Annotated in this window: 41 protein-coding genes; 31 read left to right on the forward strand and 10 right to left on the reverse strand. The window is 60.1% G+C overall.

Annotation, left to right across the window (positions count from 1 at the left end; genetic code table 11):
* The first annotated feature begins 113 nt into the window (after positions 1-113).
* The 13 genes from RUH75_RS11245 to RUH75_RS11305 all read left to right on the forward strand — a co-directional run bounded on the left by RUH75_RS11245 (position 114) and on the right by RUH75_RS11305 (position 18433).
* Complete coding sequence (locus RUH75_RS11245) at positions 114-1082, forward strand: NmrA family NAD(P)-binding protein (protein ID WP_313805848.1); 969 nt, start codon at positions 114-116, stop codon at positions 1080-1082.
* A gap of 28 nt (positions 1083-1110) precedes the next feature.
* Positions 1111-2097, forward strand: a complete 987-nt coding sequence (locus tag RUH75_RS11250) for an NmrA family NAD(P)-binding protein (protein ID WP_313805850.1) — start codon at positions 1111-1113, stop codon at positions 2095-2097.
* A gap of 280 nt (positions 2098-2377) precedes the next feature.
* A complete protein-coding gene (locus tag RUH75_RS11255) occupies positions 2378-4696 on the forward strand; it encodes a TonB-dependent receptor (RefSeq protein ID WP_313805852.1) in 2319 nt (772 codons plus the stop codon).
* A 48-nt stretch (positions 4697-4744) separates the two neighbouring features.
* Positions 4745-5947 carry a CaiB/BaiF CoA-transferase family protein gene (locus tag RUH75_RS11260; RefSeq protein ID WP_313805854.1) on the forward strand — a complete coding sequence of 401 codons (1203 nt, stop codon included), beginning with the start codon at positions 4745-4747 and terminating at the stop codon, positions 5945-5947.
* A 2-nt stretch (positions 5948-5949) separates the two neighbouring features.
* Positions 5950-7509 carry an AMP-binding protein gene (locus RUH75_RS11265; protein WP_313805856.1) on the forward strand — a complete coding sequence of 520 codons (1560 nt, stop codon included), beginning with the start codon at positions 5950-5952 and terminating at the stop codon, positions 7507-7509.
* A 52-nt stretch (positions 7510-7561) separates the two neighbouring features.
* Positions 7562-8572: an NADPH:quinone oxidoreductase family protein gene (locus RUH75_RS11270; protein ID WP_313805858.1), complete on the forward strand. Its 1011-nt coding sequence runs from the start codon at positions 7562-7564 to the stop codon at positions 8570-8572.
* Between the two features lie 95 nt (positions 8573-8667).
* The gene (locus RUH75_RS11275) at positions 8668-9843 is read left to right on the forward strand and encodes an acyl-CoA dehydrogenase family protein (RefSeq protein WP_313805860.1); all 1176 of its coding nucleotides are present in this window, start codon (positions 8668-8670) and stop codon (positions 9841-9843) included.
* 321 nt (positions 9844-10164) lie between these two features.
* On the forward strand, positions 10165-11079 hold the full coding sequence (locus RUH75_RS11280; protein ID WP_313805926.1) for an AraC family transcriptional regulator: 915 nt from the start codon (positions 10165-10167) through the stop codon (positions 11077-11079).
* A gap of 342 nt (positions 11080-11421) precedes the next feature.
* Positions 11422-13866, forward strand: a complete 2445-nt coding sequence (locus RUH75_RS11285) for a TonB-dependent receptor (RefSeq protein WP_313805862.1) — start codon at positions 11422-11424, stop codon at positions 13864-13866.
* Between the two features lie 252 nt (positions 13867-14118).
* Entirely contained in the window at positions 14119-15282 is a 1164-nt protein-coding gene (locus RUH75_RS11290) for an alcohol dehydrogenase catalytic domain-containing protein (RefSeq protein ID WP_313805864.1), read from the forward strand.
* A 41-nt stretch (positions 15283-15323) separates the two neighbouring features.
* The gene (locus RUH75_RS11295) at positions 15324-16046 is read left to right on the forward strand and encodes a dienelactone hydrolase family protein (protein ID WP_313805866.1); all 723 of its coding nucleotides are present in this window, start codon (positions 15324-15326) and stop codon (positions 16044-16046) included.
* Positions 16039-17619: a bifunctional 3-(3-hydroxy-phenyl)propionate/3-hydroxycinnamic acid hydroxylase gene (locus tag RUH75_RS11300; protein ID WP_313805868.1), complete on the forward strand. Its 1581-nt coding sequence runs from the start codon at positions 16039-16041 to the stop codon at positions 17617-17619. The genes RUH75_RS11295 and RUH75_RS11300 overlap by 8 nt, the downstream gene beginning before the upstream one ends.
* A gap of 91 nt (positions 17620-17710) precedes the next feature.
* Positions 17711-18433 carry an FCD domain-containing protein gene (locus tag RUH75_RS11305; protein WP_313805870.1) on the forward strand — a complete coding sequence of 241 codons (723 nt, stop codon included), beginning with the start codon at positions 17711-17713 and terminating at the stop codon, positions 18431-18433.
* A gap of 225 nt (positions 18434-18658) precedes the next feature.
* Here RUH75_RS11305 and RUH75_RS11310 read toward each other — a convergent pair whose 3' ends face one another.
* A complete protein-coding gene (locus RUH75_RS11310; protein ID WP_313805872.1) occupies positions 18659-19879 on the reverse strand; it encodes an acyl-CoA dehydrogenase family protein in 1221 nt (406 codons plus the stop codon).
* A gap of 347 nt (positions 19880-20226) precedes the next feature.
* On the reverse strand, positions 20227-21693 hold the full coding sequence (locus RUH75_RS11315; RefSeq protein ID WP_313805874.1) for an aldehyde dehydrogenase family protein: 1467 nt from the start codon (positions 21691-21693) through the stop codon (positions 20227-20229).
* A 739-nt stretch (positions 21694-22432) separates the two neighbouring features.
* Between RUH75_RS11315 and RUH75_RS11320 the strand changes: the two genes are divergently transcribed.
* Positions 22433-24571 carry a TonB-dependent receptor domain-containing protein gene (locus tag RUH75_RS11320; RefSeq protein WP_313805876.1) on the forward strand — a complete coding sequence of 713 codons (2139 nt, stop codon included), beginning with the start codon at positions 22433-22435 and terminating at the stop codon, positions 24569-24571.
* 176 nt (positions 24572-24747) lie between these two features.
* Here RUH75_RS11320 and RUH75_RS11325 read toward each other — a convergent pair whose 3' ends face one another.
* Positions 24748-25824, reverse strand: coding sequence for an SMP-30/gluconolactonase/LRE family protein (locus RUH75_RS11325; RefSeq protein WP_313805878.1), 1077 nt, complete (start codon positions 25822-25824; stop codon positions 24748-24750).
* An 85-nt stretch (positions 25825-25909) separates the two neighbouring features.
* A complete protein-coding gene (locus RUH75_RS11330; RefSeq protein WP_313805880.1) occupies positions 25910-26707 on the reverse strand; it encodes an SDR family NAD(P)-dependent oxidoreductase in 798 nt (265 codons plus the stop codon).
* Positions 26708-26984: 277 nt separating this feature from the next.
* Between RUH75_RS11330 and RUH75_RS11335 the strand changes: the two genes are divergently transcribed.
* Together RUH75_RS11335 and RUH75_RS11340 are read left to right on the forward strand one after the other, a co-directional pair.
* The gene (locus RUH75_RS11335) at positions 26985-27797 is read left to right on the forward strand and encodes a CmcJ/NvfI family oxidoreductase (RefSeq protein ID WP_313805882.1); all 813 of its coding nucleotides are present in this window, start codon (positions 26985-26987) and stop codon (positions 27795-27797) included.
* A gap of 168 nt (positions 27798-27965) precedes the next feature.
* Positions 27966-28937, forward strand: coding sequence for an alpha/beta hydrolase (locus RUH75_RS11340; protein WP_313805884.1), 972 nt, complete (start codon positions 27966-27968; stop codon positions 28935-28937).
* Between the two features lie 17 nt (positions 28938-28954).
* On the opposite strand, the gene RUH75_RS11345 is transcribed toward RUH75_RS11340, so the two are convergent.
* Positions 28955-30145 (reverse strand): MFS transporter, encoded by a 1191-nt coding sequence (locus tag RUH75_RS11345; RefSeq protein ID WP_409592348.1) that lies wholly within the window; start codon positions 30143-30145, stop codon positions 28955-28957.
* 528 nt (positions 30146-30673) lie between these two features.
* Between RUH75_RS11345 and RUH75_RS11350 the strand changes: the two genes are divergently transcribed.
* The 11 genes from RUH75_RS11350 to RUH75_RS11400 all read left to right on the forward strand — a co-directional run bounded on the left by RUH75_RS11350 (position 30674) and on the right by RUH75_RS11400 (position 42399).
* Positions 30674-32758 (forward strand): PQQ-dependent dehydrogenase, methanol/ethanol family, encoded by a 2085-nt coding sequence (locus RUH75_RS11350; protein ID WP_313805928.1) that lies wholly within the window; start codon positions 30674-30676, stop codon positions 32756-32758.
* 17 nt (positions 32759-32775) lie between these two features.
* The gene (locus RUH75_RS11355; RefSeq protein ID WP_313805888.1) at positions 32776-33660 is read left to right on the forward strand and encodes a carotenoid biosynthesis protein; all 885 of its coding nucleotides are present in this window, start codon (positions 32776-32778) and stop codon (positions 33658-33660) included.
* A gap of 14 nt (positions 33661-33674) precedes the next feature.
* The gene (gene fahA, locus RUH75_RS11360; protein ID WP_313805890.1) at positions 33675-34970 is read left to right on the forward strand and encodes a fumarylacetoacetase; all 1296 of its coding nucleotides are present in this window, start codon (positions 33675-33677) and stop codon (positions 34968-34970) included.
* A 66-nt stretch (positions 34971-35036) separates the two neighbouring features.
* The gene (locus RUH75_RS11365; RefSeq protein WP_313805892.1) at positions 35037-35756 is read left to right on the forward strand and encodes a dienelactone hydrolase family protein; all 720 of its coding nucleotides are present in this window, start codon (positions 35037-35039) and stop codon (positions 35754-35756) included.
* 194 nt (positions 35757-35950) lie between these two features.
* Entirely contained in the window at positions 35951-36781 is an 831-nt protein-coding gene (locus tag RUH75_RS11370; RefSeq protein WP_313805894.1) for a cyclase family protein, read from the forward strand.
* 4 nt (positions 36782-36785) lie between these two features.
* Positions 36786-37589, forward strand: coding sequence for a cyclase family protein (locus RUH75_RS11375; RefSeq protein ID WP_313805896.1), 804 nt, complete (start codon positions 36786-36788; stop codon positions 37587-37589).
* 10 nt (positions 37590-37599) lie between these two features.
* On the forward strand, positions 37600-37938 hold the full coding sequence (locus tag RUH75_RS11380) for a cupin domain-containing protein (protein ID WP_313805898.1): 339 nt from the start codon (positions 37600-37602) through the stop codon (positions 37936-37938).
* On the forward strand, positions 37935-38738 hold the full coding sequence (locus tag RUH75_RS11385) for an SDR family NAD(P)-dependent oxidoreductase (protein ID WP_313805900.1): 804 nt from the start codon (positions 37935-37937) through the stop codon (positions 38736-38738). Before RUH75_RS11380 ends, RUH75_RS11385 begins: the two co-directional genes overlap by 4 nt.
* Positions 38710-39627 carry a 3-hydroxyacyl-CoA dehydrogenase NAD-binding domain-containing protein gene (locus RUH75_RS11390; protein ID WP_313805902.1) on the forward strand — a complete coding sequence of 306 codons (918 nt, stop codon included), beginning with the start codon at positions 38710-38712 and terminating at the stop codon, positions 39625-39627. Before RUH75_RS11385 ends, RUH75_RS11390 begins: the two co-directional genes overlap by 29 nt.
* A 189-nt stretch (positions 39628-39816) precedes the next feature.
* The gene (locus tag RUH75_RS11395) at positions 39817-41316 is read left to right on the forward strand and encodes a CoA-acylating methylmalonate-semialdehyde dehydrogenase (RefSeq protein WP_313805904.1); all 1500 of its coding nucleotides are present in this window, start codon (positions 39817-39819) and stop codon (positions 41314-41316) included.
* Between the two features lie 381 nt (positions 41317-41697).
* Positions 41698-42399 carry a helix-turn-helix domain-containing protein gene (locus RUH75_RS11400; protein ID WP_313805906.1) on the forward strand — a complete coding sequence of 234 codons (702 nt, stop codon included), beginning with the start codon at positions 41698-41700 and terminating at the stop codon, positions 42397-42399.
* 129 nt (positions 42400-42528) lie between these two features.
* Here the strand turns inward: RUH75_RS11400 and RUH75_RS11405 are convergent, their stop codons facing one another.
* A complete protein-coding gene (locus RUH75_RS11405; protein WP_313805908.1) occupies positions 42529-42975 on the reverse strand; it encodes a MarR family winged helix-turn-helix transcriptional regulator in 447 nt (148 codons plus the stop codon).
* Positions 42976-43030: 55 nt separating this feature from the next.
* Positions 43031-43810, reverse strand: a complete 780-nt coding sequence (locus RUH75_RS11410; protein WP_313805910.1) for a crotonase/enoyl-CoA hydratase family protein — start codon at positions 43808-43810, stop codon at positions 43031-43033.
* 600 nt (positions 43811-44410) lie between these two features.
* On the opposite strand from RUH75_RS11410, the gene RUH75_RS11415 reads away from it, so the two are divergent.
* The 4 genes from RUH75_RS11415 (at position 44411) to RUH75_RS11430 (ending at position 49563) form a co-directional block, all read left to right on the forward strand.
* Positions 44411-46612: a TonB-dependent receptor gene (locus RUH75_RS11415; RefSeq protein WP_313805912.1), complete on the forward strand. Its 2202-nt coding sequence runs from the start codon at positions 44411-44413 to the stop codon at positions 46610-46612.
* Positions 46613-46710: 98 nt separating this feature from the next.
* Complete coding sequence (locus RUH75_RS11420) at positions 46711-47544, forward strand: phytanoyl-CoA dioxygenase family protein (protein ID WP_313805914.1); 834 nt, start codon at positions 46711-46713, stop codon at positions 47542-47544.
* 54 nt (positions 47545-47598) lie between these two features.
* Positions 47599-48813 (forward strand): acyl-CoA dehydrogenase family protein, encoded by a 1215-nt coding sequence (locus tag RUH75_RS11425; protein WP_313805916.1) that lies wholly within the window; start codon positions 47599-47601, stop codon positions 48811-48813.
* A gap of 75 nt (positions 48814-48888) precedes the next feature.
* Positions 48889-49563: a TetR/AcrR family transcriptional regulator gene (locus tag RUH75_RS11430; RefSeq protein WP_313805918.1), complete on the forward strand. Its 675-nt coding sequence runs from the start codon at positions 48889-48891 to the stop codon at positions 49561-49563.
* A 7-nt stretch (positions 49564-49570) separates the two neighbouring features.
* On the opposite strand, the gene RUH75_RS11435 is transcribed toward RUH75_RS11430, so the two are convergent.
* The 3 genes from RUH75_RS11435 to RUH75_RS11445 form a co-directional block, all read right to left on the reverse strand.
* On the reverse strand, positions 49571-50338 hold the full coding sequence (locus RUH75_RS11435; protein ID WP_313805920.1) for an SDR family NAD(P)-dependent oxidoreductase: 768 nt from the start codon (positions 50336-50338) through the stop codon (positions 49571-49573).
* A 64-nt stretch (positions 50339-50402) separates the two neighbouring features.
* Complete coding sequence (locus RUH75_RS11440) at positions 50403-52511, reverse strand: TonB-dependent receptor domain-containing protein (RefSeq protein WP_313805922.1); 2109 nt, start codon at positions 52509-52511, stop codon at positions 50403-50405.
* Positions 52512-52617: 106 nt separating this feature from the next.
* On the reverse strand, positions 52618-53190 hold the full coding sequence (locus tag RUH75_RS11445) for a TetR/AcrR family transcriptional regulator (RefSeq protein WP_313805924.1): 573 nt from the start codon (positions 53188-53190) through the stop codon (positions 52618-52620).
* Between the last annotated feature and the right edge of the window lie 217 nt (positions 53191-53407).

Genomic DNA, 53407 nt, shown 5'->3' on the forward strand with positions numbered 1-53407 from the left:
CGGCATCGAAAATGCCCTCGATGGCCTCGCTGAATATACCAACGCTCAAACCATCTGCACAAACCTCAACCCTTGAGGCGTCTCCAGCATCGCAAGTTTCCCGGAAAGCGAATATGAGCAGAAATCATAAGAAAGTACCGGCCAGCATCGGCATATTCGGCGCTACCGGCCATATCGGTGGACCCATGGCCCATTGGCTGCGTTATCATGCGCCTGATGTGAGGGTGCGGTTGATCACCAGCCGTCAGGGGAGCGTCGCCGGACTGGAAGCGGCCTTTCCCGGTTGTGAGGTTGTGGTTGGCGACTATTACGACCTGCCCTCGCTCACGGAGGCGGTGGCGGGTCTGGAAGGGCTGTTCGTGGTTACGACCACGGGAACCCGCGAGGAACCGGCGATGACCAATCTGATCTCGGCGGTCAACGCGTCCAACAGCCTGATCCACATGATCCGCCTGGTCGGCGTCTTCCCTTCGATCCATCCCCAGCGCATTCCCAAGGCGCTTTCCCGATTCGGGTTCGGGCTGGAGACGCAGCATCCGATCGCGCGCCGCCTGCTAGATGATTCCGGTCTGCCAGTGACCTATTTCAACATTGGCGCGAGCTTCATGGACAATTTGCTGAACCCGAGGATCTACTCGCTCGGTCCTGGGACGCTTGCCTGGCCGGATCGGTGCGTGCCCTATATCGATCCGCGCGAGATTGGCGAGGCTGCCGCGCGGATATTGCTGAGCGACGATCATCGGCATCTCCACCAGTTCCATACGCTCAACAACGGGCAGGACAATCTCCACGAACATGAAGTGGTGGAGATGATGCGTGATGTGCTGCGGATAGACATCAGCTATGATCCGAGCAGGGAAGCCTTGTTCGCGATCATGCAGCCTGCCGTGGATCTGGGCTTCATACCCCCCGAGCTTCCCGAATATCTGTGGGAGTTCTTTCGGTACGAGGATGACAACGACGTCGCCTGGGTCCTCAACACTTTCCTCGAACGCACGCTGGGCCGCAAGCCGACGACGATGCGCTCATGGATACAGGAACATGCCGGGCAGTTGCGCCGGAACCTGACGGAAGCGCGCTGACATCCGAATGCTTCTTCCCCGATAGAAAATGGAACTGCTATATATGTTGCCCAACCGCAAGAAAGTCCCCGCCAGCATTGGAATTTTCGGGGCCACCGGCCATATTGGCGGGCCGATGGCCGCGTGGCTGCGCCGTCATGCGCCCGATGTCCGGGTGCGCCTCATCACCAGCAACCCGGCCAGCGTGGACGCGCTGCGCAATCGGCATCCCGGTTGCGAGGTCGTGGTTGGCGATTATTATGATCGCAGCTCGCTCACGAAGGCGGTGGCTGACATGGAGGGGCTGTTCGTCATCGCGACGACCTGGACGCGCGAGGAGGAGGCGATGACAAATCTCGTCGCGGCGATCCGGGAAGCGGATTGCCTGACCCATATGATCCGGGTGGTCGGCGAGCTTCCCAATGCCAATCTGCGCCGCGTACCGCCGGAACTCCATGAATTTGGCCTGGGCATCGAATTGCAGCATCCGATCGCGCGTCGGATCATCGATGATTCCGATCTGCCGAACACCTATTTCAACATCGGCGCGTCGTTCATGGATAATCTGCTGCGGCCGGGCATGTTCGTTCCGGAAAAGCGCAAGCTGCAATGGATGGAACATCGCGTGCCCTATATCGACCCGCGTGAAATAGGAGAGGCGGCGGCTCGCGTCCTGCTGGATGACGACCACCGGCATCTCTACCAGTTCCATACGCTCAACAATGGCCAGGACTATCTATTCTTCCGGGATGTCGCCGCGATCATGAGCGATGTCCTCCAGACCCATATTGCTTTCGATGCGGATGAGGAAAATTTCCTGGCCGTGCTGCGCCGGGGTGTCGAGGCGGGCACCATGCCTGCCATGCTGCCCGATTATCTGCTGCACTATCATGGCTATGAGGAGGAAAATCAGGTTGGCTGGGCGCTCAACGATTTCCTCGAACGGACATTGGGCCGCAAGCCGACCACGATGCGCGCCTGGCTCATGGAATATAAGCCGTTCTTCCTGAAGCAGCTGAATGCCGCCGTCTCCTGAAGGACTGCCATCCGATTGTAAACAACATCCGAAAGACATCCCATAAATCGAATATCATTCCGTTTTTCCCGGTAGCTTGATGACATTCCCGTTCTCCGGAGGCCGGGTGGCGCTCCGGCGCGGCTGATCGATAAGTCCACTCAGATTGGTAGCTTCGGTCATCGTGCGATCCTGACTTTCGACCTATCCCGACCCGACACGAAAAAACAGCAGAGCAGTCGTGGCTGTCATGTCGGAGGGGTTGATGATCGGAAGGAAGTTTCTTTGCTCTTGTCTTGCGGTGACGAGCCTGGCCGCTCTTGGCGGCACGGCCATGGCGCAGGCCAGCGACGCCGCTCAGCCGGAGCCTGAAGGCGACATCGTCGTCACCGCGCAGAAGCGGGCAGAGAATGTCCAGGAAGTGCCCATTTCGATCGCTGCCTTCTCGGCAGAAGGCCTGCAGAAATCCAATGTGGCGGGCGTGCAGGATCTGGGCAGGGTCGCAACCAATTTCTATGCGTTCAAGGGGCTTCAGGCGGCAAGCATCCGGCTCAATATTCGCGGCATTGGCGCGGTTGGCGCAGCCGCTATCGAACCAAGCGTCGCCGTGTTCATGGACGATATCTATCTTCCCCGTGCCGGCGCCATCGTGGGTTCGATGCTGGACATGGAAAGCGTGGAGGTTCTGCGCGGCCCGCAAGGGACGTTGTTCGGCCGTAACGCCAGCGTGGGCGCCCTGTCGCTGCATTCAGCGACGCCGAAGCCCGATTTCTCTGCTCGCGTGACCGGTGAGATCGGCAATGGCGACCGCTATAAGCTCGACGGCTACATCAATGTGCCGGTCACGGACACTGTCGCGGTCCGCCTTGCCGGGATGCGGCAATGGTTCGGCGGATATTGGCATAATGCGCTCGATGGCCGTCAATATGGCGGGACCGACGATACAGTCCTGCGCGGGTCGGTTCGGGCGGATTTCGGAAATGTCGTCTGGACGGTTCGTGCCGATTACGCGAAATCGACGGGCGACGGCGTGTCCAATGTCGATTTCGATCGAACGTCGGTTTCACCCGCGCAACTGGACGCTTTTCGTTCGCGCCTTGGGGGGCTTTTGCCCGATACCAACCTCGATGATCGGATTTTCAACAGCTACATCACCGCGAAGCTGAATGACCGCCAGTGGGGCGTGTCGAGCCATCTGGACTGGGACGTGGCCAATGCGACGGTGCGCCTGATCAATTCCTATCGGAAGTGGCGTAACGACCAGCTCGACGGGGACGGCCTTTTCACGCCCGCGCCCATCACTTCGCGCCGCTCCAACTTCCGCTCTGGCAGCCAAAGTCATGAGTTGCAGTTCATTTCGCCACAAGGACAGTGGTTGGGAGGGGCGCTGGATGCCGTTGCCGGTCTGTATTATTTCAAGGAAGAATATGACATCAGCGAGAAGCTCCAGCTGAACTCGCAATTCTGCAACATCCTGGTGCCGCTGGTCGTTCGGCCGGCCTGCAACGCGACGCTTGCCGCAGGCCGCGGGGTCGATGCGACGGACCAGCAGGTGCATCAGCGCGCCCGGAGCTTCGCGGCCTATGGACAGGCGACCTTTCATCTGACACCGACGCTTTCGCTGGCGCTCGGAGCCCGGTGGACGCAGGACAAGAAGAGCGGGGATTATGCGCAGCGCGTCAACAACCCCTTCGCCGCCGTGCAGCGCGCCGTGGAGATACTCACCTTCCCAGACCTCTCGGATAATCGGCTGACCTATCGCGCCAGCCTCAACTACAAGCCCAATGACGATCTCCTGTTTTTCGTCAATCATTCGACCGGCTACAAATCGGGAGGCTATAATTCGGGGGCGGGCAATGTTGCGCTCTCAACCTTCGATGCGAACGGGAACCTGATTTCGACGCAGCGTGTGTTCGATCGTGAAACCGTCAAAAATTACGAAGTCGGCGCAAAAACGAGCTGGCTCGACGACAGCCTGACGGCGAATGTGACGTTTTTCCGGATGGATATTTCCGGTTTTCAGGATCGGGCCTTCAACGGCACCAGCTTTACCGTCCTGAATGCCGGCAATTTGCGCCAGCAGGGGTTCGAGCTTGACCTCGTGGCCCGGCCGACGCGGCGGTTTCGCGTTTCGGCATCCCTGGCGTATCTCGACTCCGGCTTCACGGACTATCCCAATGCAGCCGGATTGCCCGGCCTGGGCGGGACACAGGATCTCAAGGGCGCTCCTGTCACCTATTCGCCGGAATTCAGCGGCCGTTTCGGCTTCGACTGGTCCGGCGACGTCGGCGGCAGCGGCATGAGCTGGAATGTCGCGTCCGACCTGTCCTTCGTGTCCGATCAATATCAGGGACAGGTGAACGACGGCAATCCGCAGACGATCGAGGATGGATATGCCCTGCTGGGTGCGCGCCTGACCCTCAACGGTCCAGATGACCGCTGGTCGCTCGCCGTGTTCGGAAGCAATCTGACAAACACCCAATATTCCAACAGCAATTTCTATCAGGTTCTGGACGGTGTCTTTGGCCTGCGGAACGGTGTTTTCCCCGGGAGTACCGCCGTGCGGCGAATCCATGGGGACCCCCGGACCTATGGCGCTTCGCTGACCGTGCGGTTTTGAAACGAGTTGGGGGATGGACATGGCCTCCCCTCAAAGAAGGGAAGAATGATGGCTGGCCCGCTGACCGGGGTGAAGATTGTCGAGTTTGCCGGGCAGGGGGCGGCGCCCTTCGCCGCGATGATGCTTGCCGATCATGGCGCGGATGTCACTCGCATCTGCCGCATGGGGGCTGGCGCAGTCGATCCGTCGTCCGGCATGCGGGCGGAACATGATGTCCTGCTCCGGTCGCGCAGGACGCTGGAAATAGACCTCTCGACCGAAGAGGGACAATCGGTCGCGCGGGATATTGTCGCGGCGAGCGATGGCCTGATCGAAGGCTTCAGACCGGGCGTGATGGAGCGGCTTGGCCTGGGGCCGGATCAGCTGCTCAAGCGCAATCCGCGTCTGGTGTACGGGCGCATGACCGGTTGGGGCCAGACCGGCATCAACAGTGGACAGGGTGGTCACGATATCAATTACATTGCTGCCACCGGCGCGCTTCATGCCTGTGGGCGTGCCGGAGCGCCGCCGGTGCCGCCGCTCAACCTCGTCGGGGATTTTGGCGGTGGCGGGATGCTGCTCGCCTTCGCCATGGTGAGCGCCATCCTGTCGGCGCGGGGGAGCGGGGAGGGGCAGGTCATCGACTGCGCGATGACGGACGGCAGCGCCCTTCTGATGAGCATGATCTGGTCGCTGCACGCCGAAAGGCGGTGGCAGGACGAGCGCGGCGCCAATATGCTGGACGGTGGAGCCCCATTCTATCGGACCTATGAGACGGCGGACGGAAAATATCTGGCGGTCGGTGCCATTGAAGAGAAGTTCCACGCCGCGTTGATCGAGGCGCTGGGCCTGCCGGCCGATCCCGACGGCCGCGCGCACTGGAATCCTTCGCGGTGGCCAGAGCAGCATGCCATGCTGGAGGCGCATTTCCGTACCCGGACCAGGGACCAATGGTGCGCTGCGCTGGCCGAGGTCGATTGTTGCGTAACGCCGGTCCTGTCGCTGGCCGAGGTCGCTTCTCATCCTGTCAATATGGGCAGGGAAGCCTATCTCACGATCGATGACGTCGTGCAGCCGGCTCCCGCACCGCGTTATTCCCGATCGACCCTGGATCGCCCGCGCATGAGCGGGGCAGGTGAAGATCCCCAAGTCGTGCTGAAGGGTTTGGGCTATAGCGAGGATGAAATCGAACGGCTCGTCAAGGCTGGCGTGCTGGGGGGCGGGGGCCGGCAGGGCCGGGAATTGCCAAAGGCGTCGGAGAGGACCAATTGACCGTGACGAGCGGATTGCACCAACAGGCCACATTCAGCGCACAGCATTTGCGGGCTTTTGCCCGTTATCCCGACCGTATCGCCTTTTCATGGGACGGCGGCGCGCTGTCCTATCGTGGCGCCCTTGACCTGATTGGGCGCTTTCAGGCGATCTTTCAGGCATCGGGCCTTCCTGCCGGGAGTTGCGTGGGGGTTCTCAGCGGTAACCGGGCGGAGGCCTGGTGCGCATCGATCGCGGCCCTTGCATCGCGCTACATGACCACCTGGCTGCATCCGCTCGGTTCGCTGGCCGATCAGCTCTATCAACTGGAGGACTCAGGCGCGCGTCTGCTGATTGTCGATGTGGATCGCTTTGCCGATCGCGGTGAACAGCTTTCGGTCGGCGCTTCGGGAGTGGCGACGACCTACACGCTGGGTTCCGCCTCGTTCGGTGTCGATATGCTGGCTGCGGCGCGGGATGTGGGGACCCAGACGGCGCGCTGTTTCGCCTTGCCACGGGATAAGGCCACGATTTTCTACACGGGCGGGACGACGGGCCGGCCAAAGGGGGTGCTGCGGCTGCACAGGCAGCAAAGTCATTTCGCTGCCGCCAATCTGGTGAATTTTGAGTTTCCCGAAGTCCCGGTCTATCTCGCCGTCGCGCCGATCAGTCACGTCAGCGCGGGCATGTTGCTGCCGACATGGATACGTGGCGGGCGCGTGCATCTCCACAATGGATTCAATCCGGGCCGAATGATCGCGGCAATCGGCAAGGAACGGATCAACTTCTCCCTCCTCGTTCCCACCATGATTTACGCGCTGCTTGACGATCCGAGCCTGTCCTCGACCGATCTGTCCTCACTCGAGCTGCTGCTGTACGGCGCTGCGCCGATGTCGGCCAGCCGGCTCGAAGAAGGCCTGGACCGCATCGGGTCCGTTTTCTCCCAAATCTATGGTCAGTCGGAATGCATCATCATTTCCACATTGCGCCGGGCGGATCATGACCTCGCCAGGCCGGACCTGCTCCTGTCCTGCGGCATTCCGGCAGTCGGCTGCGACGTGCGGCTCATCGGCGATGACGGCCAGTCAGTGGCGGCGGGCATGGCGGGCGAGATATGTGCCCGCGCTCCCTGGGCCTTGGAGCGATATTGGAACCAGCCGGAGCAGACCTCTCAGGCAGTGGTCGACGGGTGGCTGCGCACCGGCGACATCGCGCGCTGCGATGAGCAGGGCTATCTCTACATCGTTGATCGCAAGAAGGACATGATCGTCACCGGGGGCTTCAATGTGTTCCCAAAGGAGGTCGAGGATGTCCTCAGTCGGCATCCGAAGGTCGGGTCGGTTGCCGTCGTGGGCGGCCCGGACCCGAAATGGGGCGAAGCCGTCATCGCCATGATCGTGCCGCGCGAGGGGCATGTGCCTGATCCAGCGGAACTGATCGAGATGGTCAAGGCGCAGAAAGGTGCCGTCTCCGCGCCAAAGGAGGTGCGGATTGTCGATCGGCTTCCACTCACCGCACTTGGGAAGATCGACAAGCAGGCGATCAAGGCGGCGCTCTGGAAAGGGCAGGAACGCCTTGTCTGACGACAGCGCAGCCCATCGTTGGGCCATGTGAAGATGTTCTGGAGATTTGTCGATGAAGGCATGGATTAGCACCGCCGCGGGAGGCCCGGAGACTCTGACATTTGGGGATTTGCCCGACCGGATTCCTCAGCGGGGCGAGGTTCTGGTGTCGGTCAAGGCCTGTGGCCTGAACTATCCCGATCTGTTGATGATGCGGGACGGCTATCAGTTCCGGATGCCCCGGCCCTTTGCGCCGGGGTCGGAGGTTTCCGGCGTGGTGGCCGCCATTGGCGAGGGCGTCGCGGATTTCGCGGTCGGCGACCGCGTGTTCGGCCTTTGCACCACGGGCGGTCTTGCCGAACAGGCGATACTCAGGGCACGGGATGCCTTTCACTTGCCCGCACGGATTTCGTTCGAGGATGGCGCGGGCTTTCTCTTCACCTATGGCACCAGCCATTATGCGCTGACGCGCCGGGGCAATCTTGCCAGGGGCGAGAAGGTTCTGGTGCTGGGGGCGGGCGGCGGCATCGGCCTGTCGGCAGTGGAGATTGCGTCGGCGCTGGGAGCGGTCGTGACGGCGGCGGCATCTGACGAGACGAAGCTCGATCTCGCGCGATCCCGTGGCGCCGCATCGGCGATGGCCTATCCGCGCGAACTGGAGCCTGACGCTGCAAAGGGCCTTGGGCAGGCGTTCAGGCAGGCGGCGGGTGATGGCGGGTTCGACGTGGTTGTCGATCCGGTCGGGGGCGCCTATTGCGAACCGGCGCTCCGCGCGACCGGATGGCACGGGCGTTATCTTGTCATCGGCTTTGCGGCAGGCATTCCAAAAGTGCCGTTGAACCTCCCGCTGCTTAAAGGCAGCAGCATAGTCGGTGTCGACTGGTATAATTTCGGGATGCGTGATCCTGCCGCACGGGCGCGGGATGTCGAGGCACTGGTCGCGATGATCGTGGATGGCCGGATCAAGCCATCCCCTTCCACCGTCGTGGGCTTTGCCGAAGCCCTGGACGCCCTTGTCATGCTGGACGCCAGGGCGATCGCGGGGAAAGTGGTCGTCACCCTGGAGCATTTTCCACCCGGCTGAAATGACCCTCAACCTGCCGGAAGCGGGTCGAGCGCCATATGACCAACAAAGCCACATCAGATCCCAATCGGATCGTAGAACTTCAAGGATGCGTGATGTATTTCGATCTTTCGGACGAAGAAAAGGAAATCAAGGCAAGGGCAGCCGCCTTCGTTGACGAGGTGTGCAAGCCTCTGGAAGATCGCTGGGCCTTTGATGATTATGACATGCCGGCGGAAGATCTGTTCCATGTCGCCCGCAAGTTCAAGGAATATGGCCTGCGCGGACTCTCTGTCCCCAAGGAGGTCGGTGGCCTGGGGCTTGGCACCGTCGCCAAATGTCTGGTCTATGAGGAGATTATGCGTTCGCATGTCGTCCACGGCAATCTGACGACCTATTCGGGCTTCCTTGAACCCAGCCCCGCTTTGCATCAGGCGCCCGAATGGCAGAAGGAGAAATATCTCTACCCGATCCTTCAGGACGAGAAATTCTTCCACATTCACATCTCCGAGCCGGGGGCCGGATCGGATGCGGCGAACATCCGGACCACCGCGATCCGCGATGGCGGCCATTTCATCATCAACGGCACGAAGCGCTGGGCGCCGCCCCCGGTCCACCCGATCGTCGTGCCCAGCTATCTGCTCTGCTATGCCGTGACCTCTCCCGAAAAGGGGCATAGGGGCATCAGCACCATCCTGGTCGACTATCCCACGCCGGGCCTCACCATTGGCGAGGAATATAGGACCCATGCGACCGGCAGCCTCGGCCGGGCATGCGATTATCATTACAAGGATGTAGCCGTGCCGGTCGAGAACATGCTTGGCGAGGAAGGCAGCGGCTTCCACTATCTCATGGACCAGCTCAACCGGAACCGGGTCGCGATCGGCGCCGGATATATCGGCAAGATGCGCTGGGCACAGCGGCGCGCGATCGCCCGCGCGAAGGAACGCGAGACTTTCGGCAAGCCACTGGCGGACCGGCAGGCGATCCAGTGGATGATCGCTGAAAATGAGATTGAGATCGAGCAGCTGAGCAACATGGTCTACAAGGCAGCCTGGCTGCTCGACCAGGGGCGCGATCCACGCAGCGAGGTCGCGATGGTGAAGGCGGTGGCCGCCGTCTATGGCGGCAATGTCGTCGATCGCGCCATCCAGATTCATGGCGGTTTGGGCGTCATAGAGCAGACTCGCCTGATCCAGCTTGCCGGTGAAGCGCGCGTCGGCCGCATTGCGGAGGGGAGCACGGAGGCGATGAAGATGATCATTGCCAAGGAAGCGCTGCGACGCGGCTGACGCTGGTTGCTGCCGGGAACAGGGCGGGCCCATCCCGGCGGTGGCGCCCCGGCCGTTCCCATCCGCCGGACCTTGACTTGAGCCGGGTTTGTGACAAGTTGCCACCGCCGGATCGGGGCAGGAGCCGAGCGCGGGACGATCGGTTGCGATATGGGAAATCACTTGGCTTCGTCGCCGAACCAGTGCCGGGATTTTGTGCGGTCGACGGCGGACCGCCGTCACCTGACGATCGATGCCCGCTTCGCCATGGAAATCATGGCCGGACCGAAGCGGGCTGGTCACGACATCGACAAAATCCTGATGCGGGCCGGGATCGATCCGATGATCGCATCGCTTCCAGGCGCCCGGATCACGCTACGCAGCCTGGAACTTCTGATCGTCGGATTGATCAGGGCGACCGGGGACGAGTTGTGGCTCATCTGCAGCAGGCCGGTGAAGCCGGGCTCGTTCCGGTTCCTGTGCAATGCGCTGGTCCATTGCGATAGCTTGCGGGATGCGATCCGCGAAGCGGGGCGGTTCCTTTCGCTCGTCATGGACGATCTGCGTTTGTCCTTGCATGTGGAGGGGGACGCCGCCTGTTTGGCGCTGAACGACCTTTCAGGACCATCGTCGCAGAAGCCGCAGTTGCACGGGACGATCCTCCTTTTCGCATACGGAATCCTTTGCTGGTTGAGCCAGAAATCGATACCGTTGAAAGGTCTTCATTATTCCTTCGAGCAGAATTTCTTCAGTGGTGAACTGGCCAAGGTCTATCGCTCTCCCATAAAATATAATGAAGCGCGCAGCGAACTGGTCTTTCCGCGAGACATTCTGCAGTGGTCCGTCGTGCCCGACGTTGCCGACGCGCGCAAATTCCTGTCGGCCGTTCCCGGAATCCTCCTCATACGCTATCTGGACGAGATCACCATTTCTGATCGCGTGCGCAACATCCTGAAACGGAACGTCAAATATCATCTCTCTCTCGAGACGGTGGCTGCAATGCTTGCGACGTCCCCGCAGACATTGCGGCGCAGGTTAAAGGACGACGGCGTCTCGGGCTTCCAGCAGCTCAAAGATGATGTGCGACGCGATTTCGCTTTCGAGGCGCTGGCAAAGTCCAACCTGTCTCTCGAAGAGATAGCCGCCTCTTTGGGATTTGCCGAGGCAAGCGCCTTCCATCGCGCCTTCAGACGATGGTCGGACCTGACGCCGGGCCACTATCGGTTCGAACATGGAGCTACAGGCGTCCATCATTGAGACGCGATGTGAAGGGTGCGGCCGTGCGAACGATCAACATCCAGGCGTGATAAAAGAATCTGCCCCCCTGGGCCTGCCCTGACTTTCGAAATTACCAAAATTTCTGATCTGCATCGGATCGGATCGGTCCGTTCGAATCGTTCTTGGCGATCGTTATTAGCTTAGAAGGAGGTAATCCAATCATGATATCAACATCAAGCATATGATAAATAAGGACCATTCTCATTTCATACGACCCCATCCGTTGCTCTCGCCAATAATTTCGAAATTATTATTGCGGAGATTGCGGGTCTGTGCGAAGCAGGGTGACACAAAATGACAATAAGGTTCGGGAGAGGTTCCATGAAAACGCATGGTGTCAGTTGGATAGCGCTTGCCTCCAGTGCGGCGGCATTGGCTGTATCGGGATGTTGGGCGACTGCCCTGGCGCAGACGTCGCCTCCGCAAGGGGCAGCGGATGTTGGCGCGGCGGATATAGTCGTGACCGCGAACCGGCGCGAGCAGAGTCTTCAGGATGTCGGCATCGCGGTTGTCGCGCTGTCAGGGGAGGCGCTGAAGTCCAAGGGACTGTCCAGCAGTACCGATATCGCCCAGATCACGCCCGGCGTTTATGCATCGGGCAGTCTGGGAGGGCAAAGCCAGCAGTTCACGATCCGCGGCGTGACCCAGTCCGACTTCAATGATGCGATAGAGGCGCCGGTGGCGGCCTATGTCGATGACATATATATCCCCACGCAGCAGGGCCAGACGCTGGCCCTCTTCGATGTGCAGCGCGTCGAGGTGTTGAAGGGACCGCAAGGGACGCTCTTTGGACGCAATGCGACGGGCGGCCTGGTGAACACCGTCATCGTGCAGCCCGACAGCAGCAGGCTGAGCGGGTTTGGCGACATATCCTATGGCCGCTTCAATGAAGCCAAGGCCGAAGCCGCCTTGAACGTTCCGCTGGGAGAGTGGGCGGCGATCCGGGCATCGGGCTATTATTCCCGGATCTCGAATTTCTGGCACAATGTCTATCCCGAGGGTCTGGCCGCCGGCGCGCCCGCCGATTTCGGATCGCCCGGCAGTCATCCGTCCCCCTGCTGCCAGGATGAGGGCGGGAACGAAACCTATGCGGGACGCCTGCAACTCAAGCTCACGCCGACCGATGCCCTTACCATCCGCCTGATGGGGCAGGGCGCCAGGCAGGATTTGTCGACTGCGCCCTATACGGCGGTTGCCGCCATCGGCACCTATGATGATCAGGGGCGGCTCATCCAGTCGGACCGTGCGTCACCAACCGAAACGCGGCTCGCCATTGGGTCCGATGGCGGAAATTACACGAATTTCGCGGCAATTCCGCTGGCCGCTTTCGCCTTCCCCGGGGATGGAACCAGGGCGCCCGGCGCGACATGGTTCGGCTATGATCCGGTAAGCGCGGATGATTTGAAGCTGTCTTCGGACTTTGCCCGCAACCGCCTGAACAGGGCTAGCGGCTATCAACTCTCTTCTCATGTCGATTATGATTTTGGCGGCGTCACCCTCACATCCATTACGGCCTATCAGCACTATAAGAAGCAGTTCCTGATGGATGGAGACGGTACGCCGAACAATCTCTTCCTCTTCGGGACGAAGGCGAATACGGATGCCTGGTCGGAGGAACTGCGGCTGAGTGGTCGATCGACCGGCCTCAACTGGACGACGGGCCTCTATTTCCTCGATATCGACGCCCACACGACCCAGGGCCTGCTCGGCCCGAAGGGGTCCTTGCTGGCCGCCGGGTTCGGACTTCCCGACGATGGCGTGGATGCGATCGACGTCGTGCGATTGAAAACGCGTTCCATTTCCGTCTTCGGGCAGTTTGATTATGAATTCGCGCCGCGATGGACCATCGTTCTTGGTGGACGATTGATCCGGGAGCGGCAGATTTATGACTTCGTATCGTTCGCCGCGCGGAATGACGACGACTTTACGGTTGACGACCAAGTCGCGCTTTTCCTGCTCCAGCCCGATTATGCCGATCGACGGTCCAAGACGCTCTGGGCGGCCAAGGCGCAGCTTGAATACCGTCCGGCCGAGCGGATATTGATCTATGCCGGGGTGAACCGTGGCGTGAAGGGCGGCAGCTACAACGCGCCGATCCCAGACGGCAGCCCGCCGCTGAGCAGCGCGCTGATGTCCTATGGCCCGGAGACGCTGATCAATTATGAGGGCGGCGTGAAGTTTGGCGATCGGCTGTTCTCGGTGAACGCTTCTGCCTTCTACTACGACTATCAGGACTATCAGGCCTTTCTGTTCCGTAACAATTCAGGCTTCGTCCAGAATACCGATGCCAGGGTTTATGGCTTCGATATCGATATGGGGTTCCAGTTGGCTGACGGCCTGCACGCGACGGTCGGTGGTTCCTATACTCATGCCGTCATTCCCGATTTCGAGATTGCGCCGGGCGTGTTTCGCGATGTGCGCCCGACCTACGCGCCCCGCACCCAGCTTTCCGGCGACCTCACCTATACGGTGCCATCCGATGTGTTCGACGGACGCCTGACCTTGAACGCGCAGGCGAGCTATGCATCGGGTTTCTACCACAATATCCGCAACTTCAACGCGGATTGGTTCAACGGACGCACGCTGATCAACCTGTCCGGCAACTGGACCGCGAACTCCGGCATCCGCATTGGCGTCTATGCGAAAAATCTGCTCGATAAGCGATACGGCCTGATAGGGTTCGACAGCGTGGCGAATTTCGGGGGCAATATCGAATCCTATGGCATGCCGCGAACTTATGGCGTCAGCCTGGGGTATAAATTCTAGAGCGGATTCAACTGCATCGGCGCGGAGTTGCCGGCGGGGGGATTCGCCGCTGCCGCGCCGATGGAAGTGCTTTCGAAAATGGAGAAAATTCCAATCGACGGGGGCCAATAAATAGGGATTTGTTGCTAGAAACTGAGGCATTTCTAGCTGTTTATTCGCCATCTTAAGATGGCGCTTGAATTTCGAAAATTATCTCCTTAGGCAAGTAAGGAGCAGATGCAGACAGGCCATGGCCCGGAGAGGAAAGTTCGCATGAGTTCTGAACCATTTGTCGCAGCAATCGATCCGGCAAGGTCGGCCGCAACATTGCCGGAGTCGATGCGCGTGGCGCGGATGCACGAAGTGGGTGGTCCGCTGATGATCGAGCGGGTTCCCGTTCCGACGCCCGGCGACCGCGATGTTCTGGTGCGCGTCCGTTCCTGCGGGATCGTCCCCAATCTGGGCAACATCCTGTCGAACTGGACGACATGGTTTCCCGATCTTCCTCTGCCGCCTTTCCCGGCGGTCTTCGGCCTCGACCCCGCAGGCGAGGTCGTCGCGACCGGCAAGAACGTCTGTGACGTCAAGCCCGGCGACCGGGTTTACGTCAATCCGGGCCGTTCCTGCGGGACATGCCGTCACTGTTCAGGCGGTGACCCGGTCGCATGTGAATATTATGCTTTCAACGGCTATTTCGGTTTCTCCCGGAAGGCGTTGCGCATGTATGCCGAATATCCCTATGGCGGCATGTCGGAATATATGACGGCGCCCGCCACGGCACTGGTGCCGCTGCCAGAGTCGGTCACTTTCGATCAGGCCGCCAGATTGGGCTATATCGGCACGGCCTATTCCGCGCTGAAGAAGGCCAATGTCGGTCCCGGTTCCGTCATTTTGATCCAGGGCGCGAGCGGCACATTGGGGCTGGGCGGCGTCATCGGCGCATTGGCGCTGGGCGCTCGGAGGATTCTTGGAACGGGCCGCGACCGGGCATTGCTCGCGAAGGTCAAGGCGCTTGCGCCGGATCGTATCGAAACCTTCAGCATCGAGGACGGGTCCGTTGCCGAGTGGGCCAAGGTCCTGACCGGTGGTGAGGGCGTGGATGCCTCCATCGATTGCCTTGGCCCCGGCGCCCGGCATGAGACGTTTCTGGAAGGGGTCTATAGCCTGCGTCGCGGTGGCGCGCTGGTCAATGTCGGCGCGACGGCCGGGAATGTGCCGCTGGATGTCCATTATATGATGGACCGGAACATGCGCCTGATCGGGTCGCTGTGGTTCACCACCCAGGAAGGCCTTGAAATGGCGGCCCTTGCCGAATCCGGCATCCTGGATCTGTCGATCTTCGAGCATAATGCCCATCCGCTGGAACAGGTCAACGAAGCCATTTCCGGAATTGCGGCCAGAAATGGCGGCTTTTCAAACTATGTGATTCATCCCTGATCCGGATTGAAAGATCGATGATACAGCAGCAGATATGCAGCGTGGAATTGGCGGACGGATATGCCGATATATTCGTCGCCCACCCCGGGAAGGAACCCGCTCCGGTCGTTCTGTTCTATATGGATGGTCCCGGCATTCGTGAAGAATTGCACCAGATGGCGCGGCGTTTCGCCGAACAGGGATATTATGTCGTTCTGCCCGATCTCTATTACAGGTCCGGTGCGGCGGGGCGGCCGGGGGAACGGGCGACCGATCCCGCGGCGCCCGAACACGAGCAGATGTGGCAGCTCATCCAGTCGCTGACATTCCCGGCGGTGATGGCTGATACCACGGCGCTGTTGCGATGGATCGACGAGCAGCCGGAAGCGGACAGTTCCCGCATCGCCGCCATCGGTTACTGCATGAGCGGGCGCTTCGCCATCACGGCGGCGGCGACCTGGCCGGATCGGATCAAGGCAGCGGCGTCCATTTACGGCACGTCGCTTGTGACCGATGGGGACGACAGCCCGCATCATATCGCCGCGAAAGCCCGGGGCGCCCTGTATTTCGGCTTTGCGGAACTCGACCAGTTTGCCAGCACCGCCGATATACCGGCGATTGAGGCCGCTTTAAAAGGAGCAGCGACGAAATGGACGTGCGAGGTGTTTCCCGGGGTGGACCATGGGTTCGCCTTTCCCAATCGTGCGACCTATGATGCGCCATCGGCCGAACTGCACTGGCAGCGACTTTTCCATCTTCTCGACGGTGAACTGAAGAATGGCTGATGAACGGGCAATTTTCGATGTCATCGTCGTCGGGGCCGGACCGGTCGGGGCGATTGCCGCGCTGTTGCTGGGGCGGGAGGGACTGAATGTCCTGGCGGTCGAGGCGGAGGTCGTCCCCTATGACAAGCCCCGGGCGATCGGCATAGACCATGAATCGATGCGTGCGTTGCAGAAATTGGGCGTGATGGACGATCTGGCGCCCTATCTGGGGGCCTATCGCGCTTCGGAATATCGCTCCGCCAGCGGCGATGTGCTGCGGCGAATCATACCGCAGCCGGAGCCCCATCCGCTGTCATGGCCGCCTTATAGCACCTTCATCCAGCCGGAACTGGAGCGGCTGCTACGCGCCGCGATGGTGGACCACACCTCGATCGATGCCCGTTTCGGCTGGCGCTGCGAGCGCGTCACGGATGACGGGGAAGGGGTTTCGGTCGAACTGCTCGATCCTTCCGGGAAGCGCCTGACTGAACGGGCGCGCTATGTCGTCGCCTGCGACGGCGCATGGAGTCCTGTGCGGGAATCGCTGGGGATCAGCTTTGAGGATCTTCAGTTCGACGAGCCATGGCTGGTGGTCGATGTGCATGTGAACGACCGCTCGAACCTGCCGGACACCACGGTGCAATATTGCGACCCCAGCCGGCCCGCGACATTGGTGCATGGTCCCGGCGACCTTTGCCGCTGGGAGATCATGTTGCTGCCGGGCGAAGATCCAGCCGACATGGTCAGGGATGATGCGGTGTGGTCTTTGTTGAGCCGATGGCTGAGGCCGGGCGAGGGGCGGCTCTGGCGCGCGGCGACCTATCGTTTCCATGCCCTGGTCGCGGAATCCTGGGGGAAGGGGCGGGTATTCATTGCCGGCGATGCCGCGCATCAGACGCCGCCTTTCATGGCGCAAGGGCTTAACCAGGGCATTCGGGATGTCATCAATCTGAGCTGGAAACTGGCGGAAGTGATCCGGCACGGAGCGAATCCGGCGCTGCTGGGCAGTTATGAAACCGAACGGCGCCCAAATTGCCGTTCCGTCATAGAACTGACGAAGGAACTCGGCCGGTTGATCTGCGAGCGCGATGGAGAACGCGCCGCGGAAAGAGACAGGAAATTGCTGGACGAAATGGCGTCTGGGCGGGGAGAGATCGTGCGCCAGGACCTGCTGCCGCCCATTGCCGACGGGTTCCTCTTTCGTGACGCGACCGGGCGGTTGTCGCCCGGCGCCGGGGTCGTTTTTCCGCAACCCGTGGTCGAGGTGGACGGCGCTGAGGGTCGCATGGACGATGTGTTGCAGGCCCGCCATCTTCTCGTGCTGGACGATGCCACAGCGATGGACGCTTCAGTAAGGGAAAGGGCGATGGCGATGGGCATTGCCGTCGTCGCGCTGGATGGCGGCGTTTTAAGTCCGGACGTGCTGCGCATGCGCGACCCGTCGCGGATCATTACAACAATGATGGGCAAATATGGCGCAGCCGCCATGCTGGTGCGTCCTGACCATCTGGTTTTCGGGAGCGTGTCCAGAATGGAAGATGCAGGCCGGTTGCTTTCCGCGTTCGAGGTGCTGCGGGATCGGGAAATGGCTTGAGGGAAGGCGATGGGCAGCTGGAGCCCACCGAATACTGGACATTAGCGCACCTCCCCATTACCTTGGACAAGATTTTCGAAAAGGGTATGGCGTGAAGGAACCAAGAGTTGCTGATCAACGGTCACGGACGCTTGTAGGCGGAACGTTAGCGACGGATATTCTTCACAGATTGCGTGACGATATCATCAGTTGCGCTTTGCCGCCGGGTGAGCGGCTGCGTTTCGAAAATCTGCGTGAAATCTATGGCGCCAGTTTTTCCACGCTGCGTGAGGCGCTTTCGTGTCTCGCGTCGGAGAGGCTGGTGGTGTCCGAAGGGCAGCGCGGTTTCGCGGTCGCTCCGATTTCGCGTGAGGACCTGCTGGATTTGACCGACGCGCGCGTTCTGATCGAGCGGGAATGCGTGGCCCGGTCGATGCTGCGTGGCGGATCGGCGTGGAAATCGGAAATGCTGGCCGCCTATCATCGGCTGGATCGCGTTGAAGCCCAGCAGATGGACCAACATGTCGTCTCTCCGGAATGGGATGCGCGCCATTTTGATTTTCATGAAAGCCTGGTGGCGACGGCGGCTTCCCCGACGATGATGGAAATCCGCAAATCATTGTTCGAAAGAGCGCGGCGTTATCGCCGTCTGTCGGCGTTGATGCGCAAGTCGCCACGGGCAAAGCGCGATGAGCATCGCGGCCTGCTGGAGGCGATGACGGGCGGCGATGTCGAACTGGCGCAGAACATGATCGAAAGCCATATCCGCGCCACGGCGAGTAATGTGCTCGACTCCATCCTGTTTGAAAATCAGCCGGCCACCCTGACGGGGTGATCTGGATTGCGCCGGTTATATCAGGAGGGATGGCTTTCGTCGGTCCGTCTTCGACTATAGCTGTCCTTGGGTGGCGCCTTCCTGATATTTCCTCGCCTGTTCAAGTCATGGCACGGCATCGTTGCATGCGCCTTGCACATTCTGTCTTATTGCGATGGTAGAACCGTGTCCTGCAAAGCGCGTAAGGCAATAGGATTGGCGATGATCCTAGGCGGTGCGGCTGGCTCAAACAAGGGGGGAAAGCGGTTCGAAATCACCGAACAGGCCGCGCGCCAATATCTCCAGGGGAACTTCCGGAGACAGCAGTCCGTGCCGCGTGGCGAATTCAATGTCGCGCCAGACGCGCTGCAGCGGGTTGTCATCGGCAAAGGCGCTCGCGCCTTGCACATCTAGAAGCTTGTTCACCGCCTGACGCGCCATCTGCGTGGCACGGCCGAGATCGACGCGCATCTGCGCGCGGCGCATGAAGGAAAGGGGTTCCCCCGCACGCCCGCCATCGGAAATCTCGTCGCACCAACGCTCGAGCGAGGCGCTGGCCATTTCGACCATGCTGGCTGCTTCGGCGATCGTAACCTGCATGGCTGGCGACTTCCGGAGGTCTGCGTAGCTGCTGTACGAGATGCGCTTGTTGCCCGCATTGACGCGATCGAGGGTCAGTTCGAGTGCCGCGCGTGCCAGACCGATCACGGGAGCGCCCAGCATGATCACCGCGTTGGCCGCGAAGGCTTCGCGGAAGGAGGCCTTGTCGCTTTGCCCGACCTCATTGGAAGCCAGCAGCCGCGAGAGCGGAGCGGTGCGATGGGTTGGCACGAAGACATCACTGGCGATAACGGTGTTGCTGCCGGTGCCGCGCATGCCGGCGAAGAACCACGTATCCTCTACCGTCAGGTCGTTCATCGGCATGACGACGACGCCTTGCTCGAAAGTACCGTCCTCTTGGGGAAGGGGAAGCGACAACAGCGCCCAATCGGCGTGGAGGCTGCCCGACGCGAAAGGCCACTTGCCATTGACCTTGTAACCGCCTTCGACTTTCGTCGCGGTTCCAAGCGGCGCAAACAACCCGATGAAACGGGCGTCCGGATTGCCGCTGAAAATATCCTCGACTGCCTGTTCTCCCAGATGGCAGGCGATCCAGACGGTGGCATTGGAGATGAAGGCGACCCAGGCGGCCGAACCGCAGCCGCGACCGATTTCCGCGACGACATCATGGTAAGTGCGCAGGTCCGCTTCGAGTCCGCCGAACCGCTTCGGTGTCCGAATCCGGAAAAGGCCCGCTTCGTGGAGCGCGGTCACGCTCTCTTCCGGCAGCCGCCGGTTGGCATCCGAATAGGTGCCGCCGGCGCGAAGCTGAGGCACCAATGCCGTGGCCCGCGCGACGAGTTCGTCGCGGAGAGCCTTCTGACCCTCTGCCGTATCCTCGGCATGAAGTTGTTGCAAAGCGCCCATCGCATCTCTCCCTGGTTCACCGCCGTCGGAATGCGACGATCACATTTCCGAATCCATATCAGAGAAGTATATAAATCAAAAATGATTTATAATCAATTCGTGGGGTCCCTTTGAAGAACGAGACGCGCCGACTTCAGTCGGATGCTGGCTAGAGCGGTTTTCGATCGCTTGGAGCCGAAGGCCAGTGATGTGCCTGCGGGTTCGGGAAATCATCAGGCAGGTCTGCGTAGAGATGGCGTGACCATCGTCCATGGCGTTTTCTCGCGCGACCATGTTCCCATGTTCACGCGAGATACGGCCACGCGTCTCGGTCAGTGACTTCGCACGTCGTGCCAAGGGTCAGTCATTCAGCTGCGTGCGACAACGACGGTTTTATATTCGGTATATTGTTCGAGGGCAGCCTCGCCATTGTCGCGTCCGAAGCCGGACTGCTTGACGCCGCCAAAGGGCAGGCTGGCATCGAGGATGAAGTAGCAGTTGACCCACACGAAACCGGCCTTGACCTGCTGGACGAAGCGGTTGGCGCGATCGATGTTCTTGGTAAAGACGGCCGCGGCAAGACCGAAGGGGGTGTCATTGGCGCGATCGATGACGGTCTGGGCGTCGCTGAAGCCGAGTATGCTGGCGACGGGGCCGAAAATCTCCTCGCGGGCGATCGACATGCTGTCGGTCACATCGTCGAAGATGGTGGGCTGGATGAAATAGCCCTGGTTGCCATGGCGCTGACCGCCGGTGACGAGGCGGGCGCCTTCGCGCTGACCAGCTTCGAGATAGCCGAAGATTTTGTCGCTCTGCTCCTGCGAAACCTGGGGCCCCTGGGTCGAGGCGGGATCGAGTTGGTGGCCGAGATTGCGGGCGTTGACCTTGTCGGCGAGCCTGCTCACGAACTCGGGCCGGATCGCATCCTCGACATAGATGCGCGTGCCGGCCGAGCAGCATTGCCCGGCGTGCCAGAAGTTGGCGGAATAGGCGCTCTCCACGGCCTGATCGAGATCGGCGTCGGCGAAAACGACGATCGGGCTTTTGCCGCCGAGTTCGAATGTGCAGCGCTTGAGCGTGTCGGCGGCGCGTTTCTGGATGATCCGCGCGGTCGCGCCCGAGCCGGTGAAGGCGATCTTGTCGACGCCGCCGTGGGTGACGATGGCGTCACCGACACTCTCGCCGGGGCCGTTCAGCAGATTGATGACGCCCGCGGGGAAGCCGGCTTCGAGTGCGAGCTGTCCGAGGTAGAGCGCCGAGAGCGGGGTCTGCTCGGCGGGCTTCATGACGATGGTGTTGCCGGCGGCGAGGGCCGGCCCCCACTTCCAGGCGAGCATCAGCAGGGGGAAGTTCCACGGGATGATCTGGCCGATGACACCGACCGGTTCGCGCAGCGTGTAGGCGAAGACGTCCCCGCGCGCGGGGATGGTGGCGCCTTCGATCTTGTCGGCCCAGCCGGCATAATAGCGCAGCGAGTTGATGGCCAGGCCGGCCTCGTCCCTGGCGTCGATGACGAGCTTGCCGCTGTTATAGGAATCGAGTGCCGCGACATAGTCGATATCGCGTTCGATCAGGTCGGCGAGGCGGTAGAGGAGACGGCCGCGGTCGGCCGCCGACATCGTCGCCCAGGGGCCGCGCTCGAGCGCGTTCCGCGCGGCGCGGACTGCGCGGTCGACATCCTGCGCCGTCGCCTTCGCAACCGACGCGATCACCGCGCCGGACGCGGGATCATAGGTTTCCAGCTGGTCCGAACCTTCCACCCATACTCCATCTATCAACAACTGGTGATACTGGATTTTGGGAAGGGAAAGGCCGGCGGTCGTGATAGCGGTCATGGCATTCCTCTCATAAGTCTTGTTCGCAATAGGTGTCGGTGCAGGCGCGGCGCCTCTTGAGGGCGCGCGCCGACCGGTCTGTATCAGTGAGGCAGGCGGCTGGTTCCGATACTGCTTCCCGGCACAGTGTTGGTGGGGATCGGCAGGCATGGGACAAGAGGAACCAGGGCCGCCGGTCCGATTAAGGTGCCACTTGTACGTTCGAAGGCCATCAAACCTCTCCGGTGAGACTGGTTGACGGCGATAAGCTTATTGAATATAATTATATTGTCAAGCGAGTATCCATGCTGCCTGAACGCTGAGGGTGCTTGGCCGAATTATTTAAGTAATTGAAATATAATATTTATTGTAACGAATCCGACACGGAAAGGCTCGTCGAATCCCTCTCGGGACTCGTCCGCCGGACTTTCCGTCTCCTGACCAACGCCGGATTTGGCGCGCCGAAGGCGGTGACGGAATGCAGCTTCATGGCCGCGCCAAAATAGTGATGAGCAGTCTATATTGACACGAAATCATATGTGTGAAAGAATCAAAAAATCAAGAGAGTTTGATCTCGACAGGAGAGAGCCAAAGGCGCCCGACGTCTTCCTTCCTCGCAACTCCGGTTGCGCGGCGATAGGGGCGCGTCCGGCGGCAATACCCTCCTGCGAGCCTTCGATCGTTCATTTCCAGGGAGGGGCAAATGCATCTATCAATGAAAACCCGTGCGAGCGTGATCAGCATCGCTTTAGCCATCAGTATGCCGGCCTTCGCTCAAGACGGCAGCTCGACCGGCACCGCCGACTATGGCCTCAACGACATCGTGGTCACGGCGCAGAAGCGCGCGGAGAATCTTCAGGACGTCCCGATCGCAATTTCCGCGGTGAATGCCGACACTATGGCTGCGAGCGGTGTGACCAATGTTTCGAACCTCATGGTCGCGCTTCCCGGCGTCGACTTCAAAGCCGGGAACGGCTTCGCGCTGCCCACCATTCGAGGGGTGGCGTCCAGGGCGGCTTCGCCTGGCTTTGAAGCGCCCGTCGCCCTTTATGTCGATGACGTCTATTATGCCAGTCAGCTTTCGGGATTGATGAGCTTCAACAATGTCGCGCAGATCGCCGCACTCAAAGGGCCGCAGGGTACGCTGTTCGGTCGCAATGCAACCGCTGGCCTCATGCAGATCACGACGCGTGAGCCTGGTCAGGATTTGTCGGCCAAGATCGATCTGAGCTATGGCAATTACGAAACGGTTCGCGTCGCCAGTTATGTCGGCGGCGGGTTGGCTGATGATGTCGCGGCCGACCTGGCGCTGTCTTATCAGACGATGGGCAAAGGCTATGGCCTGAACCGGACGACCGGCAACGATGTACTCAGGGTCAATCACGACTTCGGCGTGCGGTCCAAATGGGTCTTCACGCCGGCCGACGGAACGAAGGTTCGTCTCATCCTCGACTATGTCGATCAGGAGAACAGCAACAATGCCTCGCGCGTTCCGGTCGGTGAATCGACGGTCCCGCCCTTCGCGCCCAATTTCGGTGGCCGTCCGCGCGACATTGAAGGCAGGGATCCACTCATCCGTCACCGCGAAGGTGGTTTCAGCCTGAAGATCGAGCAGGACATCGGCTCGCTTCAGCTCGTGAGCATCACGGCGAAGCGCGAGGGCAGGACCGACATCACCTTCGACGGCGACTATACGGCGGTCAACGCCCGCTACATTGCTTTCCGCCAGAATGACTCGCAGTTCAGCCAGGAAGTGCAGCTGCTCTCCCCAAGCGGGGGGCCTTTCACGTGGGTTCTTGGGGGCTATTATTTCAACGGGTCGAACGAATATGATTCGTTCAACCAGTATTTCATGGGGGCCGGCATTCCGGCCGCTGGTCCACTGGCCAATGCGGTGCATCTCCAATTGCTGGATAAATCGAAGACGAATTCGATCTCGGGTTTCGCGCAGGCGACTGCTGCGATCACCGACCGGCTCAAGGCGACGGCGGGCATCCGCTACACGAGCGAGAAGCGTTCGCTTGTGGGGGTTTCCCAGACGCTCACCTTCGTCAATGGCACGAGCGCTACCCAAATCGTGCCGGATCGGGCGACCCGATTTGGGAAGGCGACCTGGCGACTGGCGCTCGACTATGAAATCTCGGACGATGTGCTGGGTTATATCTCCTACAATCGTGGTTTTCGGAGCGGCGGCTATAATTCGAACAACATCACGCTTCCGGCTTTTTCGCCGGAAGTGCTCGATTCCTATGAAATTGGCCTGAAAACCGATTTTCTCGACAAGCGGGCGCGGCTCAACTTGGCCGCCTATTATTATGACTTTAAAAATATCCAGGTTTTTGCCAGTCGCGATGGGCAGATCGCTGTCCTCAACAGCGGCAATGCCAAGCAATATGGCCTTGAGGCTGATTTGCAGCTGCGTCCGGTCGACCGCCTGACCCTGACGGGGTCTTACCAATGGGTTCCTACAGCGAAATATCTTGATTTTCCTGCCGCCAACATCTTCACGCCGCGCGCGGCCGGCGGTTATAATTCGCTGATCGGCTCGGCGACCGGAAATCGGCTTCTGCTCAACCCGGAGCATCTCGTCACGGCCTCGGCCGATTATGAAGCCGAACTGGGCAGCAACAAGCTCGGCTTCAATGTCACCTTCTATCACAATGGCGGTTTCTTCTGGGATCCCGACAATGTCATCCGCCAGAAGGCTTATAGTCTGGTGAACGCCAGCGTGCGGTTGGTGACGGACGATCAACTGACCTTCTCGGTCTGGGCCAATAACATCACCGACAAGGAATATACGACCAACGGCGGCATTCAGGGTTTCGGTCCGTTCGGAATGCAGCGTGAGGCACTCGGTCCTCCGCGTACCTATGGTGTAACGCTCGGTTACGCTTTCTGATTGGGGGTGATCGGACCATGGTTCGGCAGCAAGGGGGCAGCCATGTCCCCGCGCATGCCGGACCCGTGCGATCAGCAGCACGCTCGGCCGAAAGTGGCGGTCGAGCGTGCCATTTCCATACTCTCGTCCCTGCAATCCGAATGGTCGCAGAAGCTCGGCAGATCATGATTTTGAACTCAGGCGTGCAACAATGGCATGCGATAGAGGTTTGATAGTCCTGATAGATAGAGGCTTTTACCGACCGGGCCGCCAAAGGCGATGTTGGTGACGAACTCCGGCACGCGGATTGTCCCGAGGTGAACGCCGTCCGCGTTGAAAATCCAGACGCCGCCGGGACCGGTGCTGTAGACATTCCCTTCGCTGTCGACCTTGAGCCCATCAGCGAAGCCAGGAAGAGTGCTGCTGCTCATGTCGTGAAAAATATTGGGTGCCCCGAACCTGCCGTCGGTGGAAATCCGATATTTCAGGATGCGTCGGCGGAAAGTCTCTGTCACATAGGCGACCAAACCATCCGGCGAGAGGGCGACCCCGTTCGGAAACTCGGCAGTCCTGTCCATCAGTTCGATACGACCGTTCTTCAGGCGGTAAATGCCGCTGTGAGGAATTCCCGCATCCGGGGCGTCGGGTCTGGCAATATCCGCCTCGCGGACCATCGCCGGCCGCATGTCCGTGTCGGTGAAATAGAGCGAGCCATCCGATGCAAACGCCAGGTCATTGGTCGTGTTGAACCTGCGGCCTTCAAAACGGTCGGCAAGGACCGCCATGTTACCATCTGGCTCCAGCCGGAGAATCCGGCGGGAGCCGGCGAACCCGCAGAAGACAATCCGCCCGTTTGGATCAAGTGCCATGCCGTTGGGACCCGCCATCGGCAGATAGTCGTCGCCTTTCTTGAAGATGGGAATACGCGTCACATCGTCACCCCGAAAGACCGGCGCGAGAACTGGCCGCATTGTGCCGGTGTCGTCTATCCTTCCAATCAGATTGTGCGCGATATCGGAGAATGCCAGATAGCCGCCCCGCTCATCCGGAACCCATAGAGGCGCCTCCAGAAAGCCAGCGCCGCTATAAAGCCGTTCTAGCCGCGGCTGGCGGTCCAGTAGCCGGTCGAGAGCGCTATCCGCGCGCTCGATCGAGGCAACAAGGCCATTTGCCTCCGCTGCGACCGCGGGCCTGACGAGCGCAAATCCCACCAGCGCCGCTGATCGTTCTAGAAACCCCCGCCTCATCAGACCGTTCGCGCAGGTGGAAGACACTATCACTCTCCATTTGATGGCGATATGCGATGCGTGTGATCTGCGGTCATGGCACTCTCGATCAGGTCGGCACTCGGAAATGTCATCATGCAAATGATCGCGGATCGGGATAGCCTGTCTGGCTCCATCCGCCGTCCGCCACCAATGTCGCGCCGGTGATATAGGATGCCTCGTCGCTTCCCAGAAAGAGCGCCGGGCCTGTCATTTCGGCCACATTCGCCGGGCGATCCAGAGGAATACGATCCTTATACGCCTTGAGAATGGCGGGAGTGGTCAGGACAAGCTCGACTGCCGGCGTCTCAACCAGACCGGGAGCAAGCGCATTGACTCTGATGCGATGTTCAGCGAGCTCCAGCGCCGCGTTTCGCGTGAGCATGTCGAGTCCGGCTTTCGCGCTCGTATAGACAGCCGCGCCCTTTCCGGGAATATGTGCGCTGACGGACGTGACGTTGACGATCGCGCCGCCATTGCCCTGTTTGATCATCTGGACGGCCTGATGCTTGAGGCAGACGAAGGCCGCGCGCAGATTGGTCGCGTGAACGGCGTCCCAGTCTTCCTCCGTCAGACTGACAATGGGTCCACGGCGGAATATGCCTGCCACGTTGAAAGCCACGTCGAGTTTTCCAAAAGCGTCGACCGTGCGATCCACCATTCGGGCCACTTGCACGGAATCCGTGATGTCCGTTTCCACGCCAATCGCAGCATCGCCGCCACCTGCGGTAAAGGCTTCGAGTTCGTCCGCGCGGCGGGCGGCCACGGCGACCTTCGCACCCGCTTCGAGAAGACGTTTTGCGATTGCAAGGCCGATTCCCGATGTTCCGCCGACGACAAGGGCGGATTTGCCCTTATAGTCCCACTGTGCGCCATCATGGGTTGCCGACATCTGAAAATCTCCCCGGTTAATGCTGTATGGCCATTGCAGTTGTGCGATGCGCGCTCGAACTTATGTGCCTGCCCCATCATCCAGGTGAGCGCGGCCCGGGGCATTCTCTTGACGCCCATATACTTATAATCTAGAAGCATTATGTCAACAGGCCGCGGAGCGCAGGATGCAATCAACTCGCCGGCCGTCGTTCATATTGCTTGGTTGTCAGGGGCCGGGACTGCTCTGCCGGTTGGAGCATGGCAGGTCGCCGGTTTACAGACAGGAGAGATAAGAGATGCCGGGAGATTTTGTTGGCGAATTGAATTTCAGCGGTCCGATTGAAGGGCGTGCTCGATACGACCGGCACGACGTGAGCAAGACCAACGTCAACTTTCAGCCGCACAAGCTTCGGATTCATGATGCTCGCCCCATATGTTCGGAGCTTTCGCTCGATCATGAAGGGTTCGCTCTTTTTGATCATCCCACGCCGAGTGCCGATCCGGAATGGATCAAAGCGAATGAGCAGGCCTACAATGATGCCGTGGGCGCCCTCATCAAAGAGGTGACCGGTGCGGCTCTGGTGGTTTCGCAGATCAACGGGCTGAAGCTGCGCTTCGCCGATGCCGCCAACAGGGAAGGCGCATCGCCGCCGGCTGCCTTGGTTCACGCCGATTATACGCGCCCCTATGCGGCCATATGGCGGAAATGGGAAGGCGATCTGCGTGGCGAGGATTATTCGCGTTTTCCGCGCTTCTGCATTTTCCAGACATGGCGGAGCCTCACGCCTCCGCCGGTCGACAACACGCTGGTCTTCTGTGACGCTTCCACCATCGACGACAGCAGGTTGATCGTTTTTGATTCGGTGGTCGGGGGCGAGGAAGACAAGCCTGCGAACAAATGGGAAAGTGATTTCAGCCTCTGGGATGAACATCAGCGTTGGTATTATTTTTCGAATCTCATGCCCGACGAGCTTATCGTCTTCAAAGGGCACGACAGCGATGAGTCGCGTTACGCGCAGTCGCTTCATAGCGCGATAGACCTGCCGATAGTGCCTGCTGCAAAGCCTCGATCAAGCGTGGAATCACGGTTCTTCGCCTTTTTCGACTAGGGTTCTTATGGCGATAATGGTCGCGGATTCGCCAGTTTCTGCCAACCAGCCGTCAAGGCGCGGCAGCCATCGCTTGAGGTGAGGCCGCCCTATTTTCGCAAAAGGGGAGCCGTCGATCTTGCCGGCTGGCTCCGGTGACTTCTGCACGTCAAGGAGGTGGGAGAGCATATGTTGGACGAAGTCAGGGAAATCGAGTCGCAAGGATGCCGGATTTCGACCCGGGTTACGGGATCGGGGCCGCTCGTGAACCTGATACATGGCTGGCCGGAACTCGGACTTTCGTGGAGAGATCAGGTCTTGCCCCTTGCTGAGGCGGGCTTTACCGTAGCAACGCCGGATTTGCGTGGCTTTGGCAAGTCATCCAAGCCTGATAATATTCTTTCATACAGGTTCGACATCGCTGCCGACGACATGGCCGCGATTGCCGATGCGCTTGGTCACGAAAAATGGGTTTCGATCGGCCATGGTGCGGGTTCGATGGTGGCCTGGCGAACCGCGCTGCGCTTTCCCGATCGCGTGGCCGCGGTGTTTTCGCTCAGCGTCCCCTATTTGGGCGTGCCGCCGATGCCGGTGGTCGATACGTTCGACATCCGCTATCCCAATCGCTTCTTCTACATGCGCTATTTTCAAAAGGTTGGAGTTGCCGAAGCGGAGCTTGAAGTCGATGCGCGCGATTCACTGAAGAGGATATTCTACTCCTTGTCGGGCGCCGCGCCGAAATTCGACTGGACGCGCGAGAGGCCGATTGACGACCCTCTTTTGAAAGCTCTTACGCCTCCTCCTCCCGGGCCGCTGTCGTTCATGTCCGACGACGCGCTCGACACCTATGCCGATGCTTATGAGAAAGGCGGGTTCTTCGCGCCGCTCTGCTGGTATCGGACTTTCGAAGCCGATTATGTCGACATGCAGGCTTATGGTGATGGGATCATCCGTCAGCCGTCGGGCTTCCTTTGTGGCGACAAGGAAATACTCCTCGACATGTATGCCCATGTTCTCGACCGTCAGCGTGGAAGCTTATCGGACATGCGGCGCGAAACGATCCTGCCGGGCGCGGGACATTGGATTCAACAGGAGCGTCCATGGGAGGTCACCCGGGCGCTCCTGGATTTTCTGAACGAGGTGCGTGAAGAGCTGGAGTGATTTCGAGCAAGATGGCATCATCTGGCGGCCGGGAGCACATGCCGATCGATGAGCAGCGCGCAGGCGGCGACGATGATCAGACCGATCCCGGCCAGTAAAAAGAGGCTGCTGGCTCCATCTTTCGAGCCGAGCAGCCAGCCACCGGCGACAATCGCCGAGAAACCGCCAATCCTGCCGATCATCATGCCCAGGCCGATTCCCTTGGCCCGGCATTCCTCCGGATATCCGCATGTGAGTAACGCATAGATGTTGGCCGTCAGCAGGGCGGTGATCGCGCCGATACCGCCGGTGCCGCAGAAAACCACAATCCGCATCACGGGGCTTGGGGACGCGGTGTGGGAGGCGACGGCCAAGGCTGTCAGGATGGTCAAGGCGATACCGGCAGCCGCCGCAAAGAGCATGAGGCGCCGCGTTCCTTGCCACGCGATCAATCGTCCCGCGATGAAAGGACTGATCAGGGCCATGATGTTGAATGCGAGGCTCGCCGTCACGGCCTGAGTGGCCGTCATGCCCGCATTGGACATCAGCACTGGAATCCATGCGAGGAAGGAGTAGGAGAGAAAAGCCAGCGAGAAGAATGCCAAAGGCGCCCCGATGTTGATCCTCAGATGGGCGCGGCTGAAAAGTGTGGTCGGGTTCCGTTTCGCCTCGCGCATTGCAAGCTCGGCGGATTCCAGGGACGAATGCGCCTCGATGTCCTTTCTCCGTGGCAAGAGGATCGTCATGGCGATAGCCATCGCCAATGTCCCGGCGCCAGTGATGATGAAACATCCTTTCCAGCCATAGGTCGGGAGCACCAGAACGACGAGCACGCTGCCGATGACACCGCCGGCGGGGGAATAGGCGCTCGCCAGCGCGCTGAAGCCTGCGCGGCTGCGTTCCGGCAACCAGTTGACGACATATGCCAGCGCGTTGGGGGTCGCGGCGCCGACTGCAAGGCCGCTGAACAATCGCGTTATTGTCAGGGAGGTCACGTCGACCGTCAACGCCGAAGCCGCGGTCGCAATGCCGCAGACCACCATTGTCCAGACGAGCATCTGCCGGTGTCCGAAGCGATCGCCGAGCCATCCTCCGACTCCGGCGCCAAACGCCGTGCCCAGAACGACGGCCCCCAGCGCCGGTCCGAAAGCCGCCGCAGTGATGTTCCAGTCCGACAGGATTTGCGGCGTGACCAGGGCGAGTATCTGGATGTCCAGCCCGTCGAGCAAAAGTGCGGCAAAGACGATCGCCGCAATCGCATAAGGATATGTTACTCGCGTGCTGCGTGATGTGGCGATCATCCAAGAAACTCATCTTTTTCCGAGGAATGGGCCGGAACGGCGGCAGGAATATGGCGGGTGTTTCCCCAGGCCAATCGGTCAACCGGCAATGAATGCCCCATGCTACATCCCTCCTTCGCGCCGCGAGCCATCGCGGCTGGTGAAACCATTTACGGCCGCTTGTTCGCCGTTCATTTTCCATCAGTTCTGTCGGACTGCGCGGTCGCCCGCTCTTGCAATGCTTTGATTTCGTCCGGTTCCTCAGGTGGAGCGTTTGGCGATCCCTGATTGACAGCTTCAAATCAATGCTTATCATATATAATTATATAGAGCAATCGCATGATGGCGCGATGCTGACAGTCCTTCGCGGGCTGAACGTCGAACGAGTCCAAGAAGTGTGGAGGGGTGGGTGTGACCGATTGTGCCCGGATTTTGCTTTCTGGTGACGGAAGCGTGACGCATGCGCGGCAGGCGTCATTGCGTGTTACGCGTCGTTCCTCCGCCTCCTGGCTTTCGTGCCTTGCTGCGCTCGCGCTTGTTGCGGGATGCTCTTCCGATCGGGCCGGGCAACCGGCGGTGGATGATTCGGCGTTCAAGAGCATTGAGCAGGGCGCGAATTGGCCAGGCTATGGGCGAACCTATGACGAAAGTCATTTCAGTCCACTCGATCAGGTGAACTCTGAAAATGTCGCGAAGCTTGGATTGGAATGGTCAATGGATCTTCCGACCCAGATCGGCACCGTGTCGGCTCCGCTTGCTGTCGATGGCGTGCTTTTCTTCGCCAGTGGCCTTTCCAAACTGAACGCCGTGAAGGCTGATACGGGTGAGCCCCTTTGGGAATATGATCCCCAGGTGGCGGAGGTCGCTGGCCCGAAATTGCGATTGGGGTGGGGCATTCGCGGGATCGCCTATTGGAACGGCAAGATTTATACCGGAACACAGGATGGGCGGCTGATCGCGGTCGACGCCAAGACCGGGAAGCCCGTTTGGACGGCTCAGACGACACAGGCTGGCGATGGCCTCGTCATTACCGGCGCGCCGCGTGTGTTCGCCGGCAAAGTCATCATCGGCAATGCCGGTGCCGACTACAGCGCTGTGCGCGGGTATGTGACGACTTACGATGCCGAAACGGGCAAGCAGTTGTGGCGCTTCTATACGGTGCCGGGAAATCCTGCAAAGGGCTTCGAAAACAAGGCCATGGAAATGGCGGCGAAGAGCTGGACGGGAGAGGAGTGGAAGAAAGGCGGCGGCGGCACCGTCTGGAACGCCATCACCTATGATCATGAGCTTGACCGAATCTATATCGGCACCGGCAACGGCTCTCCCTGGAATATTAAGGTGCGCAGTCCTGACGGGGGCGACAATCTGTTTCTTTGCTCGATCGTGGCGCTCGACGCGAAGACGGGCAAATATATCTGGCACTATCAGGTCAATCCCGGAGAAACCTGGGATTATAACGCCGCGATGGACATCACGCTCGCAACCCTCAACATTGGGGGGAAGTCGCGCAAGGTGATGTTGCATGCGCCGAAGAACGGTTTCTTCTATGTCATCGACAGGGATACGGGTAAGCTGATCTCTGCCGAACCCTTTGCCAAAGTGACCTGGGCCAGCCGCATCGATATTGCGTCGGGCCGTCCGGTGGAAAATCCGGAAGCGCGCTTTCCGCAGGGGACAACGAAGATATGGCCGAGCGGAGCGGTCGGCGCGCATAGCTGGCAGCCCATGGCCTTCAGCCCAAAAACCGGGCTGGTCTATATTCCGACGTCGGAGCTTCCCGGATCGTACGACGACCGCGGCATCGACCATCGGAACTGGAAACGGCCGGGTGACTATGCGCTCGATGGGTCGTTCAATCCGGTCAAATTTGGCGGAGCGGCGCCACCGCCTGGAGCAAGCTTCGGCCATCTCCAGGCCTGGGATCCCGTGCGTCAGCGGCGCGTGTGGTCGGTGCCGCTCGGAGCGCCGCTCAATGGCGGCGTCGCCGCGACCGGCGGCAATCTCGTTTTCCAGGGCAATATGAAGGGCAGGCTGGTCGCTTATGCGGCCGATAGCGGGAAGGAGCTTTGGAGCTTCGACGCACAGAATGGCGTCGTCGCGCAGCCGATCACCTATCTTGTCAATGGCCGTCAATTTGTAACCGTCATTTCCGGCGTGAGCGGCGGTGCTGGTCTTTTCCCCGGTCTGGGTGGGGTGCCGATCTGGGATTATCGCAAGCAGGTGCGACGGGTTCTGACCTTCGCGCTTGATGGCAAGAAGGTGCTTCCGGCGACATCGGCGAATGGCGCGGCTGCTTATCGCCCGACGCTGGTGATGGACCCTGCCCTCGCGCAGGCGGGGGAAGGCATTTATTCGGCCAAATGCCGCATGTGTCATGGCCTTAATATGGCCGCGGCAGGGGCGGCGCCCGACTTGCGCCAGTCGCCGGCGATCGACGATGCGGGCACCTTTGCCGAAATCGTGCGCAAAGGAATGCTCAAGGAGCAGGGCATGCCGGCGTTTCAGCTTTCCGACGCGGAACTGCAAGCTTTGCGCCACTACGCTGCCCGGCAGTCCAGATAATCATGGGGAAGACTCATATGACTAGCATCAAAAGTGGCGATGCCGGATCGACGCGATTGGTCGTTTGCTGGGCGCTCGGGGGGCTTTGGCTTCTGACCTACCTGGCGTCGCTGCTTGGCGGTTTTGCGGTCGGCGCGGCGATGGTGGCGCCGTTGATTTTATTGGTTCTGGCCATCGTTCACTGTTCCATTCTCTATGGATGGCGAGGCGTGGTCTTCTATCTCGCGATCGCGATCGGCGCAGGCTTTGTTTTCGAGGCTTCCAGCATCGACTTCGGTTTTCCCTTTGGACATTACATCCATACGAGCGTGGGACCGAAAATCCTGGGGGTCACCGTACCGGCTATCTTCATATACGCGGTCTATGCCTGGTATGCGTGGATCATAGGGCGGGCGATCATGCTGACACGGCCCGCGCGGCTCACGGGAGCCGGACGCTTTGTGGTTCCCATCGTCGCCGCGATCATCCTCGCCGGTTTCGATTATCCCTTCGATCCGATCGGTTCGACCTTGCATGGCCGCTGGGCCTTTGTCGAGCCGGGCGGCCAGTTTGGGGTCCCGCTGTCCAACTATCTGGGGTGGGTGTTCGTAGGCTGGGTGATCTTTCAACCGCTGGGCTTTGCGGAAAGCCGGTTCCGCGCAATGGAAGCTAGCAAAGCGCGCCGTTACTGGCTGCTTCCGTGCCTGATCTGGATTGCAATCGCTATCCAATATCCGATTTACTGGGCTTCCGCCCCGTCCGGCACAACGGCCTTGGGTCACAATATCTTCGTCATTGCCGACATTTATGAGGCGTCGCTTGCCGGGAGCCTTTTCACGCTCGTTTTTGCAGGTCTGGTCGGAGCGGCGCGCTTATTCCTGGATGAAGGCGTTCACCAATATGCGAACAGGGTAAACGCATGAGCCGACAATGTGATATGATCGACAATACGCATGATGTGTCAGCGCGCAGCTGGATTCCTTCGGCATGCGGACATTCGCAGTTCCCATTACAGAATTTGCCGCTTGGTGTTTTCCGACGCGGGAGTGACCGGCCGCGATGTGGTGTCGCGATCGGAGATCATATTCTCGATCTCTCGCAGGTCGGTTCCGAAATCTCGATGCCGATGACTTCGGTTTTGCTCGAACCGTCTCTCAACGCGCTTCTCTCGCAACCGGCGAGCGTGCGGAGACATTTGCGGGCACTGCTGTTCGATCTGCTGCGTGCGGGCAGCCCGCATCAGGCATTGCTTGAGCCAATGCTCCATCGTCGCGACGACTGCATAATGATGCTTCCAGCTGATATTGGAGGCTATACCGATTTTTATGCGGGCATCATTCATGCGACGAATGTCGGGCGGCTGTTCCGGCCCGACAACCCGTTGCTGCCGAACTACAAGCATGTTCCAATCGGCTATCATGGACGGACGTCTTCCATCCGGCCGTCCGGATCGACGGTTCGTCGGCCGTACGGCCAATTGAAGATGCCGGATGAGCCACTGCCGCGCTTCGGCCCGACCGGGCGGCTCGATTTCGAGGTTGAACTCGGTCTGTGGGTGGGGGAGGGCAATCCGCTCGGCAAGCCCATCTCCATTGCCGATGCCGGCGAGCATATTGCGGGCGTCACCTTGCTGAACGACTGGTCGACGCGCGATGTGCAGGCATGGGAATATCAACCGCTCGGTCCATTCCTGGCCAAGAATTTCTCATCGACCGTGTCGCCCTGGCTCGTAACGACCGAGGCCCTGGCGCCGTTTCGCACGGCACATACTAGCCGCGGGAGCGATGATCCGCCTCTGCTGCCCTATCTTCTCGACCAAGCCGATCAGGAAAATGGAGCATTGTCGATCGACATCGATGTCGCTCTTTTGACCGGGCGAATGCGTAAGGCAGGACTGGCGCCCGAGCGGATCGGCAGTACATCGGCCCTCAACCTTTATTGGACGCCTGCCCAACTCATTGCCCATCACAGCTCCAACGGTTGCAATCTTGAGCCGGGGGACCTTCTCGGGACCGGAACGATATCGTCGGCGGAAACATCGGGCTTCGGTAGCCTGATGGAGATGACCGCGGGAGGTGCCGATCCGATTGGCCTGGCAAATGGAGAGCGGCGCACCTTTCTTGAGGACGGGGACGAGGTCATCATGACGGGACGGTGCATACGCGATGGGTTTGCAACGATCGGCTTCGGCGAATGCCGGGCGACGATCCTGGCGGCTTCACCAATGTCGTGACCTGTGACCTCGCGAGCTTGCCGAAGAGGCTTGGCGTCGCGGGATATCACCAGAGAGGAGATAAAAATGGACGAAACGATCAACTATGATGCGGACGTGCCGATGCAAGGCACGGTTTATCGGCCGTCTGGCACTCGCAACGCGCCCGCAATTCTGGTATTCCCTGATATCTTCGGACTGGGCGAGCATGCGCACGAGCGTGCCGAGCGCCTGGCGGGACTGGGTTATGTCGCGATGGCTGCTGATCTTCACGGTTCGGCGCGGTTGCTGGATTTCCCTGACGCGATGGCGGAACTGGATCGTTTTTACGCTGAGCCCGATCTGCCTTTGGGCCGCGCGGATGCGGCCCTCGCTTGCCTACGGAATATCGACGGCGTCGATGCAGACCGGATCGCGGCGGTCGGTTTCTGCTATGGCGGCACCTTGGCGTTCGAAATGGCGCGTCGTGGCGCGCCGCTTGCCGCGAGCATAGGGTTCCATAGCGGCCTGACCACGAATAACCCTGACGGCGCATCGCGCGTGACGGGAAAGATATTGGCGTGCATCGGCAGCGAAGATCCCGCCATTCCCGCCGAGCAACGGACTGCCTTCGAAGCGGAAATGCGCGCCGCGAATGTGGACTGGCAGCTCCACGTCTATGGCGGGGTCTATCATACCTTCACCGACCGGCGGTGCGACAAAGTGATCGGGCAACCGAACTTCGCGCGCTATGATGCGGTCGCCGACCACCGATCCTGGAATGCGATGTCCTCGCTTTTGCGCGAAGTCTTCCAGGCGGAGATTTGAGGCGCGACGGAACAGCATCTTCTTCCGCAGTCTCAGTCGAAATTATCGTTCGAGCAGCGGACAACGCCGCTCGATAAAGACCGCAAGGCCTCATGCATCCGGGCCATCAGTATTCGGCATTGCAGCGCGCGTACTTTTGATTGGGCGGGAAAATTGCGCGCAATTAGAATGCTTCACGGATTTGGAGAAGATCGATGACAATCGAAGCGCCGGTAAAAGAGCCGGGGACAGGACTGGAATTTTACGAACTGAGCCAGATTTGGGGGCATGGGACGCCCGTCTGGCCCGGCGACAACGATATCGTGATCAAGCGCGGTGTTTATCATGCGCGCGATGGCGTGCTCAGTCAGCATATCACCGGCAACATGCAGACCTCGACGCATGTCAATGCGCCGATCAACATGATCCAGAGGGGCGCCGACGTTGCCAGCCTTTCCATCGAGCATTTCTTCGGCAACGGCATCGTGATCGACGTGCCGAAGGCCCGATGGGAATATGTGACGGCAGCCGACCTCGACAAGGCCGGAGCAAGGGTACAGCCCGACGACATCGTGCTCATCTGCACCGGCTGGCATAAGAAATACTCCGACAGCCTGGAATATTTCGGTGAAGCGCCCGGCCTTTCGCTCGATGCGGCCCAATGGCTTGTCGATCGCAAGGTCAAGCTGGTCGGCGTCGACACGGCGGCGGTCGACCATCCGATGGCGACGTCACTGGCGCTGCATCGCGGCGGGCCGCTCATGCGGCGTCTTCCCAAATTCTATCAGGATACGACGGGACGAGATCCGCGCACCGAGTTTCCCGACTGGATGCCCGCGCACCGGCTTCTGCTGCGCAGTGGCATCCCGACTGTCGAAAATGTCGGCGGTCAGTTGCAGGCGCTCGCTGGCAAGCGCGCGACATTCCACGCGATGCCGTGGCGGTTCGAGCGAGGGGACGGATGCATCGTCCGCCTCATGGGCATCGTCGATCGAGCGGGAACCTACCGCATCGAGCCCGGCGCCGCGCTCGCCAAGGAGGGTTGAGAACATGTCTGGAGAAATCATCGGCGCCAACGGTCTGCGCTATTACGACCTGTCCAATCCCTGGGGGCACGGCATTCCGCAATGGCCATCGAGCGCGAACCTTGAATTCCGGACGCTGAAGTTCCTCGCGAAGGATGGAATCTACGTCCAGCAGATGGAAGGCATCATGCATCGCAGCACCCATATGGATGCTCCGATTCACGTAACCGAGAATACGGGGACGCTGACCGATTTCGAATCCTGGCGCTTCTTCGGCACAGGCGTAGCCGTGTCCATCCCGAAGGGGCGGTGGGAAGTCATCACGCCGGAGGACCTGGAGGCCGCGACCCCGCGGATCGAGCCGGGCGACATCGTGATGATCAACACAGGCAGCCATCACAATCTGGGCGATAATGACGATTATTACGCCTACTCGCCCGGCCTCTACATTGACGCGGCCCAGTGGCTGGTCGATCGCGGCGTCAAGCTGGTGGGGATCGATGTCCAGGCGCTGGACCATCCGCTGGGCACCAAGCTCATCGATCACGGCACCGGTCCCTCGCAGCCCTGGTTGATGGACGAGTATAAGGCGCAGACCGGCTGCGATGTGATGGAAGATTTCCCGCTATGGGAGCCGTCGCACAAGACCCTGCTGTTGAACGGCGTCCCTGGGATCGAGAATATTGGGGGCGATCTTGATCTGGTCACCGGCAAGCGGTGCACCTTCATGGCCTATCCCTGGCGTTGGCCGGAGGGCGACGGGTGCGTGATCCGCGTTGTCGCGATCATCGATCCCGAGCAGAAGTTCCGTATCGAAAGCGGCGAATGACATGCATGTGATGCCTTTTGCCGACGCCAAGCCCTATGAGGCGAAGGCGCATTTCAACATGACGGGCTTGCAACTCCATGGGGGAGCAGCCAATCAAACCGGCCTTCTGACCTGCGGCCTCTCGCATTTCCTCCCGGGCGGAGGAGCGGAGCGATCCGTGTCGCCTCTCGAGAAATTCTATTTTGTCCTGGCGGGGGAGATCACCATCGTCACCGATGATCGGGAGGTGACGTTGTCGGTGAACGATAGTGTCTGGCTGGCCGCGGGCGAAGCACGATCCATCGAAAACCGGAGCAATGAGGTCGCGACGATGGTCGTCGTCCTCGCGAAGAATGAGGCCAACGCATGATTTCCGAACAATTGCGCGATCCCCTGTCGATGTTCGATGTGTCGGGGAAAACCGCCCTCATTACGGGCGCGACCGGGGCGTTCGGCCGGGCCACCGCGCTGGCCCTTGCCGCCCTAGGGGGGCGGCTTGTGCTCGCCGCCGGTTCGCGCGACGCTCTCGAGGACGTGGCTGAAGAGGCGCGCGCCCTAGGGGCCGAGGTTGCCACCGTGCATGCGCGGCCGGACAGTTTCGAGGAGGTGGAGCAGATGCTCACCGTGGGCCTCGAAGCCTTCGGCCGGGTCGATCAGCTTGTTGTCGCGTCCGGCTACAACAAGGCCGGTTTCATCCAGGACATGCCCTATGAACAGTGGCAGGAAGTCATGGATGCGAACGTCCGCGGCGCCTGGTTCCTCGCAAAGGCGGTCGGCGCCTATTGGATCGAGAATGAGATCAAGGGCAAGATGCTGCTCATGTCGTCGGTGCGGGGTCGCCACGGCAATGTATCCGGCTACACGGCCTATTGCACATCGAAGGGGGCGACCGATGCGCTTACCCGGGTTCTGGCCACCGAATGGGGTAAATATGGGATCACCGTCAACGCGATCGCGCCGACGGTCTTCCGTTCGAACCTGACGGCCTGGATGTTCGGCGACGACGAGCTTGGCCAGGCGACCAAGGCGCGTTCGCTGTCGCGCATCCCGCTCGGACGCCTTGGCGAGGTCGAGGACCTCGTCGGCATGGCTCTCTATCTTTTGGCGCCCGCCTCCAACTTCTGCACAGGACAGGTGATGTATGTCGACGGCGGTTTTACGGCCGGCTGATTGGCCGGTCGCAATTATAGGCGCGGGCCGGATGGGGCTGGCCATAGGCCAGATTTTCGCGGCGGCCGGTCATGCGGTGACGTTGATCGAACCAGGTGAAACCGCGCGCGCAGCTATCGGCGATGCGCTGCGGGCGCTTACCGAGCGCCGCGGGCAGTCCGTGGAACTGGTCGCCAATGTCGAGGCCGTTGCCTCCATCGCCGATGGCGTCAGGGACGCGAGGCTGGTCATTGAGGCCGCGCCGGAAAAGCTTGAGCTGAAGCAGGAAATCTTCGCCGCCCTGGATACATACTGCCGGGGCGACGCCATCCTGGCGACGAACACATCGGTCATCCCGGTCACCGAGATCGGAAAGCCGGTTCGCGACGGTACGCGCGTGGTCGGCACGCATTTCTGGAACCCACCTTATAGCGTCAAGCTTGTCGAGGTGGTCCAGACGGAGCGCACGGCGATCGCGACGGTCGAGACGACCATGAAGCTTCTGGCGCAGGCGGGGCAGTTGCCGGTGCATGTCCGCAAGGACGTGGTGGGCTTTATCGGCAATCGGATGCAGCACGCGCTGAAGCGCGAGGCGATCGCGCTCGTCCAGAATGGCGTCTGCGATGCCGAGACGGTCGATTTCGTGATCCGCAACAGCTTTGGCGCGCGGTTGGGGATCATGGGGACACTGGAGCAATCCGATCTGGTCGGACTCAACCTCACGCTCGATATTCATCGCGTCATTCTTTCGGACCTTGACTGCTCCCGCGAGCCCCAGCGGCTGCTGGTGGAGAAGGTCGCAGCGGGTAAGACCGGCGCCGCCGTAGGCGAAGGTTTTCGCACCTATACACCTGAGCAGCGTGAGGAGTTGGTGACACGTCTTGATCGGGCGCTGCTGTCTCGCCCCTGATTTGAAGATTAGACTTGATAAGTTATGCGTCTTGCCGCCCTGGGTGCTTGGTCCCGGCATTGGAATGGCGCTTAAATCCATGAAATCAAAGCATTGAGCGCGTCGGCATTTTGATCGGCTACCTCGCGAAAACCACGCAAGAAACGGGCCGGCAGGACGCCAGGCCCACCTATTCTACGGGAGTGTATCATGAAGATGATTGCCAATTTCATCAACGGTGGCGCCGTGGCGTCGACCGGTTTGCGCACTGGTGACGTCTTCAATCCGTCGCTTGGGCATGTGCAGGCTCGTGTCGAGCTTGCGAATGGCTCGCTTCTCGATCAGGCAGTTGCAAACGCCCTGGCGGCGCAGCCCGCATGGGCCTCGGTCAATCCTCAGCGGCGCGCGCGCGTGATGTTCCGCTTCAAGGAAGCGATCGAAGCGAACATGAATGAACTCGCCGAAATGATCGCGCTTGAGCATGGCAAGGTCATTGCGGACGCCAAGGGTGACATTCAGCGTGGGCTGGAGGTCGTCGAGTTCATGTGCGGGCTTCCGCATCTACTGAAAGGCGAGCATACCGAAGGCGCGGGACCTGGGATCGACGTTTACTCGCTGCGGCAACCGCTTGGCGTGGTTGCGGGCATCACGCCCTTCAATTTCCCCGCGATGATTCCGTTGTGGATGCTCGCGCCGGCGATCGCTTGCGGAAACGCCTTCATCCTCAAGCCCTCCGAACGGAATCCCTCGGCGCCGGTCAGGTTGGCCGAATTGGCGCTTGAGGCCGGACTGCCCAAGGGCATCCTCAATGTGGTCCATGGCGATAAGGAAATCGTCGACGCCATTCTGGACCATCCCGATATCAAGGCGGTCAGCTTCGTCGGCTCGTCCGACATTGCGCAATATGTCTATGGACGGGGCGCTGCCAACGGCAAGCGGATGCAGTGCATGGGCGGTGCGAAGAACCACGCCATCGTCATGCCCGATGCCGATCTCGATCAGGCTGTGGCTGACATCGTCGGCGCCGCTTATGGCTCCGCTGGCGAGCGCTGCATGGCATTGCCAGTCGTCTCTCCGGTGGGAGAGGCGACGGCTGTTGCTCTGCGTCAGAAGCTGGTGGCGGCGATCGGCGATCTGCGTGTCGGGGTTCCCACGGATCCCGATGCGCATTACGGGCCGGTGGTCAGTGCGCAGCACAAGGCGCGGGTCGAAGCCTATATTCAGCTTGCTGTCGATGAAGGGTCCGAATTGGTCGTGGATGGGCGCGGCCTGACGCTTCAGGGTCATGAAGAAGGCTATTTCCTGGGTCCGACGCTTCTCGATCATGTTCGCCCGGATATGCAGAGCTACCGCGATGAGATTTTCGGCCCGGTTCTTCAGATTCTGAGGGCGAGTTCCTTCAAGGAGGCGATCAGCTATCCGTCGAGCCATGCCTATGGCAATGGCGTCGCGATTTTCACGCGGAACGGAGATGCGGCGCGCCAGTTCGCGAGCGCTGTTCAAGTGGGCATGGTCGGGATCAATGTTCCTATTCCGGTTCCCGTAGCGTACCACAGCTTCGGTGGCTGGAAGCGGTCCGGGTTCGGTGATCTCAATCAATATGGCACGGACGGAGTCCGCTTTTACACGCAGGTGAAGACCGTGACGCAGCGCTGGCCACAGGGCGGCAGCGTCATCGACCAGAGCTTTGTCATCCCGACCATGTCGTAGCGCGCTCTCGCCCGTTTGATGACGCTATGCACCGTCGCGCCCAGGCGCGACGGTGCTTCTTTTATGGACCTGCGGATAGGTCCGCGTCTCCGCAGGTGCATCTTCAGGCTGCCCGGCTGATATCCAGGTCGCGTGTGATGGTGGCCGTTGGTTTGCCATCGGCGATCCGTTGTTTCCATTCGGCGATTTTCTCGTCGGTCAGCGCCTTTTCCCTGCCGCGACAGCCCCCCGGGTGGGCCGCAATAGAGGTATGGCATCATAATCGAATCGGTGTCACAATTGGGATCGGGATGGCCGCCACGAAAGGTTGCGTCCATTCGCGGCACTGGGAAGCAAAGGAAGAAATCATCGTGGGCACACAGGAATTCGGTCTTACGGCCCATGCCCGCTGAAGACGGCGGCCGATTGGCCCGCAAGCGCAGGCAGACGCGAGCCCAACTTCTGGAAGCGGCCTATCGCGTCATGTCGGAGCAGGGCATCGATGCATCGAAGATCAAAGATATCACTGATCTGGCCGATGTTGGCTTCGGAACCTTCTACAATTATTTCGAGTCCAAGGACCAATTGGCCAGCATGGTTCTGGATTGCCTGATCAATGACTTTGGACGCCGCAGCGTGGAGGCGACGCGGGGATTGGGCCGACGGGACCCCGCGCTTGTCATCCCTGTGTCAATCCGCTTGATGTTGACGACAGTGATCGCGGACCCGCTCTGGCAATGGTGGGCTTTGCGTCCCGATTTGCTTCTGGATCGCATGCGGAAGGGATTCGGCCCCTTTGGCATGCGCGATATGCGCGAAGCTGTTCGCCGCGGCATTTGCCAGCTTTCGGAAGACCAGATTCCATTGACCTGGGACTTGGCCGTTTGGGTGATGGTTGGCGGCATTCATGATGTTGTGGTCGGTGATCGTCCCCCGGGAACCGAAAAGGAAATCGCAGCGGCGATCATGCGTCTCATGGGCGTCGAGCCTGAGAGGGCGCTACAGATATCAAGCACCAAACTTCCGGCTTATCCAGCGCCGGACATCGACTGGATGTTCACCCTTGAAACGCATCCCGCCAAGGCCGACGCCTCGCCGGCATGAGGGCTGCGCAGCTCGAGCCCACTGCGTTTAATCGGACGCAGGGCGCGCGCTCCAGTTCTTTGTTATCGCATCGTTTTAAGCGCAAAACCGGTTCCCACTTTTGCGCACGATGCTCTGGCGGCGATGACGTCAATAGACGGAGGCGACCGCCTTGCGCAGGAGCCTCAAAAGCAATTCCGTCTCGTCATCATCCAATGTGCTGATGATCTGCCGGTCGACCTGGCGGGATTGCTCCTCAATGCTCGCCATCAGCGCCTTGCCACGCTTGGTAAGCGTCAGGCGCAAAGCACGTGCGTCTTTGGTGCTGCGCGTGCGCTCGATGAGTTCGAGGCCCTCGATCTCCTTGACCAGCTTGGTCATATTGGGTTCGTGCAAGCCCAATATGGTAGCGATCCTGACCTGTCTGACGCCGGGATTGGCAGCAACGATGGTGAGAAGGGCGTGGCGGGCGGGGGTCAAACCCTGGTCGCCAAACGCTTCATCGAAAGCACGAAAACTGCGAACCTGTAGCGTTCGAACGAGAAAACCGAGCGTGTCTTCCAGCATCGAAAGATCGAGCTTCTCGTCCGCCGCCAACTGTTGGTTGGACCGGGAATTTGGGGGCGTAGAGATCTCAGTCACGCATTTGCCTTCATTCTGCTGCCTTGAAGTTGAAGTCCTGCTTCTTGACGAGGAATTCGTCAATGCCGGTGACCGCATCGGAGCTTGTCATGACGAGAGCCTGAGCCACAGCCTCGGTGAACAGACCCGTTTCCGCGGGCATCTGGCTGATGTGGCCGATGGCGTTCAGCATGAGATAATTGGAAATGACGGCGTTGCCGGCGACCTGTTCGGCAAGCTCCAGGGCCTTCTCCAGCGCTTGGCCTTCCGGGACGAGATAGTGCGATAGACCGAGATGATGACCCTCCTGCGCATCGAATTTCCGCCCGGTGAGCATCATTTCGGTCATGCGGTCCGGCCCGATGATGCGGGAGATGAATACGGTTCCGCCACCGCCGACGAAAATCCCGCGACGACCTTCAGGCAGTTGATAAAAGGCCGTTTCGTCCGCGATGCGAATATGCGTCGCGCTGATCATCTCGAAACCGCCGCCTATGACGGCGCCGTGCAGCGCGCTGATCACCGGCAGGCCGCAATAGCGGATGGCGTTGACGATCTCATGTCCCCAGCGGGAATAGAGGGTCGCCTCGAAAGGTTCGTGATGGCGATGCTCCGAGAGATCGAGGCCAGCGCAAAAATGCTTGCCTTCGCCGGTGAAGATGACGGCACGGACCGATGAAGGGAAAGAGCTGAAGGCTGCCTTCAGTTCGATGAAGAGTTGCTTCGACAGCGCATTCCGTTTCGTCGGCCGGTTTAGCGTGACGATCGCGACGCTGCCTCGAATTTCCTTACGTACGACAGCTTCGTTCACGACCATGACCTCCCGTTCGATCTGATGAAATCCACGATCGCGATGGCGATCGCTCCCTATCCAAAGGCTCCCTGATATACTTATAGTGTAGAAGCATTTTGTCAAGCCCGCGGAATTTTCCGTCCCGTTGGCGGTTATCAACGGAGCCCTTATCACAAATTATGATATTTTATAAGTGACTTGCAATTGGCGGCTGTGCTCGATGCTTGGCGCTCGGCTGTCCTCATGGCTCGTGCTGGTCCGACTGGGGAGGGGGCTTCCCGTCCATCAGCCCCAACCATATCGCGACAGCAATAGAGATGGTCGATGTGCCCATCCGGTCCCAAATCGCTGTCACCGATAACCTGGCCGCAGCCTTATTGATTTTGAATCAATTTATATATTGACTCAAAATCAATAATGGATGAATCAGGTGTGTCAGTTCACCATCCTGTCCTGCGCGGTCGGCGTTGGAGAGGAAGCTCGGATGTCCGATGGTTCAAGGCGACCAAAGAGATTCGCGGTGAACCGATGATGGAAATGCGGCGCCGGCGTGGGTGCCGCTGTTGCCGTTAGGATGTTGTTAGCCTGGCAAAAGATCTGGCGAAGAAGGAGGGGAAGATGCTGTACAGGACGACCTTATTGTTTTCTGGCGCGGTGATGATGTTGGGGCTGTCTCCCGCTGTGGCGTGGGCGCAACAGGCGGATCAAGGCGCCTCGGATGGGCAACTTCAGGACATCGTAGTCACCGCGCAACGTCGCTCGGAACGCCTTCAGGACGTGCCGATCGCGGTCAGCGCCTTGACGGGCGATCAGGCGCTGGCTGCCGGGATTACGGGCACTGCGACAATTCAGGCTTCCGTGCCCTCGCTGGTCGTTGCGCGAACCGCCAACAGCGCGACCCCCTTTCTGCGGGGGATCGGGTCCACAATCGGTGATGCCAACGCGGAATCCTCCGTCGCCATCTATCTGGATGGCGTGTATCAGCCGGCAGCATACGGCAATTTCTTCGAATTCAACAATATCGAGCGGATCGAGGTGTTGAAAGGTCCGCAAGGCACGCTGTTCGGACGCAATGCGACCGGGGGCGTCATTCAGGTCATCACGAAGGATCCTTCGGACAAGCTCGAAAGCGCGTTCGACTTTGGCTACGCGAATTACGAAACCGTGACGGCGAACGCCTATCTTTCGGTTCCCGTGTCCGACACTTTGGCCTTTAACCTGTCGGGAAGCTATCTCGATCAGAACGAGGGCTGGGGCGCCAATTTGATCGACGGCACGCCGACCCGCAATACCCGCAACTATGGCGTGCGGGGCAAGTTCATGTTCACGCCGACCGATCGGACAACGATCAAGCTTTCGGGAAGCTATCAGCATAGTGTCAATCCCGGCATCAACAGTCAGAACATCGCGGGTTCTCAAACGCTTCTTGGGCAAACCTATCCTGGCGATTTCAACACATGGTCGGATCACAAATCCATCTCACGAAATGAGGTCAAGGCCGTTGCGCTGCATGTCGATCAGGATTTCGATGCGTTCCGGTTCGTGAACATCACATCCTACAACAAGACGACAGGCTATGTGACGGTCGATGGCGATCAATCTTCGGCGGATTTGTTTTTCCTCCAGGTGAATCAACTCAGCAAGACCTTCACTCAGGAAGTCCAGCTGCTTTCTCGGTCGGACTCACGCTTCCAATGGGTTGTCGGCGGCTATTATTATGACCGCAATGTCTCTCAATTCGCGCAGAACAGCGGTAGCTTCCTGCCGCTGCCGACCGGACTGGACCAGTTCGCCAATACCAAGGTCCGATCCAAATCGCTTTTTGCGCAAGGAACCTATCCGATCACCGACGGCACGAATCTGACGGCCGGTTTCCGGTACAGTTGGGAGAAGATCAAAGGCACCGCCACGAATTACATCGGTGGCACCAGTATCCCGCTCGGTCCGGTCGGCACAACCGCCAGTTTCGATTATGGCAAGCCCACATGGCGCCTTTCGCTCGACCATAAGTTCGCGCCGGACATCATGGGCTATGTTTCCTACAATCGCGGCACGAAATCGGGCAATTACGGCATGACAGGTGGTCCCGCAGGTCTTTCCCAGCCTTATCAGCCCGAAGAGATCGATGCCTATGAAGCGGGCGTGAAGTCTCAGTTGTTCGATCGGCGCGTGAGGTTGAACGCCGCCATTTTCCACTATGATTTCAAAAATTACCAGTTCCAGAAATATGTGGGCGGCGCCGCGTTTGTTTTCAACGGACCGAGCGCCAAAACGACGGGCGGTGAAATAGAGCTGGAGATCAAGCCGACAAGGCGGCTGACGCTGACTGGCAATGTCGGCATATTGGACACCAAGATCGGCGATTTTGCGGGTGCGCCCAACTCATGCCGACCCTTTGCGACCAATGTACCGGATGTTGGTGGTTTCTTCTGCGACCCGGTCACGGGTGGTTCGGGAACCGTTCCCTTCAACGCGCGGGGCAACCGTTTGCCCAATGCCGCCAAACTGTCCGGCAATGCCGGTTTCAGCTATGAAATACCCACCGCCAACGGCACCTTCCTGTTGACCGGCAGCGCCTATCATTTCGGTGGAGCGCCTGCGGCCGTCGATAACAGGTTATACTATCGCAAATATACCACGTTCAACGGCTCGATCGGCTGGACCGATGCCAGGGATCAATTCTCGCTTCGTCTCTGGGGCAAGAATTTGAGCAATGAATATTATTACCAGCAATTGGGCACGTCGCCAGGTCTGGCCGATTTCGGATCGCCCGCCGCACCGAGGACTTATGGCGTGACGATCGGGTATAAATTTCCGTGAAGCCATTGATGGTCCGTATCGGTTTCGGACAGTCAAATGGGGATTTTGTGTTTCCGCCGCATGATCGATCAGTGCGGCGGAAGCAGGGAGAAAGCTGAATGAACAAGTCACTGTTGAAGCCCCTTCGTCCATCGGAGGTCGAAATCTTCGAGCGGGATGGCGTCGTTTGCCTTCGCGGCCAGTTCGACAGGGATTGGTGCGACCGCATGGCGGAGGCTTCCCTTCGCCACGTCGCCGATACCCGCGAGCATGAGGAGAAGCGCTGGTCCGGTATCGGCAATCCTCCGCCGGACCGGGCGCGCATGTACATGGCGGAAACGGACCCGGATTTCCGTGATTTCCTCTTCCAGTCCCCGCTGGGCGAGATCGCGCGTAGCTTCATGCGGGTTCAGGAGGTGCGCTATTGCTATGATCAGCTTTTCGTCAAGCAGGCCCAGATGTCCGCGGCGCCGGAGGGTCCCCTCGACCTGATGAAGATGCCCACGCCCTGGCACCAGGATATGCCCTATTGGCCGTTCACCGGCGGCGATATCCTGTCCATCTGGGTTCCGTTCACATCGGCGCCGCGCGCGGCGGCGGGGCTGGAATATGTCTCCGGATCGCATCGCTGGGGCCAGATCTATGCGCCGATCGGTCTGGAAAGCGACCGTTACGCCACGCCGTTGCCGGCTGATTTGATGGATGGAACCGGCGATTATGATTTTCTCAGTTGGGATCTGGAACCGGGCGATTGCCTGATCCATCATCCGCTCACCGTTCACCGGTCCTTCGTCAACAGCAGCCCGGATCAGCGCATTGCCGTCTCCGTCCGCCTTTTCGGGGACGATGCGGTCTACGATCCGGCCGCGGTCAAGGAGCAGTGGTATCCTGATGCATCCGGCGTGGAGCCGGGCCGTCCCGTATCGCCCATCCATTTCCCGGTCGTGGCCTGATCACGCCTTTTCATACATTTCCCCGACCCCTGATTGCCGCCGAAAGGAACCGACATGTCCGCCATAGCCATAGGAAAAGCCTCCGCCGTTGCGGAGACGTCACCCCAGGCGTTCAGTGAAGCCGGGGTCATCGATCGCGCCAGGGCGATCAGGCCGACGCTGGTTCCCTTGCAGGAGGAAGTGGAGGCAAGGACATTTTATTCCGAGGAAGTCCACCAGCAATTCAAGGATGCGGGCTTCTACCGGATACTGACGCCCAAAAAATATGGCGGTCTTGAATTCGACATCGAAACATTCTTCAGGGTCATTCTCGAAATCACGGCAGGCTGTCCTTCCACCGGGTGGATGCTGTGTCTGGGCGGATCGCGCGCCCTCAACGTCGGGGCTCTGTTCGAAGAGGATATCCAGGCCGAATTGTTCGCCGACCCCGATTTCATCGCGCCCTGCGTGCTCAAGCCGTCCGGCACCGCCACGCCGCTTGCCGATGGCGACTGGGAGATTTCAGGAGTTTATCCTTATTGTTCGGGCGCGCCCTATTCGGGCTATTTCATCGGGCGCGCGGCCCATGCGCACGACGGCAGCCCGGTGCTCTTCATCGCATCGGCCCACAAATATACGCGACTGGACGACTGGGGCGGGCAACTCGGCATGAAGGGGACGGGATCGCATAGCCTGAAGCTGGAAAGGGCGGTCATACCGGGCCGCTTGATTTTCCCTGGCCTGGACATCATGGAAGCGGATATTGTCGACGGCACGCCGGGGTCGCGGCTGCACGGCAATCCCATATATGCAGGCGGGGCCAAATCCTTTTTCATCGGTGAAACCGCGCTGATCGGCATCGGCATCGCCATGAACGCGCTCGATACCTATGAAGCGTTGATGCACAAGAATGTGACCTTCGGCCCGCCGGCTCCCCGGACGCATGATCCGCATTTCCAGGCATGGTATGGTACTGCTGCCGGCAAGATACTCTCGGCCGAGGCGATCGTGATGACCGCTGCCCGGCAGTGGACGGAGGCCGCGCGGGACGGCCGCTTCACCGACGAATTCGAAATGCGGCTCATGGCGATGTTCCGCGAAGCCAATGATCTGGCCTGGGACGCGATGGAGATCATGTTCCGGACCGCGGGCACCAGCAATCTGGCCGACGGAACCCGGATGCAGCGTGCCTGGCGCGACATGTCCACGCTGCGCAGCCATAATGGCGTCGTCTTCTTCAGCGAGGTGACGAAGGGGCTGCTGACCCGGCTTCATTTCGGAGTCGCATGAGGTCGGGAAGGCCATGGGAAGGGTCGTCCCTAAATCCTTCTGGACCTTGTCGTCAGCTGCGTTGATAAGCGCGACATGACTGACGACATCACCGATCGATCCGCGGATTCCGCCATATCCGGTCCACGCAGGAAGGGATTGGCGAGCCGCCAGCGCATATTGGAGGCCGCCGTCCGGCTGTTTTCCGAACATTCCTTCGATGATGTCCAGATGGTGGAGATCGCCGCCGCGGCGGGCGTTGCCCATGGCCTGCTGTTCCATCATTTCGGGAACAAGCGGGGATTGTATCAGGAGGCCATTCGCGAGATTTCTCGCCGCCTGTTCCATGTCGGCACACCCGATCCCGCGTTGGAGCCTCATGAACAGATCAGATCGATCATCCGGAATCACTATCTTCTGGTGGCGGAGAATGAGGATTTGCTGATCGGATATGCGCGCGGCACCACCGCCTTCGTTTCGGATGTGGAAGCGATCACGGTGCTGGAGCATGACCGTGCCACTGTCGGGCGCTGGGCCTTGACGACGCTGGGCTTCAATCCTGAATCGAAGGCATTGCTGTCGACGGTCAATTCGGCGGCCTCAGCGATGTTCCAACTCAGCCTCAAATGGCTGGAAAATGGCCGCGACTGGGACATTGAAAGCCAGTTGATCGACGCGACGATCGAAATCCTGGCCGGTGGCCTGCGTGCGGCCAGCATCCTCGATCCAGCGATCGACGTAGCGGCGGGATTGAAGATATTGGGGCGATAGAGTTGATTTATCCATAGACGAAGCCTCCATTGACCTCCACCGTCTGACCGGTGATGAAACCGGCGTCATCGCTCGCCAGAAAAGCCATGGCTGCGGCCACGTCCGATGGTTGCCCGATGCGCTTGATCGCCTGTTTGGCGAGCAGGTTTTTCATCAGTTCCGTCATGCCGCTGCCATCATTCATCAGCGACGCGGTTGCCTCGGTCGCTATCGGGCCGGGTGAAACGGCGTTGCAGGTGATGCCGAATGCGCCCAATTCGGTTGCGAGGGCGCGGGTCAGGCCGATGACGCCGCCTTTGGTCGCCACATAATGAGGGGCGCCGAGCGTACCATCGCGAAATACGCCGGATGCCGTGTTCACGATGCGCCCGAACCCAGCGCGTTTCATATGAGGGATGACGGCCTGGCAGCAAAGCAGGGTCCCTGTCAGATTGACGGCGACAACCCGGTGCCATTCGTCGGCACCAATTGCCTCGACCGCCGCGAAGGGGCAGATGCCGGCCACGTTCGCCAGAATGGCTGGAGGTCCGATTGTCTGCGCGATGGTCTTGAAGGTCGCGTCCACGGCCGGGGCGTCGGAAATGTCCACTGCGAACCCATGTGCGGACAGCCCCTCAGCCTTCAAATCTGCCACGGCCTGCTCCATCAGGCCCTTGTCCTGTTCCAGGATGATGACGACCGCGCCCTCCCGCGCCAGGCGAAGCGCGGTTCCAAAACCTATTCCGCGTCCTCCGCCCGTCACGGCGGCGATCCGGCCTTCCAGTCGTTGGGACACGATATTCTCCTCTCGGGAAATGGAACGGCCGGGGGAACGATCGCTGTTCCCCCGGCCAGCGCGATCAGAAATCGAAGCCCATGCGCACGCCATAGGTTCGCGGTCGGGCGAGGACGATCGCCGCAGGCCCCGGAATGCCGCCGCTGACCGCAAGCGAGGTCTGACGAGCATTCTCCACATTCTGCACCCAGCCGGTGAGCGAAAACGGCTTGCCGGCGGGGCTGAAGCTGATGGAAAGATCGGTCTTCGAATAGCTGCCGGTGCGGGTGCCCGGCGCATGGTCGAACTGCGCCCAGGCGTGGCTTTCCGTATGATTGTCCGCGCGCAGCACGATTTCCGCGCCCGACCGGAGCGGGATCGTCTGCGACGCGCCGACATTGATGGTCCAGCGCGGGGCATAGATCGGGGTCAGGCCAGTGAGATCGATATCCGCACCGCCACTGGGGTCGGGGAATATGAAATCCTTGTTTTCGGCGTGGAGGTAGCCGACGCTTGCATGAAATTCCGTGCGAGATGTCGGCGCATAGCGCGTATCGACCTGCATGCCGTAGATTTCGACCTTCTTTGCATTATAGGCCTGGGTCACGCCGGTGCGCACATTGGCGGCCGTGACCAGCAGGTCCCGGTAGTCATAATAGAAGCCTTCGACATTGAACTGGACGCGGTTGTTGAAGAAACGGTTCTTTATCCCGGCGGTATAGGAAAGAAGCTTTGTCGGGTCCACGCCGGGCTTTGATCCCGGAACGCTGGGATTGGTGTTGAACGTGCCGGGATTGAAACCGGTCTGGATAGTGGCATAGGCCATGGATGCGGGGCCGACATCGGCCTCGATCCCGGCTTTCCAGTCGGCACGATTGTAGCGCTTCGAAAATGTGAAGGGCTGCGGCGGTACGCCTACGCCCAGATTCTCGTTCACCTCGGCATGCCGTTTGGTGGAGGAGTAACGTCCTCCAACCACGACCCTGAGTGCGGGATTGAGCGAATAGGTGAACTGGGCATAGGCGGAAACGCCATAGAGCTTGCTGAGAGGGAAATCATAGACATTGCCGAAGGGCAGGCCGACCACGAAATCCTTGTAGCTCATCCTGAATTGATACAGGCCGCCAAGCACTTGCAGCCGGGAGCCGGGGTCCGTCGCGAGTTTCAACTCGTTCGATTGCTGATCGACACTATAATCGAAGACGATCGGTACGCCGCCGTAGAAATAATAAGTATCCGCCTTCGCCCGGGAATAGGCCGGGATATAGCTGAGCGTGAAGCCGTCCCCCTTATAATCCACCTGCCCGCCGGCCAGATAGACGTCCTGGTGGAACGTGCCCTCGCTGACTGGTCCAAAGGCTTGGTAAGCGGCTGGTTGCAGGTCGTTATAAGGATGATCGGGATCGAGGAACGGATAGTTCACGCCATTGGGGAACGATCCCCGATGGGCGATGTAGCTACCCCACAGAAAGACGGACAGGCGATCGGTCGGTTCCAGAACGGTCGACAGGCGGAAACCCAGATCATCCTCCGCGCCCGATCCCGATGAAAGATAACCGTCCCGCTTGTTATAGTTAGCCGCGATGCGGAAGCGGGCCGTCTCGCTGGCCGGCAGATCGATCGCCCCGGACAGGTGCACGAAATCATAATTGCCATATTCGACCTGGAAATCGCCGCCCATTTCCTTGCCCGGCCGCTTGAAATCGACGTTGATGACGCCGCCCGAAGCGCTCCGCCCATAAATGGTGCCCTGCGGTCCCGGCAGTACCTCAACCCTCTCCACGTCAAACATGTTGGTGGCGCCCGTCACGTCGCGCGGTATGTTCGTGCCGTTGAAATTGACCGATACGCCGGGGTCGGTGTTGAGGTTGATCGCGACGCCGACGCCCCGGATGAACGCCACGGCGGTCGATCCTTCCTGCGCGAGTTTCAGCGCGGGAACGAGATTCTGGACCTGAAGGACGTTCTGAATCCCGCGCGCGGTGATTTCATCCGATGTGATGGCGGTGATCGCCGCCGCCGCGCGCTGGCTGGACACGGACCTCTTTTCCGCCGTGACAATGATATCGACCAGCCCGCCATTGTCATCGCTTGCGCTACGTTGGGTGGTTTGGGCAGCGGCCGGGGTCATGCCGGCACCGGCGCACAATGCCGCCGCCGAACAGAATATCGGCAAAATCAATCTGTTATTCACGATGTTTCCTCCCACTATTGATTTTTTGGTACGCAGAACCGCCCGCATTCATGAGGCAGACGGGGGTTTCAGGGGCCTTTGAGGCGGTTGCTTTTTCCGCCTGCCGTCACGACGGTTTTTCAGGGGCGACCGCCAGCGGCTGCGTGGCAATCATCTTGGCTTCCTCGTCGGAAATGCCCAGTGCCCTCAGCAGCATTTCCACCATGCCCAAGGCATAGTCGTCGGTGCGATCCTGCTCCAGCACACCACGCAGGGCACGGCGCAGCGTGCTGACGGCCATGTCGTTCGCGCAGTCGAGATTGGTGAAGCGGAAGCGACCGCTTCGATGGCCGATGACAAGATCGGGGCGCGGATAGCTCAGCAGATCGCTCGGCACTTTGCTCAGGTCCGACATGCTGTAGACCAGCCAGCCCCAGGTCGGATCGCGCGCGGCGCGGGCCAGGATAAGCCGTGCTTCGGTGCCGAATCGTTCGGCCGGGTCTTCGATGGTCTGGGAAGCCAGCTGGATATCATGGAAGGGTTCGCTGCCGACCCGCTTCCATAGATCATCGAGCAGTTCCTCGCGCGTCCCGTAATAATTGTAGAAGGTCCCCCGGGAGATTCCCGCCGCCGCGATGAAATCCTCGATCCGGGCGTGGGTTTCCCCCATTTCGGAAACCACGCGCGCAGCCGCCGACATCAGCTTCTCCCGCGTACGGGTGCGCCGTTTGGCGCCGTTGTCGCTTCGCCATGATGGATTTTCGGCCGGGCTGCTCAAGCTGTTGCTCCGTATATTGCCCGGCCATGCAGGCGGGAGGGGGGAAGGGTGGTCATGCCCGCCTCAAGCCACTTCATTAGTGATGATGGTTTGAGCGTTGGTATATTCAGCGAGGCCATCGAGGGCATTTTCGATGCCG

The organism is Sphingobium sp. (assembly GCF_032153725.1).
Classification (GTDB): domain Bacteria; phylum Pseudomonadota; class Alphaproteobacteria; order Sphingomonadales; family Sphingomonadaceae; genus Sphingobium.

Coding starts and splice junctions, on each gene's coding strand:
- RUH75_RS11245 (WP_313805848.1), top strand. CDS start 114: ATGAGCAGAAATCATAAGAAAGTACCGGCCAGCATCGGCATATTCGGC.
- RUH75_RS11250 (WP_313805850.1), top strand. CDS start 1,111: ATGGAACTGCTATATATGTTGCCCAACCGCAAGAAAGTCCCCGCCAGC.
- RUH75_RS11260 (WP_313805854.1), top strand. CDS start 4,745: ATGGCTGGCCCGCTGACCGGGGTGAAGATTGTCGAGTTTGCCGGGCAG.
- RUH75_RS11270 (WP_313805858.1), top strand. CDS start 7,562: ATGAAGGCATGGATTAGCACCGCCGCGGGAGGCCCGGAGACTCTGACA.
- RUH75_RS11275 (WP_313805860.1), top strand. CDS start 8,668: ATGTATTTCGATCTTTCGGACGAAGAAAAGGAAATCAAGGCAAGGGCA.
- RUH75_RS11280 (WP_313805926.1), top strand. CDS start 10,165: ATGATCGCATCGCTTCCAGGCGCCCGGATCACGCTACGCAGCCTGGAA.
- RUH75_RS11285 (WP_313805862.1), top strand. CDS start 11,422: ATGAAAACGCATGGTGTCAGTTGGATAGCGCTTGCCTCCAGTGCGGCG.
- RUH75_RS11290 (WP_313805864.1), top strand. CDS start 14,119: ATGAGTTCTGAACCATTTGTCGCAGCAATCGATCCGGCAAGGTCGGCC.
- RUH75_RS11300 (WP_313805868.1), top strand. CDS start 16,039: ATGGCTGATGAACGGGCAATTTTCGATGTCATCGTCGTCGGGGCCGGA.
- RUH75_RS11310 (WP_313805872.1), bottom strand. CDS start 19,879: ATGGGCGCTTTGCAACAACTTCATGCCGAGGATACGGCAGAGGGTCAG.
- RUH75_RS11315 (WP_313805874.1), bottom strand. CDS start 21,693: ATGACCGCTATCACGACCGCCGGCCTTTCCCTTCCCAAAATCCAGTAT.
- RUH75_RS11320 (WP_313805876.1), top strand. CDS start 22,433: ATGCCGGCCTTCGCTCAAGACGGCAGCTCGACCGGCACCGCCGACTAT.
- RUH75_RS11330 (WP_313805880.1), bottom strand. CDS start 26,707: ATGTCGGCAACCCATGATGGCGCACAGTGGGACTATAAGGGCAAATCC.
- RUH75_RS11335 (WP_313805882.1), top strand. CDS start 26,985: ATGCCGGGAGATTTTGTTGGCGAATTGAATTTCAGCGGTCCGATTGAA.
- RUH75_RS11340 (WP_313805884.1), top strand. CDS start 27,966: ATGTTGGACGAAGTCAGGGAAATCGAGTCGCAAGGATGCCGGATTTCG.
- RUH75_RS11355 (WP_313805888.1), top strand. CDS start 32,776: ATGACTAGCATCAAAAGTGGCGATGCCGGATCGACGCGATTGGTCGTT.
- fahA (WP_313805890.1), top strand. CDS start 33,675: ATGATCGACAATACGCATGATGTGTCAGCGCGCAGCTGGATTCCTTCG.
- RUH75_RS11365 (WP_313805892.1), top strand. CDS start 35,037: ATGGACGAAACGATCAACTATGATGCGGACGTGCCGATGCAAGGCACG.
- RUH75_RS11370 (WP_313805894.1), top strand. CDS start 35,951: ATGACAATCGAAGCGCCGGTAAAAGAGCCGGGGACAGGACTGGAATTT.
- RUH75_RS11375 (WP_313805896.1), top strand. CDS start 36,786: ATGTCTGGAGAAATCATCGGCGCCAACGGTCTGCGCTATTACGACCTG.
- RUH75_RS11380 (WP_313805898.1), top strand. CDS start 37,600: ATGCCTTTTGCCGACGCCAAGCCCTATGAGGCGAAGGCGCATTTCAAC.
- RUH75_RS11385 (WP_313805900.1), top strand. CDS start 37,935: ATGATTTCCGAACAATTGCGCGATCCCCTGTCGATGTTCGATGTGTCG.
- RUH75_RS11390 (WP_313805902.1), top strand. CDS start 38,710: ATGTCGACGGCGGTTTTACGGCCGGCTGATTGGCCGGTCGCAATTATA.
- RUH75_RS11395 (WP_313805904.1), top strand. CDS start 39,817: ATGAAGATGATTGCCAATTTCATCAACGGTGGCGCCGTGGCGTCGACC.
- RUH75_RS11400 (WP_313805906.1), top strand. CDS start 41,698: ATGCCCGCTGAAGACGGCGGCCGATTGGCCCGCAAGCGCAGGCAGACG.
- RUH75_RS11415 (WP_313805912.1), top strand. CDS start 44,411: ATGCTGTACAGGACGACCTTATTGTTTTCTGGCGCGGTGATGATGTTG.
- RUH75_RS11420 (WP_313805914.1), top strand. CDS start 46,711: ATGAACAAGTCACTGTTGAAGCCCCTTCGTCCATCGGAGGTCGAAATC.
- RUH75_RS11425 (WP_313805916.1), top strand. CDS start 47,599: ATGTCCGCCATAGCCATAGGAAAAGCCTCCGCCGTTGCGGAGACGTCA.
- RUH75_RS11430 (WP_313805918.1), top strand. CDS start 48,889: ATGACTGACGACATCACCGATCGATCCGCGGATTCCGCCATATCCGGT.
- RUH75_RS11445 (WP_313805924.1), bottom strand. CDS start 53,190: ATGTCGGCGGCTGCGCGCGTGGTTTCCGAAATGGGGGAAACCCACGCC.